The organism is Mesorhizobium sp. WSM4887 (assembly GCF_029625865.1).
GTDB lineage: Bacteria > Pseudomonadota > Alphaproteobacteria > Rhizobiales > Rhizobiaceae > Mesorhizobium.
Genome location: NZ_JARTVP010000009.1, coordinates 111,981 through 165,383, shown reverse-complemented (window position 1 = coordinate 165,383; position 53,403 = coordinate 111,981). Strand labels below are relative to the sequence as shown.

The window sequence follows — 53,403 nt, the reverse complement described above, 5'->3', positions numbered from 1 at the left end:
GTCGAATTGTGTGCTGGTTAGACACGGGGGCAGGCACTGTGACCACCCCGCCACAAAACTTAGCCGCGCCAGTTCCTCAGCGGCCGCCACCCGCAAAATTAACCTTTTGTTAACCATTCGCCCGGCACCCTTTAACCATTGAGTAAGGATTCGTCTGGCCGTGACCTTCGCCGCCCCTTTGCACAACAAATCCATCCGCTTCCGCGCCCGCTCCTTCGTCGCTTTCACGCTGACGCCGGAGGCGCCGATCGACGAGTGGCTGGAGGGGCTCGATCACTGGATCGGCAACTCGCCGGGCTATTTCAACGGCCGCCCGGTAGTGTTGGATCTCAATACTTTGAAGTCGGGCCCGGAGGAGATCGCTGCACTTGTCGGCACGCTCGCCCGGCGCGGCATCCGCGTCTATGCGATCGAGCTCGAGGGCGCCGAGCTCGGCCCCGATTTGCCGCCGCTGCTCGCCGGCGCCAAGGAGGCGACCGCCGAGGGGTTGCTGGGCAGGGCCGCGCGCAAGGCGAAGGCGGAAGAGATCACGGTCGAGACGGCTACGGTCGAGGACGTGCAGCCGGGGCAAATGAGGGCGCCGCAGGATGAACTGGCGAAGCTCGATGCGCAGAACGCGCGAGCCGCCGAAGCAGCCAAGTCGGAACCGGCCGGGTCGGGGCAGGGTGCTGTACCGGCACGGCACGAGCCTTCCGCCGGCACGCTGATGATCAAGGCGCCGATCCGCTCGGGGCAGTCGGTCTTTCATCCGCATGGCGACGTCATCGTGCTGGGCTCGGTCGCGTCCGGCTCGGAAATCGTCGCCGGCGGCTCGATCCATGTCTACGGCACGCTGCGCGGCCGGGCGATCGCCGGCTCGGAAGGCAACACATCGGCGCGCATCTTCTGCCGCAAGAATGAGGCCGAGCTGCTCGCCGTCGACGGCTGGTACACCACGGCCGAGGAGATGGAAGGCGTTTCGCGCGGCAAGGCGGTGCAGGCCTTCCTCGAAAACGATGCGCTGTGCGTGGTGCCGCTCGGCTGAGTCTTTGGCCGCGCAAGCTTCGGACCGGTTTCGCGTGCCATTGTCCTTCATGAGTCCGCCGTGCCCGGCACGGCCAGAGAATAAAAATCGCCAACGGAGGCTGGATATATGGGCAAGGTAGTCGTGGTCACCTCGGGCAAGGGGGGCGTCGGCAAGACAACCTCGACGGCCGCGCTCGGCGCTGCCGTGGCCAAGACCGGCAAGAAGGTTGCGCTGGTCGATTTCGACGTTGGCCTGCGCAATCTCGACCTCATCATGGGCGCCGAGCGCCGCGTGGTGTTCGACCTCGTCAACGTTATCCAGGGCACCGCAAAACTGTCGCAGGCGCTGATCCGCGACAAGCGGCTGGAGACGCTCTATCTGCTGCCGGCCTCGCAGACGCGCGACAAGGACGCGCTGACCGAGGAGGGCGTTGCCGAAGTCATCGCCCGGCTGCGCTCGGTGTTCGACTATGTCTTCTGCGACAGCCCGGCCGGCATCGAGCGCGGCGCCCAGCTTGCCATGCGCTTCGCCGACGAGGCGGTCATCGTCACCAACCCGGAAGTGTCGTCGGTGCGAGATTCCGACCGCATCATCGGCCTGCTCGACGCCCGCACCATGAAGGCCGAGCAGGGCGAGCTGATCCAGAAGCACGTGCTGGTCACGCGCTATGACGCGACGCGCGCCTCGCGCGGCGAGATGCTGTCGATCGACGACGTGCTGGAGATCCTTTCGACGCCGCTGCTCGGCATCATCCCGGAAAGCCAGGATGTGCTCAGGGCCTCCAACCTCGGCGCGCCGGTGACGCTCAGCGAGCCGATCAACACCGCCGCCAAGGCCTACCTCGAAGCGGCACGGCGCCTGGAGGGCGAGGACCTGCCGGTGGTCGTCCCCTTCGAGCGCAAGGGTTTCCTCGAACGGCTTCTCGGAAGGAGGGCGGCATGAGCATTCTCGACCTCTTCAAGCGGCGCACCAGTGCGCCTGTGGCGCGCGAGCGGCTGCAGCTGCTGCTCGCCTATGAACGCCAGAGCCGTGGCCAGCCAGACCTCGTCTCCATCCTGCGCGAGGAGATCATGGCCGTCATTGCCAAGCATGTGCAGATCGACCAGGACTATCTCCAGGTCTCGATGGATCGCGGCGCCACCATGTCGACGCTGGAGATCGACATCCAGATCCCCAACAAGAGCGCCGCGCCGCTCGCGATGGCGGGGTGAAGCTGGTTTAGCGCCGGCGGGACAGCACCCCCCTCTGTCCTGCCGGACATCTCCCCCGCAAGGGCCCGCAAGGGGGAGATCAGATGTCGTCGCCGCTTTCGCCAACTTCCGACGGAGCATGAAGAGCGCGGCAGCCGGAGCTGCCAATCTCCCCCCTTGCGGGGGAGATGCCCGGCAGGGCAGAGGGGGGTGTCTCGCGCCAACCTTCGCCACTTCCCTCGCAAAGAAAGCCCTCACTCCGGCTGGTACAGCTCATCCATGCTGCGCGCCGCCAGTTCCGCGAACGGCGCCTGCTTCTTCACCCGCCCATGCTCCAGGATCACCAGGTCGTCGCAGAACGCGATGGTCGAGTGGTGATGGCTGATGACGATCGTGGTGCGGCGGCCGGCGCGCGATTTCAGCGTTTCCACGATTGCCGCTTCCGAGAGCCCGTCCACCGCATTTGTGGCTTCGTCGAGGATCAAAATGTCGGGGTCGCGCAGCAGCGCTCGCGCCAGCGCGATGCGCTGCCTTTGCCCGGCCGACAGGTTGACGCCGCGATAGCCGACCACCGTCTGGTAGGCCTGCGGCAGTGTCTCGATGAAGCCATGCGCCTCGGCGAGCTTGGCCGCGCGGCGCGCCTCTTCCGCGCTGGCCGTGTCCTTGCCGTAGGTGATGTTGTCGAGGATGGTGCCGTCGACCAGCTCCAGCTCCTGGCTGGCCAAAGCGATGTGCGCCCGCCATTGGGCCGGGTCGATCTCGCCGAGCGGCGCGCCGTCGACGAGGATGCGGCCGCCATCGGGCTCGACGAAGCGGCAGAGCAGGTTGACGATGGTCGTCTTGCCGGCGCCGGAGCGGCCGATCAGCGCCGTCGAGCGGCCGCTCACGATGTCGAAGCTCGCCGCATGCAGCACCGCCGCGCGCTGCTCCTCATTGGCATAGCTGAAGCTGACGCCCTCGAAGGCGATCTTCTCGCCGAGTCCCGCGAACGGGCGGCTGCCCGTGGGCGGCGCGGGCTTGCCCTCGGGGTCGAGCAGCCAGCTCACCTCCTCCAGCGAGCCGGAAAGCCCCTGCAGCTGGCTCCAGGTCATCTGCAGCGCGCGCACATGCGGCTGCAGGCGGTAAAGCAGGATGAGGAAGGCGGCGACCAGCGGGAAGCTCAAGCCGGCAAGCCAGGCGCCGATCACCACCGCCAGGAACAGCACGGCGTGCAGCACTTCGGTGAGCGGCGCCAGCGCGCCCTGGCGTTTAGAAAGCGTGAAGGCCGCCCGCCGCACGCTGTCCGATGCCTTCTCGAACGCCGCCTTCTCGCGCGCCTCCTGGCCGAAGATGCGGATGAGACGGCCGGCATGCACCAGGTGCAGCATCTGCGAGGCTAAAGCGCTGTTGCGGGCCGCGACGCTGCGGCTCGGGCCCTTGAGATGGGCCGACAGCACCATATGTGCCGCTTGCACCAGCGCCAGGCCGAGCATCACCAGCAGCGTCATCTGCCAGGATAAGAGCAGCAGGAAGGCAAGCAGGATAACCGCCGCCGAGGCGCTGACGATCGCGCCCAGCACCCCTTGCATGGCGTCCGACGCCCGCCAGGATTCGTTGGAGATGATGTTGAGCAGCCGCCCTGGGCTCTCCTTCAGGAAGAACGGATAGCCGACGCTGAGCAGGCGTTCGGCGAGCGCGCCGCGGATCGATTGACCGGCCTTGCCGTAGATATGCGCGGTCAGCACCGCATTGGCGAAGGCAAGCAGGTTCTTGAGCAGGATCGAGCCGAGGATCGCGGCCGAAATCGCGATCAGCCGCTCGCGCTCGCCGAGCCCGGCGCCGACCTTCTGCAGCAGGGCGGAGAGTCCGGCCATGCCGGTCGCCTCGCCATGTCCCATGATGATGCCGAGCAGCGGAATGATCAGCCCGATGCCGAAGCCTTCGAGCGCAGCACTGGCAAGCCCGAGCGCGACCACGACGGGCAGCAGGCCGAGCTGACGGCGGCCGAGCGCCCGCCGCAGCATCGCCAGTGTCGGGTGCCCGCTCATGGCGTGCCGGCCTCCGCACTGGCCTCGGCCGCATCCTCAGCGCGCCGCGGCTGCCGATCGGGCCGCCCCGCCAGCACGAGCGCCATGAATTTCGCCGCGCCCGCGAGGTTCATCAAAACGATCGGCCAGTGCGAGAGCCTGAGATCCTGGTCGAAGCGCGGGCCGCCGATCAGCTCGCGCGTGGCGGCACGCGCCGCCCAGTAGAAATGGCGAAGCAGCCATGGCGCCCAGCGGAAATGCTTGAGACACAGCGCGCCATTGCCGAAATGATAGTCGCGGTGCAGCCGATCGATCGCCTTGCGGCCACGCCGGCCGTGGTGATGGAAGATCGTCATGTCGGGCACATATTCCACCGCCATGCCGGCGAGCATGGCGCGCACCAGGTAGTCGGTGTCTTCCGCCGAGCGCAGCGGCCCGCCGGCGCCGAAGCGTTCGTCGAAGGGGCCGATGCGAGCGGCGACGTCGCGATGCATGGTCATGTTGCAGCCGAGCACGAAGCCGCCCGGATGCACGGCGGGCGTCAGCCGCTGGCGCTCGTCGCAGCGCTTGATGGTGAAGGGCAGGTCGCGCGCATCGCCGAGTTCGACGCGGCCGCCGCGGATCAGCCATTTCTCACCGCTTGCATAATGCCGTTGGAGGTCGGCGAGGTAGTTGCGGTCGAGCCTGCAGTCGTCGTCGTTGAAGACCAGCACGTGCCCGCGCGCCCGCGCCAGCCCCGCATTGCGCGCCGCCGCCAGCCCGGGCCGCGGCTCTGAGATCGCCGTAAGTGGAATGTCGGAGCTCGCGGCGATCCGGGAAAGATATTCCGCCGTGCCGTCGCGCGAGCCGTTGTCGACCACCACCAGTTCGGCGGCGAAGGCGGGATGCGCAAGACAGGCGGCACGGATCGAATCGATGCAGGCTTCCAGCACCGCCGCGCGGTCACGCGTGCAGACGATGAAGGAGACCTGCGGCCGCTGCCTGGGCCAGGGAGGCGCGGGCAGGGCCGGGTGCCGCGGCAGGGGATGGCGCGCGTCGTTCATGGAGAGGGCTCAGCGCTGAGGCTGCTGACCTCCCTGCTTGTGAGGGGAGATTGGCTGTCGCGCCGGCTTTCGCCGATTTCCACCGCCGGCGAGTGGACGCGGCCAAAGCTGCTCATGCCGCCTCCATCCTGTAAGGCGCCAGCACCGATGCCGCCGGCGTGGATTTGAAGCGGTAGGCGAGCCTGTCGGCCTGCTTGCCGGCCCACATCGAAGCCTGGCTGAGCCACGGTGCCCAGGCCCCGGGGCGCAACGCATATTGCTCGCGGCGGCGGATCGCGTTCCATTTCGCGGAAAGCGTCAAAAGCTCATGCGTCAGCGCGGGTTGCTCCTCGTCGTTGACGAGCTGGTAGAGGAAATAGAAGAGGTTGAGCGCGCCGGCCTCGAAGCTCGGGCGCACCGCCGCGGGCAGCGCGGTAATCCGCTCTTCCAGCGCGCGGATGAAGGCTGCTACCCCGGCCACCGTCGCGAAGGAGACTTGATCGCCGATCGCGCGCAGGTCCTTGGTATCGTCTGTCAGACCCTCGCGCTCGAGGTTTTCGCCCACGATCCTGAGATGTGTGCGCCGCATCTCCTTCACATGCCGGCTGGTCACGCTGCCGGAATGCACGCGGTAGACCAGCAGGCTCTCCTCCATCAGGGCCGCCGGATAACGGTCGGCGAGCCGGCGGAAGAGGTCGAAATCCTCGGCATGCCGGTAGGCGGCGTCGTAATGAAGGTCGGCCTCGCCGATCACCCGGCGGTTGTAGACCACGGTCGGGTGCATGAAGATCGTGAAGAATTTCGCGAGCACGGCAAGGTCGAGGCGGAACACCGGGTCGAGCCTGCCGGGCGCGATACGCCCACGCACCAGCATGTCGACGATCGAGCCGCAGAAGCCGATCTCGGGACGCGTTGCAAACAGCGCCGCCTGGCGCGACAGCCGCCAGGGATAGGCGAAGTCGTCGGCGTCCATGCGCGCGACGAGCTCGCCTTGCGCGCTCGCCAACCCCTCATTGAGGGTGGCGACGAGACCGCGGTTCTCGCGCGAAACAATGGATACGCGGCTGTCCGCCTTGCGGCAGCGGTCGAGGATCTCCAGCGACCGGTCGGTCGAACCGTCGTCGATGGCGATGATCTCGAGCCGGCTGTAATCCTGCCGCAGGATCGATTGGATTGCAGCGCCGACATAGGGCTCGGCATTGTAGACCGGCAGCAGCACGGAGATGAGGGGAGTGGCGCTTGCCATCATCGTCGCGCCTCGGTTTGCTGCAGGTCCAGCGCGGATACCCCGGCCGGCGGGCCGACCCAACTTGTCTCGCCCGCGATGCCCGCGCGCGGCCGCGCGACATAGGGGAAATAGCGCTTGAGACTGTTGAGCGGCTTTTCGAACAGCGCCCAGGAGAGCGAGGCGACAAGCAGCGTGGCGGCGCCTGCGACAAGGAAGCGGCCAGGCCCTTGCTCCGACACGTTGAGCGGGATCCAGGGCTGCGCCTTGACGGCGTAGGCGAGAAGGATCGGGTGGTAGAGATAGACGCCGTAGCTGATGCGGCCGAGGAAAAGCAGCGGCGGCAGTTCGGACAGCTTGCCGAGCCTGCCGCCGAGGCCGTTGGAGCAGGCGGCGACAATCGCCACCAGCGGCACCAGCGGCAGCACCTGCACCAGCGCCCAGTGCGCCCACTCCCATCCCGAGTTCGCCGGTCCCGGATCGGACCAGACGACGAGCAGGAAAACGGCCGCGAAAGCCGGCCAGCCGAGCCGCATCCAGCGCGGCACATCGGCGCCCCTGGCGCGGCGCACGGCAAGCAGGGCGCCGCAGCCAAGCGCGTCCATCGAGGCCGGCGGCAACAGGTCCCGGGCGAGCGCCGGGTTGGCGGTGAGCGGCCAGTAGAAGCGGTAGGCGAACGAGAAGAGGATGACGCCGATCGTGATCGCCTCGATACGCCGGCGCGGCGCCAGAAGCACGATCAGCGGCCAAGCGAGATAGAACTGCTCCTCGATGCTGAGGCTCCAGAAATGGCAGAGCAGCCAGGGGTTCCAGTCGTTGCGCAGCGCATACCAGAAGTTCGAGAGATAAAGCGCATGCCAGGCAAGCGACGAGCTGGACTGTTCCAGATTGGTGAGCCAGACCAGGGCCAGCACCGCGAAATAAGGCGGAAAAATTCGGATCACGCGCCTGGCATAGAAGGCGCGCAGGGCCGGCCCGGAAGCGAATGCGTTGCTGTCACGCGCGTCAAGCAAAAGCCGGGTGATCAGGAAGCCGGAGAGCACGAAGAACAGCCGCACGCCGAGATGGCCGAGGAAGGAGGTGCCGTTCGGCGCAAGGAAATGCGCGTAAAGCACCAGCGTGACGGCTACAGCTCGCACTGCATCAAGCTGGATGTCGCGCTGACCTGTCATTGGCGGGGTCCCCAGGCTCCGTCGTAAGATCCTGCGCTGGACCTGCAAAGCACGCCGACTCCGCCTGTCGACGAATCTTCGTCCGGGGCGAGAGTGCCGTCCTTGGCTGTCAGCGGAATGCCCATTCGGCTCAACGTAGCGGCATCCTCCACTGCCCATGTTGGTTAACATCTGTCTCCGCTTATGTTGCGGCGCAACACACAATGCTTACGAGTTTGAAATAAAGCTGTGATTTGGAGGGTTGCAGACGACAGTTGACTTGGGAAGTTTGGCCTATGGTCCTATATGGTGATGGTCGGTTGGTCTGATTTTTGAAGTATTTATCGCTACGGATGCTGTGACGCATTGCGACAACCGTAGCGGGTGTTTTGGCGATATTGACAGTAACACTCCATTTAGCCAAAGACTATTCAAATCGCGTTGTGAAAAGTATATTGAATTTCAAAGTCTTGTGCGGCGCAGCAATCCAGTTGCGAGACTTGAAGGGCCTGTCCCAGCATCCGGTCCCCCGTTGCCTCACGACAGGGGCAACGCCAGTCTCTATCGCCGCCTCGGGCCGGGGCGCGGGGGGTGGAGGAGAAGTGACGTCGACGCCGAGTGCAAAACCGCAGGCGCAGCTGGGAGCCTTGCCCGTCCTCGGCCTGCTTGGTGCCATCCTTTCGGTGCAGGTTGGCGCGGCCTTCGCCAAGGGCCTGTTTCCGGTCCTCGGGCCGGACGGCACAACAATGCTGAGACTCCTCATCGGCGCGCTGATGCTGGCGGCAGTGCTCAGGCCATGGAAAGTGCTGCCGACACGAAAGGGTCTGCCTTGGCTCGCCGTCTATGGCGTCACCGTTTCGGTGATGAACCTGCTCTTCTATGCCGCGCTCGAGCGCATTCCGCTGGGCATCTGCGTGGCGCTCGAATTCACCGGCCCGCTTTTTGTCGCCACACTCGGCTCGCGGCGCCTTCTCGACCTCGTCTGGGTGGTGCTTGCGGTCGCCGGCATCGTGCTGCTCTCGCCGTTCGCCGATATCAGCCGCGGGCTCGATCCGATCGGCGTGCTGCTTGCGCTTGCCGCCGGCGCCTGCTGGGGGCTCTATATCATCTGTGCGCAGAAGGCCGGCGCCGAGCTTGGCGCCCGCACCTCGGCCTATGGCATGGCGATCGCCGCGCTCGTCGCGCTGCCTTTTGGCTTCACCGCAGCCGAACCTTATCTCACCGACTCGCATGTCATGGCGGCCGCGGTCGTCGTCGGGCTGTTCTCCAGCGCGCTGCCCTTCTGGCTGGAGATGATGGTGCTCGCCAGAATGCCGGCGAAAGTCTATGGCATGATCGTCTGCCTGGAACCCGCAGGCGCCGCGCTGACCGGGTTTCTCTTCCTGCACGAGAGCTTGAGCGTTTTGCAATGCGCCGGTATTGGCGCCGTGATTGCCGCCGCGTTCGGCGCGGCCGTAACGGCGAGAGCGCCGGTTCCGTCACCCTGTTAAGGATCAATGCCATATCGCCTGAGGGCGCGGCGGTTTCGGGAGAGCATAGAACAACCACTCGTAGCGCGTTGCGCGAAGCCGTGCACGCGGGTATCCACGCCAGAAAAAGCCGTGCACGCAGCCGTGCCCGATCACATCTGGTGGTTGAGATAGGACTTAGGTCCGACATCGCTGCGAAAAAGGTCTTAAAAAGCGAGACAAGGGTCGTGGGCCACTTCCCCACGACGGGTTGATTAGGGATGCTGATGTTGCGACATTGCCGGTGGGGTAGTTCGGCCGAAGGGTCGGATGGCTGGCAAGGGGAGATTGGGATGCGCGTATCGCGCATGGGCTGCAGGCATGTCTTGCGGGCGCTCGTTGCGCTGGCGCTTGTTGTCGCGCCTTTTCATCTCTCCTTCGACGGTCCTGTCGTGGCCAAGGCCTATGCCGGCAAAGGCGGCAATGGAAACGGCAATGGCGGTGGGAACAGCGGCGGCGGCAACGGTAACGGCAGCGGCGGCGGCAACAGCGGGAACGGGAACGGCAACTCGGGCGGCAACAGCGGAAACAGCAACTCGGGCGGTAACAACGGAAACGGAAACAGCGGCAACAGCAAGGGCGCAACGAACACTGCAGCAACCGGCGATGTCGATGATCATGTGAATGCGGCGACCGGCGACAAGGTCGAGGTCAGTGCCAATAGCATCCAGGTCACGCACCGGAACGGAATGAAGGAGAGCATCGAGAACGGCCGTTTCAGGATGGAGGACAAGTTTGGTCGCACCATCGTCGAGCGCAAGGCCACAGTGGCCGATCTCGATCGCCTAAAGAGTTTGTGAGAGCGAGGTTCTATCTGGATTAGATCTTAAGGGGCCAAAAGCCAGCGCTGCAAAATCAGGTTGCCACCTTTTGCTTCGTCTCTTCGGTCCTGATCGTCTTACGACAGAACTCCCGCTGCTCACCTTGCCCCCGCCTTTTGGCGGGGGTACTTTTTTGGGGCCCTTGAGACGGCTGCCGGATAAGGCGGGCTCTTGGCGCATGCCCCCGCAGTCCGGGAAACAATTCATGCGCAAACCAAAGGATACGGCGCTTTTCCGCCCAGGAGGGCGCATGCGCCGTAGCATGCCGCGGTTCGTTGAGTGTCCGCGCCGTTCTCGCGTGCGACAGTCATAATGAATTGCTAACCGCTTTCCAAGCGATTTTGGTTAACGCGACGGCAGTCGCAGCCTCCAGTTGTGTTCCCGGGTGGTGCGACAATGGTCCCCAAGTGACTGCAAAAAGGTCCGACCGGAGGTGGCATGGGTCGTGGGCCGCTTCCGTAACCTTACCAAAGCGTGAATCTTGTCTGGTCAAGACACCGGTTCCGCCTTGGCGGGCTGAGAGCGGAACTTCGGCAGGCCCGAGGCGGAACCGGCATGAACCAAGGACGGCATGCGCGAACCCGCCTCAAAAAGGTTTGTCCGCCTTACGCTGCGCGCCGCGGCCGCGCTGGCGCTTTTTGCCGCGCCTGGTCATTTCACGTCCAATAGCCTCGCCAAGCTCCTGGTGGCCACCGCTTATGCCGACAACGGCGGCGGCAACGGCAATGGCGGCGGGGGCAACAGCGGCGGCGGAAACGCTGGCGGCAATTCCGGCAACAGCAATGCCGGTGGCGGCAATGCCAATGCCGGTCCTGGCAACAACAGCGGCAAAGGCAACACCAGCCCCGGCGGCAAGGCCGCCAGCCGTGTCAATGCGGCGACGGGCGACATAGTCGAGATCGACGGCAACAGGATCACCATCATCCACCGCAACGGCATGAAGGAAGAGATCGAGAACGGACGCTTCGAGATGAGCGATGCGCAAGGCCGCACCATCGTCGAGCGCCGGGCGACCGAGAAGGATCTGGCCCGTCTGCTAGGCTTGTGAGGGCCGAGAGAAGCTACCCCCTTTTCCCGCGCCTTCGCATGTCACCCCCGCCTTCAGAGGCGGGGGTGATTTGCTTTTGAAGTGACGGTGAATGGTGAATAGGGAACAGTAATCAACGAAACGCACTTCACCGAATGGGAACGCGCCGACGCTTCACCATTCACTGTACTTTCCACTATTCACTAATTCCTCTCTCTCGCTTCATGCATCAGCAGCGCCGCCTCCGTCCGATTGCGCACGTTGAGCTTGGCGAGCACTCGGGTCATGTGGTGCTTGACCGTCTTTTCCTGCAGCGACAGCCGCATCGCGACCTCCTTGTTGCTCAGGCCCTCCGCCACCAGCCCCAGGATCTCGGCCTCGCGGCCGGTGAGCTGGCTGAGCGGGTCGGGCTTGCGGCTGGTGGGCTGCAAGAGATCCGACAGCAGCCGGGCCGAAAGCGTCGGCGAAACGTAGCTCTGGCCGTTGGCGACGTCGCGCAGGATCTCGGCCAGCGACTTGGAGCCGACGCCCTTCAGCACATAGCCCCGCGCGCCCGCCTTCAGCGCCTGGGCGACATCGGCATTGGTCTCGGACACGGTGAGCATGACGATCTTTTGCTCAGGCGCCGCCGAAAGGATGCTGGCCAGCGCATTGAGGCCGCCGCCGGGCATGCTGATGTCGAGCAGCAGCACGTCGGGCGCGCTGGCGCGGACCAGCTTTTCGGCGTCCTCGGCGCTGGCGCCTTCGCCGACAAGCTCGAAGCCGCCGATCTCGCCGAGGCTGCGCGCCACGCCCTCGCGAAACAGCGGATGGTCGTCGACAATAGCGATGCGGATGGGTGCGGTCACGGCTGCTCCTCGACAGACAATGTGATTACCAGTCTCGTTCCTCCCGGCCCCGAAAGCGTCTCGAACTGCCCGCCAATGCTTTCGATACGCTCCCTGAGACCGGCGAGCCCGAGGCCTTCGCTTCGCGCAGGATTGAAGCCCGGGCCGGTGTCCTGTACCTCGACCAGAAGCTTGCCGCCCTTCATCGTGGCTCTCACCTGCTGGCCCTTGCCCTTGCCGTGCCGGAAGGCGTTGTTCAGTCCTTCCTGCACGAAACGATAGATGCTGATCTTCTCCGAGGTGCCGAGTTCCGGCAAGCGCTCCGGCAGCGTCAGCAGCACTTTGGTGTCGGTGCGGCGCTCATGCTCGGCGACCGCCAGCCGCAATATGTCGGCCACTGCCTGCGTCTCGATCTGCGGCAGCACCAGGCCGTTGCAAATGCCGCGTATCTCGCTCATCGCTTCGCCCAGCGTCTTATGGATGCCGGCGATTTCCGCCTCGCGCTGCGGTTTGGGCGTGGCGGGGTCGACCAGCACCGGACTGTCCATTCTGAGCGCGGCAAGCGCCACCAGCTGCGCCGGGCCGTCATGCAGGTCGGCGCCGATGCGCCTCAGGTAGCGTTCGTTGATGGCAGTGGCTCGCCGCGAGGCGCGCTGGACGCGCTGGCGTAGCGACGAGTTCTGCGCCAGCGCCTCCTGCAACTCGGTGACTTTGGCTTCCAGCGCGGCACGCTGCGTCTGGATGGTGCGGCTGCCGCGAAACACGATGCCCGACAGAAGCGCCAGCGAGGCAGCGGTGGCGCCGGCCACCACCAGCCAGGTCCATCTAAGCGCTGAGTTCAGCGTCTCCTGGAAATCGTCGGCGACTTCGTAGAATTCCGACACCGCCACCACTTCGCCCGACCAGGGTTCGCGCACGGGGTTGTAGATCTCGAACAACGGCGCGGTCACCGCTTTCTCTTCGCTGGTCTCAGGATCGTCGGCGAGGTTGTTGAATTCCGCCACGACGTTGCCGGCAAAGGCCGAGATCAGATTGGGGTTGGGCGGAAACGTCTTGCCGATCAGCTTCGAGTTATCAGCGTAAAGCACCGTGCCGTCGCGCCGCCACAGCTTGAATGACACCAGCCTCTTGCCGAGCGCGCCCTGGCCGAGCGTCTCGTCCAGCGCCCGTTTGACCGTGTCGTCGAGCTCGCGGCTCTTGCGCAGGTCCGGCAGCAGCGGCGCGATCACGCTGTCGACATAGAGCGCCGTCGTGGTGGCGGAGTTGTGCATCACGCCTTCGCGGATTTGCGAGGTCACCCAGAGGCCAACCACGAGCATCACCGCCAAAAGCCCGATGCCGCCGGCAATCACAAACTGCCAGGCCAGCGACAGCCCGCTCCAGATTTGCACAAGTCGCTTCAAGGTCTCCCTGAGCATTCGCGCGATTCACCCCACCACGGACAAAGAGTATAGGCCAGCCGCGGCAATTGCGACACCGACCTTGGTCCGGCCTTCAGGCGAGCGGTTAACAGCGCGGCCGTCGAGGCTGCAGAAACCGCTTCCAGGTGCCAAGAACGCCTAGTCCGGCCCCCGGCACAGATGCGGGCGGAACATTAGCAGTTTCTAAGTGTTGAGGTCTTTGCGAGGGCTCCCGAAAGAAACTTCGGCCTATGCCCCCTTGGCAGGCGCGTTTCCTGACCGCTGACATGTGGAGAGGACCATGAACAACATCATCTGGATCGTAGGTGCTATCGTCATCGTGATCGCCATTTTGAGTTTTCTGGGTCTGCGCTGATTCAGTCGGGCCGCTCGTAGCGATGGCGGCGCGAATGAAACGTGCGGCGGCTTGGGGTGGCCTTGGCCATCCGGCTTTTCGGTCGTGCTCGCGGGTATGATCACCGCACTTGTTTTCAGGCGGATGGGCTGGAACGCAAAATAGGGCGACCGCGTTTTGTCTCGCTATGTCGAGGAGTTCTCACCTTCACAAGGCCGAGATGCCAGGCTTGGCCTCGATTGCCGAGGCGGAGCGCCAGGCGCGCGCCGAAAAGAACGCAAGGCTGAGGGATCTTCGTATGCATACATCGTGGCTGGTGCTCGATCCCAACGCGCTTTTCCTGGACGAGATCGACTGCTCGGCGCTGTTCGGTGAAGTGCCTGGGCTAAAAATCGTCGGCTAGGAAAGGCCTCGGCTGTCAGGCCGTCTGAAGCCGTCCGACAGGTGCCCCGCGCGAGATCGCTATAAGCCGCGCAACGGCCAATGGCGCCAAGAACATGAAAACCGTCGTGATGCCGAGGAAGATCGACCAAGCCAGATCGATCACGCTGTGGTCATAGCAGACTGCGAATTCCATGGCGCCTTACCCTTTTATCCACCCGGCTGCGCATCAGGTTGCCACGCATTGGGCCAAGCATGATCCTCATTTTCAAGAAATACAAGAGATCGCTAATTTGGGTAGTGGGTCGGTTTGAAAGTCCACCCCAATCAGAATAGGCGCTTTCGCCTAGGCCCCGTCCGGAAACAGGCGGAAGCGGGCGGCACCGACAAGCGTTGGGAGAAGCGCGATCATCGTTGCGCTTGTCGAAGCCGAGAAGCCAACAGTGCGCCGCCCTTACAAAAAAGCGCGTGACGTAAAAAGAGAAGGGCTCGCGGCGTTTAGGCGCGAGCCCTTTTCCTTGCTTAGAGCGACATTGTTGGGTGTGCTCTGGCGGTCGGATATTCATCACAATCACGGGTTCAGAGGAAGCTGGGGATCATTCACATTCGCTCAATAGAGCGTGATGGACGGGGAGTTTGGCTAACCCGCGATTTCAAACCGGCCCACTATCCTAGTTGGGGTGGAAATTTCACCGGCCGGCCGCGTCGTAACGAAACACCAGCGGCTTGTCTTGGTAATCAGCCAGCGTGTGGAGCAGATCGCCGATGGTCAGGTCCGAGGATCCAATGGAGGAGCGGGGACGATATTTCTTGTCAGGAGTGAGCATGTCGGCTATGCCTCGTTTCAATATTTCAAGGATTGTTGAAACGTGGATGAGCGACAAGCCCTGATGGCCTTTGGTGCGCTGTCGCAGGAAACGCGGCTGAAACTGCTTCGGTTGCTGGTGGTTGCCGGGCCGGACGGCATCGCCGCCGGTTCGCTTGCCGAACAGGTCGAGGTATCTCCGTCCAATGTCAGCTTCCATCTCAAGGAACTGGAGCGCGCCGGCCTGGTCGGCACGCGCCGCGACGCACGCTCGATCGTCTACAGCGCGGAATACGATGCGCTTTCCGCTCTGATCCGCTTCCTGATGGAGGATTGCTGCTCGGGCCGGCCGGAAATCTGCGCGCCGGCGCTCGCCGCCCCGTGCTGCCGGCCGGGCGAGGGGCCCCGGCAATGATCTCTTACGATCTGCCGCGACGTGCCGTTGCTGAAGCCCTGGGCGCCGGCCTGCTGGTGGCAACGGTGGTCGGTTCCGGCATCATGGCGGAGACGCTGACGCATGACACCGCGCTGGCGCTGCTCGCCAACACGCTCGCGACCGGCGCAATGCTGGTGGTGTTGATCACCATCCTCGGACCGATCTCCGGGGCGCATTTCAATCCGGCCGTCTCGCTCGTCTTCTGTTTGAACCGGTCGCTCCCGCCGCGCGATCTGCCTGCCTATCTCGCCGCGCAGTTCGCCGGCGGCATCGCCGGCACGATTGCCGCGCACCTCATGTTCGCCCTGCCGGCCTTGGAAATCGCGACCAAGCTGCGCGCCGGACCGGCGCAATGGTTTTCGGAGATTGTCGCGACATTCGGCCTGGTCGCTGTAATTCTCGCCGGCCTGCGCTTCGAGCGACGGGCTGTGCCATGGCTGGTAGGCCTCTTCATCACCGCCGCCTACTGGTTCACCGCCTCTACGTCGTTCGCCAATCCGGCCGTCGCCGTGGCGCGTGCGCTCACCGACAGCTTTTCCGGCATCAGGCCGGCCGATCTCCCGGGTTTCATCGTCGCCGAACTGCTCGGCGCCTTTATCGCGCTGGCGCTGATGGGATGGCTGCTGCGGCCCGAATCCATCGAGCAATCCGAGCCACTGAAAGCCGAGCCATGACGGTCACCATCTACCACAACCCCGCTTGCGGCACCTCGCGCAACACGCTTTCCATGATCCGCGCCAGCGGTGAGGAGCCGATGGTGATCGAATATCTGAAGGCGCCGCCGAGCCGCGAACGGCTACTCGAATTGATCGCGGCGATGGGCATCACCCCGCGCGACCTGTTGCGGGAGAAAGGCACGCCCTACGCGGAGCTTGGCCTCGCCGATCCGAAATGGAGCGACGACGAGCTGATCGGTTTCATGCTCGCCCATCCGATACTCATCAACCGGCCGATCGTGGAGACGCCCAAGGGCACGAGGCTCTGCCGGCCGTCGGAGGCGGTGCTGCCGCTGCTCGACAACCCCGTGCGCGAATTCATCAAGGAGGATGGCGAGAAGGTTGCCGGGTTGCCGCAAACCTAGAACGCCAGATGCTTCATGAAGTAGATCGAGGCTCGTGGTTTGCGAACGAGTCGACAAAGTGATGGGCACGACACCGACTTCTTGCCAGTTCCTGCATAAGGTCCGCCGCTATCGGAGCTTGGCGATAGATTTGTCGCGCGGCGAACCCGTGGCGGCGATCGCTACGCCCGCAGCCGCTCAGGCGCAGTCCTTCAACTCGACCACCTCGACGCCGAGGCGGAAGGCCTGACCATCGGCATAGGAGCGCGCAAATTGCTCGGCTTCGAAAGGGAAGGTCAGCGTAGTGCCGTAGGCGGTGACGCGCACCGTCCACCTCTGGCCCTTGACGAGTTCAACTCCGTGAAGCTTGGCCGTCGCCATCTCACCCTCCTCCAGTCCGGCATGCTCGCGGACGCAAAGACTAACGCCGCGGAAGTCGTTTGAGTACAAATAATCCGACCCAATCGTGTCGCTGCCGCGTCGATTCCGACATTCGGCGCGGCGCTTCCGTGAAATGGATCACGTTCGCTGCTGGAACCCCGGACAGGTCGAGTGGATTAGACTTACGAGCAGAGGAGGTGTCCCATGATCCGCAAGCTGAAGTCCGGCGACTACCGGCTCTATTCGCGCAAGGTGGATCCGAGGACCGGCAAACGCCGGAATCTCGGTACCTTCAAGTCGCGCGAGGCTGCCGAAAAGCACGAGCGCGAGGTCCAGTATTTCAAGCGGCATTAGCGGCATGCGACAAGCTCGTTCGGTCCGGCGCCGCCTGTGCGGAAACGGGATCGCCGAGTGGGCAGTGATTAGAAAACGCTAACGGAACGGAAACACGTCCGCGCTAGGGTGGTGCGTCGGGCGATTGAGTTTGAGCCCGCCGGGCAAGTTTCGGGACCAGTGCATCATGGCCACCTTTCCCCACTTAGAGCGCCGTCTTCATTCACGAGAATTCGTGCTGAAGGAGGCTACAATCGTCACCGGCGACGCCAGCATCAGGTGCTCCGTCCGTAATCAGCACGAGCATGGCGCCGAACTGCGCGTCGGGCCGCAGGTGGAATTGCCCGACCGTTTCACGCTCATTGTTCCCGATGACGACGCCGTTTATCGGGCCGTGGTGCGCTGGCGCCGCAACGAGCGCGTCGGCGTGCAGGTCTACAGCAATTCAATGAAGGCTGACGGCCTTCGTTAGCCCCGGCAACGGGGCGGAGCGGCGTCGCCGCTTCTCCACCGCCGTCGTCTCGTTGAGCGCGGGGGCCACGTGCAGGCCGCCGAGCGCGACCTGCTGAATGGAGGCCCGGCTCTCGTCGGACCCTCCCGTGCTCAGTCGTGATGCTCGGGCATCGACTTCAGCTGGTCCTTCGTCCATCTGGTCACGGCGTGGACGTCGCCGTCCTCGTCGCGCATGAAATCCAATTGGTTGGCGCTGACGGCGACCGGCTTTGCACCGATGCCGAGGAAGCCGCCGACATCGATGACGACCTGGCTGCCATGCATGTGGTCGACCGAGCCGATCTTTTCGTCGTCCGGGCCGTAGATGGTCGCGCCTTCGAGAATGCTGGGAGTCAATTCGGCGTTTGTCAGCCTCACGTGGTTGGTATGATCCATGACAGGTCTCCTGTGGTTAGACAGGAGGAACTGTCGATGGCAACGAGGGTTCCGCCGACGTCGAATGCCGGCAACGTCGCACGCGTCTGGGTTCCTGACCTACAGCCCTTTCCGTGCCCGGATGCTCCGCGCCGCCTGCTCGATCGCGGCGCGGTCGCTGCCCAGCCTGTCGAGCAACTCCTGCGCTTCTTGGGCCGATATGCCGGTGCGTATCGCAAGCGCCTCGACCGTCAGCACATCCGCGCTGTCGATCTCGCGCGTTCCAGGCAGCGCATCGTCTGCCGTGAGCGGCAGCGCCGCCTCGCGATCGATCTCCATCTCGGCCTGGCGCCAGTGCCGCTCATGGTCGCCATGCAAGCTGCCCTCGCGCTGCCAGAGCTCATAGGCACGCTGTCTGATCTTCTCGGTCCGATCATCATCCATTGCCGTTCCTCCCTTTGCGTGCCACTCAACGCGGGATGAGGCGGAACGATCCCCGAGGCCCAAGAAGTGATCGGCTGGCGCCAGCCAAAAGCCTGGCCGGTGGTCAGGCTCCGTAAGTCGCCAGCGGCTTGCCGAATGTCCCGGCCTCGGGTTTGACGCCCAGGCCCGGCCGCTGCGGCACGGCTATGAAGCCCTTTTCGATCACGACCGGGTTCTTCCGGTCGAAATGCCCGTCGATATATTCCTGGGCGATCCAGGCTCCCTCCATCCGGCGCGGCTCGACCGTGGCAGCAAGATGGACACAGGCCGCCGCGATGATGTCGCCGCCCCAGGCGTCGTCGCAGCTGTGCGGCAGCGAGCGAATGGCGCAAAGGTCGCGCACGGTTGTCATCTTCGTGAGGCCGCCGAGGCGCGTCACCTTGAAGCCGAAGCCGTCGGCGATGCCCATGGAGATCGCTCGCAGCACCGCGTTCTGGTCCTCGGTGCTCTCGTCGAGGTAGACCGGATGCGTCACCCGGCCCTTCAGCGTAGCGACTTCATCCATGGTGTTGCAGGGCTGTTCGAAGACGAAGGGGATCGCCTGGCAAAGCCGGTCGAGATGCATTGCCGACGCGATTGTCAGGCCCCGGTTGCCGTCGACCGCGATGCGCGCCTTGTAGCCGACAGCTTCCCAGACCTTGTGCACGACGGCCACGTCTTCTTCGAGGTTGCGCCCGCCGATCTTCACTTGGAGGCGCGGATAGCCGGCCTTCACCTTGTCGGCGGCGATCCTCGCCGTTTCGTCCGGCGGACCTACGATCAGCGAATAATAGGCCGGCACGCGATCGGTCAGCGCGCCGCCCAGCAGCGTCGAGACCGGCACGCCGAGCTTTTGGCCGAGCAGGTCGAGAAAGGCCATGTCGAACGCGGCCTTGGCATAGCCATGTCCGTTCAGGCGCTCGTCCATCTGTTTCGCAAGCAGTCTGATCGAAGCGATCTCCGCACCGATCAGTCCCGGGGCGATTTCGGCGATCGCCGCGCGAGCGCCCAGCGCATGGTGCGGCTGATAGACCGGTCCGATCGGGCAGGTCTCGCCCCAACCGGTCAAACCGTCTTCGGTCACGATCTCGACAAGCGTCGAGTCCAGCGACTCCACGTCGTCGCTGGCCATGCGGTAGACGCCGCCTTTGACGGGCAGCTGCGCCGAATAGACGTTGATCCGATCGACGCGCATCACATACGCGCCCTGGCCGAGGTCGGATCGTAAGGCGAGTCCGCGATCACCTCGGCGATCTTCCATTCTCCCAAAATGGCGACCTCGAGCTTGGTGCCGGGCTTGCTCAGACGCTCCGGCAGAAGGGCCAGCGCCACGTCATGGCCGAGCGCATAGCCGTAGCCGCCCGACGTAATGCGCCCGACAAGTTCGCCGTCGCTATAAAGGCCCTCGGAGGCAAGCGTGCTCGCGCCGTCGGTTTCGATCTTGAGCGTCACCGACCGGCGCTGGTCGTTCCTCGCCTTGTATTTCAGCACCGCCTCGCGGCCGACGAAATCGCCCTTGTCGAGGCGGATGAAGCGCTCGAGCCCGCTCTCCAGCGCGTTGAGCTCAGGGTTCATGTCGCGATACATGGCGCGATAAGATTTTTCGAGCCTGAGCGACTCCAGCGCATGCAGCCCGACAAGCCGCATGCCGTGCTTCTCGCCCTCTTTGAGGATGGCATCCAGCAGCTGCCGCTGATAGGACAGCGGGTGATAGAGTTCCCAGCCGAGCTCGCCCTCATAGTTGACGCGCAGCAGCCGCACGTCGCTGGCCAGGGCGACGCTGCCGGTCGCCACGCTGAACCACGGGAACTTTTCGTTCGAAAGATCGATCTCGGTTAGCGGCTGCAGCACTTCGCGTGCCTTGGGCCCGACGACGGTGAAGCAGCCGCGATCGTTGGTGACGTTCTTCAGTGATATGCTGCCGTCGGCGGGCAGCAGCCTTGAGAGATCGTCGAAATTCCAGCGCTCGGCGCGCGGCGTCGAGATGAGGTAGAACAGGTCTTCTCGGAGCCGCGCCACCATGTACTCCGCCTGCACGCCGCCGCCCGCAGTGAGGTGATGCGCCAGCGTCACCTTTCCGACCGCCGGCAAGCGATTGGCGATGATCCTGTCCAGCCAGGCGGCCGCGTTCGGTCCGGACACCTCGAACTTGGTCATGGGCGTCATCTCGACCAGGCCGACGGCAGTGCGCACCGCCTGGACTTCCTCGGCCACGAGGTTCCCCTTCGGCGTCCATCGCCAGCTATACTGGTCCTTGGCTTCGACGCCGTCGCGCGCGAACCAATTGGGCATCTCCCAGCCATTGAGCACGCCCCAGACCGCGCCGAGCTCGGTCAGCCTGTCATAGGAAGGCGCGGTCTTCTGCGGCCGGGCGGCGGGCATGTCCTGTCCCGGATATTTCTGCTCCGCATGTGTGCCCCAGGCCTCCCGGACCTTTTCGCGCGTCCAGGCCTTGTTGGCGTAGTCGCCGAAGCGGCGCGGATCGAGATCCGAGGTGTCGAGGCTGTTGCCGCCTTCGACGATCCGTTCCGACAGGTAATAGCCGATCGTGCCGCCCCACAGGATGCCGCCTGGCACGCCTTCGGCTAGCCAGACATTGGGCAGGCTCCAGGCCGGCCCCATCAAGGGAAGCTCGTCCGCGGTCATCTGGAACGGTCCGCGCACATTGGCCTTGATTCCGACGCGCCCCAGCGCCGGCACCAGCTGCAGAGCCTGCTCCCAGTTCCACGACACCGCCTCGAAATCTTCTTCGACGAGGTCGGCGCCGAACCAGGAAGGGACGCCGTCCTCGGCGAACAGTTTCAGGTTCGCCGTGCGCTCGTAAGGCCCGAACATCAGCCCGTCGCCTTCTTCGCGCAGATAGCCCTCGAACCCTTCGTCGCGCAGGATCGGCATTTCGGGGCGGCCCTGCCTTTTCCGCTCGACGATTTCCGGCACCACTTCGGTGATCCAGTACTGATGCAGGATCGGGATCGCCGGGATATCGAGGCCGAGCAGCGCGCCGGTCTGGCGCGCATAATTGCCGGTCGCGGAGATCACGTGCTCGCAGGTGATGTCGCCCTTGTTAGTCTGGACGAGCCATTCGCCGCCGGGCGTGCGCCTGAAGCCGGTGACCTCGGTGTTCAAGTACACCTTGGCACCCAGATCCCGCGCGCCTTTGGCCATGGCGATGGTCACATCGGCCGGCGCGATATGGCCGTCATCGGGATGATAAAGCGCGCCTAGCATGTGGTCGTTGTCGAGCAGCGGCGCCAGCTGCCTCGCTTCGCCCGGCGTCAGCAACTCAGCGCGCATGCCCTGGACGTCGGCCACGCTCATATAACTCTTGAATTCGTCTAGCCGGTCGCGGCTGTTGGCGATGCGCAGCTGGCCGCATTTGTGCCAGCCGACCGGCTGGCCGGTTTCGGCCTCCAGCCGTTCATAGATCTCGATGGTCTTCTTGATCATGCGGCCGACATTGATGTTGCGGGTATAGGACGGGATCAGGCCCGCCGCATGCCAGGTGGAGCCGGCCGTAAGCTGGGTCCGCTCGAGCAGCGCAACGTCGGTCCAGCCGCGCTTGGCCAGGCCGTAAAGGATGCCGGCGCCGACGCATCCTCCGCCGACGATCACCACTCTCGCATGTGCTTGCATCGAACCACCAATTCCAGATCGTTTTCAAAAGCGCGCCGCCGAAGCTACAGGCGACGGAAGGCCGTGTAACGTTCTGAAAAACTAGGGGTAACGATAAATTAGGCTTATGCAGCGATCCCGCCTTGGCGGCTCGCTCCTCCCGGCGTTTTTACTGCGCCTGCCCGTCCTGCGCCGTCTCGTCCTTGAACTCGACTTTCGTGCCCGGCTTGACCATGGCGGCGAGGTCTTCGGCATCCCAGTTGGTCAGCCGGATGCAGCCATGCGAGTAGGTCGTGCCGATCTTGCCGGGATCCGGCGTGCCGTGGATGCCATAGCTTTCGATCGAGAGGTCGATCCAGACCGATCCCACCGGATTGTTCGGTCCCTTGGCGATGGTGAAGGGCCGCTTGCTCTTGACCCCCTTGAAGGCGAATTTCGGATTGTAGTGATAGGTCGGATTGCGCACCACGCGTTTGACCTCCGCGGCGCCGCTCGGCGCCGGCTTTTCCTCGCTGCCGATCGAGGCCGGATAGACCGCAACCGGCTTGCCTGATGGATCGAGCGCGCGGACCTGGCGGGATGCCTTGTCGACCTCGATGGTCTCGATCTCCGCCGGGGCGTCGCCCCGTCCGAGATCGGGCACTACGAGGCTCACATCTGCCTTCCGGAACCCGACGCGCGGGTTTAGCGTCTTCAGCAATTGTTCGCTGATGTGGAAACGCTCGGCCAGCCTCTCGCGCGCGTTGCGATAGCCGAGGCGCTTCAGACGGGCCATCCGCTCCAGGCGGGTGGGAATGCGGCTGGTAAAGGGGCCGCGCACGTCCTTGACCGTGACCTCATATGCCACCAGAACCGGCTCGGCGGAGCTCGCCGTCAGCTTGTCCCAGGTCTCGCGTGTGAGCTTGCCGTCGGAAGCCAGTCCGTTCGCCGCCTGGAACGCCGCCACGGCTTTGGCAAAATTGTCGGAGAGGCGACCGTCGATCAGGCCCGGCGAGAAGCGGGCGCGATCGAGAAGGATCTGCGCCTTGAGAAGCATCGGACTGACGTCCTTCGGCTCGCCCTCGCTGAATTGCGCCTGATTGACCGCGTCGAGGTCAAGCCTCGCCGCCTGAGCTCCGCTGCATGCGAGCGCGAACGCCACGGCAGCGACAACGAAGAGCCGGACCATCGACTTCACTCCCGGGTTACGACAGAAACCTGTCTTTATGACGCGGGCGTGCCGATCTGGTTCCTGTCGCAGCGCCGGCGTGCAAATCATTAGAACGTGCACCTTTGGGCGTACGATCTTGAATTTTATGCCGAAACCAGTTCCCAAGAGCGAAAAATGCTGGCATGATCATATAAGGGCCTATGCATTTTCTGATTAGATGGGCCCTTGCCTGGTGACCGGCGGCTCCCCAACGCCCCCCGCCCATGCCGCCGGTTACTTCATTTGAGGCCTCCTCAGGCAATGCCGTGGCCGACCCCATCCCGGCCGTAGCGCTTCACGCACATATTAGCGGTTTGGAACATTCCTGCCTTCCCGGTGTTCGTTTTGCCAGGAGGAGCAACCATGGCAGACGTCAAAACGAAGCGCGATTTCCGGGACCGCGACCGTGTGTCGGCGGACGACGATTATGAGGTTCGCTACTTTGCCAAGCAGCATCGCATCACGCCTGAACAGGTTCGGGAACTGATCAGCGAGCACGGCAACGACCGTAAGATTTTGCAACGTGAGGCAAGGAAGCTGGGTGACAAAGCTTTCTGATTTGGGGCCGCCGATCTTTGCCCGGTTGCGGGTCAGAGCAGCCGCCAACGAAGAGGACCAGTTCCGGACATGTCCCGCCTGCGGGCAGGCAGTGGACTGGGGCGATCTCCGGCAGGTGATCTGGCACGAGCAGCCGGGACACGCGAGGCTGGAAATTGACAGCTGAAAAACCCTAGGGGAGACCCCTTGATGGATTTGACGCCAGAGGAGTCGCGAGCCGCGCGAGAACTCCTGCACTGGTCGCAAGTGCGCCTCGGCGCCAAGGCCAGCCTAGGGGAGGGGACCATTCGCGACTTCGAGAACGGGATCAGAATTCTGCGGGCCGAGAAACGAACCCGCATCCGTCGCGCTTTTGAGGCGGCGGGCGTCGTGTTCACGGCGAAGGGGCCCTCGCTTTCGGCCGTCAGGCCCGAAATGAATGGCTATCGCCATAAACAGCGCCGCTAAGCTAGTCCCGCTGCCGAGCGCTGCTGGCAGCGAGCTAACTGTCCACGCAAACCGGAGGTCGCGTCCTCCGTGAGGCCTGTGAGCACTCGTGGACGTTCGCCGGAGAGCTTCGACTTCAAGCTGGTTCAACCTCGACCAGGCAAATGAACGACGCGCATGGCTGACTTATTTGCAGGGCAGGACCGCGGCCGCGCGTTGCCGGCGTTCCCGAAGGGGAAGTCAGAGACTCCTCGATCTTCGAGGCGGCATCAACTTTCCGGAAACCCGTATCGCAGCTTTTGGCCGGTGCCCGGCTGCTTGACAGCGTCAAGTCCCAGTCGCGTGTGTTCGTGCTTGGCAAAAGCTTTCGCGTCCGCTTCGGAACCGAAACCCTTGATGGTGACAACGCCATCCTCGATAACGCGCACGTAATACCTGTCTTCCAGCGTGTCGATTTCGACCGAATCCATTACGATTGACTTGTTCATTGACGGCCCACCTGAAGAAGATCCACCCCGCAGCCAAACGTCGCCGGCTAAGGATTGTTCCGCACTCAACTGATAAAACATCTGATCAGATAATCGGAGCACTCTGCGGCCCGGAGGGCAACGTGTTGCCTTTGCGAGGCCGCGCTTTGCCAAGTTGGACAAACATACGATTTTACTAAAATGGAAGGAACTGATGGGACTGCTCCGGCTTGAGTCGCGGTTCGTGGAGTCGCGCGTGCATGACCAGCGGCAAAGACCGGCTTTCCTTCATCGAGTTCCAATCGCCCACCTTGGTCGAGAAAGCTCCCGAAGGCGGCGAATGGCTGCACGAGATCAAGTACGACGGTTACCGAACCCAGCTCATCGTGGAAGGCGCAACAGCGCGAGCCTTCACGCGCCGCGGCTATGACTGGTCGCATCGCTACAGGAGGATTGTCCAGGCGGCGGCGGGCTTGCCGGTGAAATCTGCGATCATTGATGGCGAGGCTGTCGTTCTCGGCGACACCGGCTTGCCTGACTACCAGGCGCTGGAGCGCGAGTTGGGCAACGCAAACTCTTCGAGATTGATCTTCTATGCCTTCGACCTGCTGCACCTCGACGGTCGCGATCTGCGACAGCAGCCGCTGGTCGAGCGCAAGGCAGCGCTCGAAACGCTGCTGAAGGACAGCGCGCCGACGCTGACCTATGCCGAGCATCTGGAGGTGAGCGGCAGGGAGATGTTCGATCATGCCTGCCGGATGGGCCTGGAGGGGATCGTGTCGAAGCGCGCGGACGCGCCCTACCGTTCCGGCGTGCAGACGAGCTGGGTCAAGGTCAAATGCATCAAGAGCGACACCTTTCCGATCGTCGCGTTCGTCGAGAAGCTTGGTGCTGAGCCGCGCCGGATCGCATCGCTCTATATCGGCAAGCGCGAGGGCGATCGGCTGCTTTATGCAGGCAAGGCTCAGAGCGGTTATACGCTTGAAGTGGCGCGACGCGTTCGCGAACGGCTCGATCCGCTGATCATCGGCAAATCGCCTTTGTCGGAGCCCATTGTGAAGCCAAAGGCGACCTGGGTGAGACCCGAAGTCCTGGCCGAGGTGCAGTTCAGCGGCGTTACCGATCGCGGGATCTTGCGCGAAGCCGTGTTCAAGGGGCTCCGCGAGGACCTGGTGGCCGTCCCGCCAAAGCCGCCGGCGCCGTCGAAACGAAGAGCGGACCGAGATCACGGCGTGCCGCGTGAGAATATCTTGCAGCTGCTGCCCGATGCGGTTTCGCCTTCCAAGGATGAGCTCGTTCGCTATTGGAGTCTGGTCGCCGATCAGGCGCTGGTGCACCTCGGCCGTCGCCCACTGAAGCTCGTCCGTCATGCCTTCGGGGCAACTTTCTACCACAAGGGACCGCTGCCCGAGATCCCGGCAGCGGTGCACCAGCTGCGCGTCGAGAAGCGAGAAGGTGGGGAGGGCACTCGGGTCTGGGTCGACGACCTCGACGGCTTGCTCGGGCTGGTCGAAATGGATGCTGTCGAGCTCCACCCGTGGAATGCCACGGTGGATGACATCGAGCATGCCGACCGGATCGTGCTGGATCTCGACCCTGGTGAGGGCGTGGAATGGGCGCAAGTGACTGAGACCGCGCTGGCGCTGCGCGACATCATGGCAGCGTCAGGTCTGGAAAGCTGGCCGAAGGTCACGGGCGGCAAGGGCATTCACTTGATGGCGCCGCTGGCGGCGAAGATGACCCACGACGGCGCGCGGCAGCTCGCCAGGTCGATTGCACAGGTCCTCGCCGACGCAGAACCCGACCGCTACTTGCTGTCGGCCGCGCCGGTGGCCCGCAAGGGCCGCATCTTCATCGATTATCTGCGCAACGGACGCGGCAACACGGCCGCCGGCGCTTTTTCGCCGCGGGCCCGCGCCGGCTTCCCCATCGCGCATCCCGTTACTTGGGTGCAGGTAGAGCGGCGTATCCGGCCGGATGCGTTTACCATGGACCATCCGTTCAGGGCGGCTCAGCGAAATGCGGCGTAGCGGGCGAGGCCCGTGAAGATCATCTCGAATCTGCGTTCTTAGGCATAGGCGATTGAATTTTCGGGCGGAACCAGTTTCCAAGAACGCAAATTGCTGGCATGATCATATAAGGGCCTATGCATATTTTGATTCGATGGCCCCTGTTCCTGGTAACCGACGGCTCCCCATCGCCCCCCGCCCATGCCGTCGGTTGCCTCATTTCGAAATCCCAAATTAAGGACGCAGCCCCGACCGGTCGAGCAGGGCTGTGGTACGCCGCAAGGTCTTTGGCCTTGTGGCCGACGGCAATCACGAGCCGAACCAAAATAGCGCCAGAAGGGCCACAAAGATTGCGGCCGCGGCGACGGTGCCCCACATGAAGACCCTGCTGGTGCCACGCTGCTCCTCCTCGCGGGATAGGTTGTTAGCCATGTCAAGTCTCCTTCGCAGTATCTCCGCACAAGTGCGAACGCCTGTCAGCGGCTCGCCACCGCCCTTGCTTCGCGCTCCAGCGTCGCACGATCGTTTCCGTGCTTTTTGATGAGGTCGCGAGCCTCGGGGATTGTCAGCTGGAATTTCCTCGCGAAGTGGGCGACCTCATATTCCTCATCGCCTGACACGCGGCCGCGGTCGCGGAAATCACGCTTGGTCGTGTCGTCTGCCATGGTTGTTCCTCCTGGATAGGAATAAAACCGCCTCCCTTTGGGAATGTTCCAGCCTCTGGAAGGTTGGTATGCGGACGCGGCTTCCGTCCTGTCAGCGACGCTTTTCGAGGAGCCGCGGGCCTGCTGCTCGTCATGCCCACTCCCGTCACTCTCGCCACGGAACAATCCGCAGTCCTTGTGGTTCGGGCGCACCCAACCAGGAGGAACAAACTATGTCTGAATCCCGCGAATGGCTGATCCAGTGGCTGAGGGATGCTCACGCGATGGAAGAGCAAGCCGAGACGATGCTGTCCGGCCAGCTGGGCCGGCTCGAGAGCTATCCGGAACTCAGCGAACGCATCCGCGCTCACCTCGCCGAGACCAAGGAGCAGGCGAGACGATTGAAGTCTTGCCTGGAAGGCCTGGAAGAAGGTTCGTCAACACTGAAGGACGCAGGCGGAAAACTGACCGCAATGGCGCAGTCGATCAGCGGCGTGTTCGCCGGCGACGAGGTGATGAAAGGCTCTCTGGCCAGCTACACCTTCGAGCATATGGAGATCGCTTCCTATACGATCCTCATGGCTGCCGCTGAAGCCGTGGGTGAAGCCGAGATTGCTCGGGTCTGTGAGCAGAACCTGCGCGAAGAAGAAGCGATGGCCGAGTGGCTGAAGGACAATCTTCCGCAGGTCACCGAGACATTCCTCGCCCGGGCCGATGCCGACAGCGACAGCGCCAAGCGCTAGTTCGCGTCCTACAGGTGAAACGAGGCGGCGTTGGCCGCCGCCTCGGTCCCATCAAGCGTGCTTCGGCTGGGCTGCCTTTCCAGTTGGGAGCGGAACTGCTCCCTCCTCGATGAGGATGTCCTTCCGGCGGGCAAAGGCAACGAAGACGCCTCTCGCCGTTTCTGCGTCGATTTCGCCGGCCAAGGCGGCCTTGCAGGCACGCATCGCCGCCTTCTGCTCAGGGCTGTTGCCACACCAGTCGGCGACGAACTGATAGGCATCTACGACAGTGTTCAGCTGACGCGGAAATCCCAGTCCGACCCAGACGCGGATCGGCTTTTCGAACGGTTTTGCAAGCATCGTGACTGCCTCCTTTTTGCGGCTACGCAGTCACGCCGCTGCCTGGGCCCTTGCCGGTCATCCAAGGCAAAGTGACACTCACGTCCTCGTGGATTTTGACCGACTTTGCGAAGCCGCAGAACGCGTCTCTGGCCGCCGTTAGCGGATAGTCGCTGTCGAATGCTCGCTGACAGGCACGCAGGGCGGTCTCGTAGATGGTGCCGCGTCTGTTCTTGGGCCATTCGTAGAGAAATTCCAGGGCGTCATCGAGGCACGCGATTTCCTGGATGAGGCTGTTCCCGCTCTTCACGAAAACAGGGCTGTCAAACATCCGATCGTTCATAAGATCCTCCAAGTCGAACGAACAATTTGAGTTCTGAGACGGGCCGGAACCTTCAACGATCCTGGCCTGGCTGCGATATGGGTTTGCGGTTTTTGGCCGTCAAGATGAGGGCGCGTGCGGGAGCGTTCGGCTCGATGGGAACCTTCCGCGGGTCTTGCTGTTCGGTACGCAGCGGCGGGGCGAACCTTTGCTCCGAAATGAGGGCCGCCATCCGTGAGCGAGTCATGTGGCCCGCTCTTGCGAAAACCCGCCCGCGCTCCTCCCCGGGCGGGTTTTTGCCGGAGCAATTCTAGAAAGCGTGACTCGGGTTTCCGTCCGGAACTGCCGGCACGCACAGTCTTCCTTACGCCGGCCGCTGAACCACCGGTGGCTTTCGCGCGGGAGGCTTGCTGGTGGTCACCAGCCTGACCTTGTCGATGTCCACTGTAACCGGTACGCCGAGCTTCACGGTCACCCGGTCCCCATTGACGCGCGTTACATCTCCGACGAGCTCGATCGGCTGGCCTCTCTTCACGGTCGACGTGCGGTCGATGATCGAATGCGGCTGCTCATAGGAGGGAATCGACACGCTGACGCGGTCCTCCGTCACCCGCCGGCGAACCGTTGCGGTGATGGCAACCTCGTCTCCGACCTTGATGCCTCTTGCCATAGACGCAAGACTGGTGCGGTCGGCGGATTCGTCAAGCGATCGCTAATGTATCTTTGCGCACTTTCCAGCGCGTGCCTTGGCACGCGTGCAAGAAAACCGGATCTGGCTCGTCAACAGGCTACTTCCTGAACGACAGTGCCTTCGCCTCGCGAACGAGCGAACCCCAATTCAAGCCTAGGAAAGAAACAAGTTCCAAAGCCTGCGCTTCGGTAATGCCGATCTCCCGGACAAGCCGTTGAACAACAGCTTCCTGTGACTGACTGTCAGATGTGAGCGCCATGGGAAGTCCCCTATGGCGGCGCAACGTTCAAGTCAGAAATTAGTTCCCGCCAATTCCGGGCTTGGCTGCCACCGGCGGTCCGTTATTGGCTGGAAGCGAGCTTCTGGATACGCCCTTTGTCCAGACGGAACACCCCCTCGGTGCCGCCCTGGCGCTCGAAGTCGGTCTGGAGTTCGTCCCACGTACCCAGATATTTGCCGCATTCGGCACAATGGATTTGGGTAATGGGTTGAGCATCGATGGGGATCTGCAACCGGATCACACCGCAAAACGGGCATTCCAATTTGTGATCCAGATACCTACCGGCGATCATCGCCCACCATCTCGCAATCGGCAGGTCTGCGCAAGCCGCCGATTCTTGTGCATGCCGCCAGGAGGCACAAGCGATTCTGGGGCAACGAGACGCAGCACTTCGCCACGCCCTCCGACATCGCGCGCCCGCCTGTCTGTATCTTATGCATAACGCGTTCATGACCGGCGAGACCATCCAAAACGATGGCTGGTGTGAGCGGGCGAGGCAGACGGCTGCCGTGCCGGGCCTTCGCGATGCAATGGCATTTTCGGCGCAACGCTAATATACATGACGCCCGAATGAGCAGCGCCTCCGCACACGAGGAATGCCATGCGAAGGGTCATCTTCACAGCCATGTGCATTGCCGCCGCAACAGGCGCCAATGCGCATGATTGGTACGAAGACAAGATTGACCCGGTAACGAGATTCAAGTGCTGCGGCAGTCAAGATTGCCGCGCCATCCCTCAGTCTTCGGTGCGGTCCAGAGCCGACGGCGGCTATACCTATTTGCCCGACGGTTTCAACATCCCGCGAGACCGGGTTCAGGAATCACCGGATGGCCAATATCATATCTGCGAAAACAACTACGTGATAACCAATCAGCCCTATTTGCGCTGCTTCTTCGCGCCGCGGCTCAAGGTTTCTCGGCTGGTCGCACGCTGAGGGGATGGCCGTTTTTCGGAAAGGTCCATCGACCGGCTCAAGCGGCGGCGTGAACTAGACGCCCGAGTGCCTCGCCCTGATGATTCTGGCTTCCCGCAACAGCGCAGGACGATCGCGTCCAACCGCTTTTATCAGCCTCCTGGCTTGCGCGTCCGAAATGCCTGTTTTCTGTTTCAGCAAAATGACGAGCTGCTTGTCGTCGATCCGGTTATGGGAACTGCTTTCGCCGGGTTCGGTCATTGTTGGATCCTCCTCCGACCGAACGGAAAGAAGCCCTGAAAGGTTTCATCGCGTTGTTGCTTTTCGTAGGCGATTGGTACCGCCGATCGCATGGCGGCAAATCAGCCTTCGCCAGGCCGTCTGAAACGGCAAAACGGCCTTTGGTCCTCAACTGCAGCACATTTGCAGCGGTCGGCCGTTCCGGGCGGATGTCGGATTTGAGCGCATTGCAGACCGACGCCGGCCGCCTCCGTGCGTGCGCTGCTCTAAGCGGCCTCTGCATGCTTCATCAGGTAGCGCTCTGGCGTTCCATCTCCAATTCGGCCTTCAGGCTTTCGATGTCGCGAAAAATCGAGGCGACCGCCAGTGTGCGTCCCTTGCGCTTGAAACGCAGGAGGCAATCTTTGGCGGCGATGTCGCCTTCCACCGCGATCTCGTCCCATCGCTCCGCATGTCCAACGTAGTTGATCGGGACGTCATAATGCTGGCTCCAGAAGAACGGGACGGCAGTGTATTTCTCGCGCTGTCCGAGCATGTTCAGAGCAGCCGTCTGCCCCTGCCTTTCTGCGACCACCCAGTGCTCGACCCTGATGTTTTCGCCGGAGTGGGGATCGGGCCATCGCGCAATGTCGCCTGCCGCGAAAACGCCCGGCGCGCTCGTCTCCAGAAAGGCATCCACCATGATGCCGCGGTCGAGCCTGAGCCCAGCCTTTTCGGCAAGCCCGAGCCGCGGCCGCACGCCGATGCCAGCGACGATGAGATCCGCGGTCAGCGTAAGGCCGCTGCTCAGTTGCACGTTCGTGCCGTCGATGGCGGTCGCGGTGTCCTTGAGATGAAAGACGACGCCATTTTGCTCGTGGAGGCTGCGGATGAAGTCGCCCATCTGCGGCCCGAGGACCCGCTCCATCGGCCGTTCGTCGGGCGCGACGACATGAACTTCGATGTTCCGCGCACGCAGGGACGCGGCAACCTCGAGGCCGATGAAACTGGCGCCCAGCACGATGGCGCTGCGGGCCGTCTCGGCTTCCTCGATAATCGTGCTGCAGTCGGAGAGCGAGCGCAGCGTATGGACCTGTGGCTGATCGGCGCCCGGGATCGTGAGGCGGACCGGTTCGGCTCCCGTAGCAAGCAGCAAACGGTCGTAGGCAGTTCGGTTCCCGTCTGCGTGCACGACCTCGCCGGACCGGACATCGATGTCGGCGACGCTGGCTTTGAGGCGCAGATCAATGCCGCTCTTGGCATAGAAGCTTTCCCGACGCAGCGGAACCCAGTCCGACGGCGCCTTGCCGGCGAGGTAGTCCTTGGAAAGGTTGGGGCGATCGACGGGCGGCGCCTCGTCGTCGCTGAGCATGACAATGCTGCCCTGATGGCCTTCACGACGCAGTCTTTCGGCGGCTGCGAAACCGGCCGCGCCGCCTCCGACGATCACGATTCTGCCGGCAAACTGGCCAGCGCCTCCGCTGCCGGGCGTTTGAGCCGCTCGCTTGCGCTTCTCGCCCACGAATATGCGATCGCCGCGATGTTCCACCGACCAGCAGGCGAGTGGACTGAACGCAGGCGCACGCACGGCTTCGCCGGTGCGCAAATCGAAGCAGGCGTGGTGCCACGGACATCGAACGGTATCCTCCACGACAAGACCGTCGACCAGCGGCCCGCCATAATGCGTGCACGCCGCTCCGATTGCGAAGACCTCTGTCCCGCGGCGCACCAACAGCACCTGTTCATCGCCACAGTGACCGACCAGCTTTGCGCCATCGGCAAGGTCGGCTAGCGCAATGCCTTGGGCCAGATCCGGTCCGTTCGATTTAGAGTGGTCTTGAGCCATCTTCTTTCTCCCTGCGCTATTCGATTGGAGTCCGACCGAGCCAGACTGACTCCCGACGCTGGTTTGGGCAAATCAACGATCGCCTGGCCTGCTTTGCGCCAGTCGATGGGCAAAGTTCGAGGCCTGTCACGACATCGACACCCATCCTTTGGTGACCGTAGCGGCCGACGAATGATTTGATGGAGTTTCGTCAGATCGGTTTCCAAACGGACCCAAAGATTTTCGCAAACTCCCGCCACACCGGGGTAGATCGAAGCGCAGAGGCAGCGTGGGGAACAGTCCGTTCGGCTGGAGTTGTGGACAGCCTCGACCCCGATGGGGAGGCGGGCCGGACCGTCGCGCTCGCCTATCCATGACTGATGCGGCGTAAGTCGCTGAAATCCTTAACGCGATTTTCATTTCGCTCGTTTAGCCACTAGGCATGAGAAATTCCGACCAGCCCGGCCCAGGTTCAGCCCTTCAGGGGCAAAGCGAAGCCGTGGAAGCGGGAATTCTGCGGGATCAGTTCGCTGACCTGAAGAAGGGCCTTTTCATCTCGATGCCCATCGGCACCGTTCTCTCGGCCCTGATCCTGGCCGTGCAGATGCTCTCGGGCGGTGGCCCGGCGGCGGCGCTGTGGTTTGTGGCGGTCACCATCATCAACGGCGCCCGCATAGGACTGGCCCTCACCCAGCCGGAAATTGCCTTTAATGGGCCCGATGGCCGGTCGAGGCCGGTCGATGCGCGACTTTCCGTTTACGGGCTGTTAGCGCTGGCATCGGGCATCGCCTGGTCTTTTCTGGCCGTGCTGTCGGATGGATACACCACCCCCCAGGCGCCGCTCTATCTGATCGTGCTCGCCGGCCTGTCGGCCGGTTCGGTCACCTATGGTGCGTCATACGCGCCGGCTTCGATCAACTTCTTGACATTGCCGCTTCTGATCGCCGCAGGATGCGTGTTGGCGAAAGGCAATATCGAGAACTACGTCCTCGGCCTCACGGTCCTGCTTTTTCTTGGAGGCATGATCAGAAGCTCGCTGCTCGGGCAGACCCGCTTCAAGGAGACGAGCCGCCTCAAATACGAGGCGAGGGCGTTCGCAGCCCGGATGGAACGAAACTCCAGGTGCGATCCGCTGACGAACTTGCTCAACAGGCACGGGCTCGAGCACGCAATCGGCGAGATGGGTTTTTCCGACGGTCCGTTCGTGACCATGCTGATCGATCTCGACGGCTTCAAATCCGTCAACGACACCTATGGTCACAATATCGGCGACGACCTGCTGGTCCGGGTCGCGCGCAGGATAGAGAGCCACGCGCCGCCGGGGGCAACGATCGCGCGCATCGGCGGCGACGAGTTCGTGCTGCTCTTTCCCGCCGCAAGCTCGCAGCACTCGATAGACGAGCTTGCGTCCTTGATCATCGCGGCCATCGCCAATCCGGATCCGGCATTGAAATCGGTGCGTGTCGGCGCCTCGATCGGTATATACGTATCGGAGACACCGCGACTGACGGAGATGCTGCTGCGCGCCGACTTCGCGCTTTACGCGGCCAAGCGCAGCGGCAGGAACGAATACTGCCTCTTCGATGCCGAGCTCGATCACGGGCTCGAACGCAAGCACTGCATCGAGCGCGACCTGCGCGCAGCTATCGAGAGAGGCACGCTTTGCTCATGGTTCCAGCCCATCGTGCGGCTGGACACGCAAGCGGTCGCCGGCTTCGAAGCGCTGCTGCGGTGGCAGCACCCGGTTCACGGCGCCATTCCCCCGCCGGAGATCGTGACAGCGGCACGCGAAACCGGTCTGCTTTCCTTGCTGACGGAGAAGGTCTTTCTCAATTGCTGCTCCATGATCGAGGAACTGGCGAGGAAAGGGCGCCAGGATGTGCGCGTTGCGATGAATCTGTCGCCGCGTGAACTCGAGGCAGGCAATGTCGACGATATGATGCTGGACATCCTGAAGACGAGGAATGTCCCCGCGGCCATGCTCGAGATAGAGATTACCGAAGAGGCGCCCGTGGATCGCGCCCGGGTCGACGAAAAGCTGGAACGCCTGGCGGACGCGGGCATATCGATCGTGCTGGACGATTTCGGCACCGGCTTTTCGACCCTGGTTTCGCTGAAGGACAGTCGGATCCGCAAGATTAAGATCGACAAGGACTTCGTTCGCGATCTGGCCAAATCCGTGGAAGATCAGGCGCTGGTCAAGGCCGTCATCGATCTCGGACGAACGCTTGGCATAGAGGTCATGGCGGAGGGGGTCGAAACGGACGCCGATCGCCTGATCCTGCGCTCGCTCGATTGCATGATCGGGCAGGGCTTCCTCTTCTCGGCAGCGCTTCCCATGCACGATGCGCTGGCCTTCGAGCCGAGGCATTTCGACACCTCTGCCGCCGCAAATGCCGCCTTTGATCCCGGGCAACTCCCGTCGCGCCGAACCGGCAGCGCCGCCTAAGGGGGTGGGCGGCTGCGGCTGCCCAACTCCTGTGTCAGAGAGCCTCGAATGACCACTGTCGGCGACTTGGATGTCAGGCCGGCAGGCCGTTTTGCTTTCGCAGGCTCTTGTCGAAGGCGGATTCGGGAACGAAACGGCGCAGCAAGCTGATCTGGCGAGCCATTTTTCCGGCAGCATAGCGCCTCCGTGGAACGGAGGCGGTCGCCGCTTGCAAGACCGTCTTGGCCACGACCTCGGGCGCATCGCCTGTCTCGATGGCTTTCCGCAGAACCACATCCATGCCGGCGCGCGCGATGCCATAGATGTCCAGCAACTGATCGGGCCTGGCGAGATTTTCTTCAAACGACGTGCGGGTGTAGGCGGGCTCGACCAGCACCACGCGAATTCCGAACGAGCGCAGTTCATGGTCCAGCGATTCTGAATAGCCTTCGATCGCATGCTTGGTCGACGCATAGAGAGCGGAATAGGGAGCCGGAATCAGGCCCAGCACGGAACTCAAATTCACGATTCTGCCGCTGCGTTGGTGTCGCATTGTCGGCAGCACCGCGTTGGTCATCCGGATGACACCAAAGACATTCACATCGAAAAGCGCCTGAGCCTGCGCAGTCGAGGACTCCTCCGCGCCGCCAAGCAGGCCGATGCCGGCATTGTTGACCAGCAAGTCTATGCGCCCTGTTTCGGCCAGCACCTCTTCGACCAGCTTCGATACGGACGCGTCGTCGGTCACGTCGCCGGTCAGCATGGCAACGCCATCGGACTGTTCGGAGACCGCGCGACGGCTGGTTCCGAACACGCGAAAGCCCACGTTCCGGAGGGCTGCAGCTGTTGCGCGCCCGATGCCCGAGGATGCCCCTGTGACGAGGGCGACGCCAGGATTGGTCTTGGTCATGAGATCACTTTCTTGCGGCTGGAATGGGGAAATCGGAAGGCGGAAGCAAATGCGTCAGCCAGGAGCGGCTCGACCGTTCGCGCCGTGCCCGTCCCAGCGCCGGAACAGCGCGCTGGCGTTCACACCTCCGAAGCCAAAACCATTGGAGATCGCGTAGTCCATTTCCATTGGCCGGGCTTGGTTCGCGACGAAGTCAATCCCGTCGCCGGCCGGATCGGGCGCGCCCAGATTGAGGGTTGGCGGCGCCACCTGGTCCCTGAGCGCCAATATCGTGAAGATCGCGCCGAGACCGCCGGCGGCGCCGAGCAGGTGTCCGGTCGCCGACTTGGTCCCGCTGACGGCGATCGAGAAATCCGCGCCGAACACCCTTTTGATCGCTTCGATTTCTCCCAGGTCGCCCACCGGCGTGGAGGTCGCATGCGCATTGAGGTGGCGGATCTCGCGTGGCGAGATGCCGGCCTGGGCGATCGCGATCTCCATGGCGCGTCGCGCGCCATCGCCGTCCTCGGGGCCGGAAGTGACATGATGGGCATCCGCCGTGGTGCCGTAGCCGACGACCTCGGCGAGCGGTTTCGCGCCGCGAGCCAGCGCATGGCTCAATTCCTCGATGACCAGGATGCCGGCGCCTTCGCCCATGACGAACCCGTCCCGCGACAGGTCGAACGGACGAGAGGCCTGATCGGGACGGTGATTGAAGGAGGTCGAAAGCGAGCGTGCCGCTGCGAAGCCGCCCAAGCTGACGGTGTTCATGCATGCCTCGGTGCCGCCGCACAAAGCGACATCGGCCTCATTGGCGCGGATGATGCGAGCCGCATCGCCGATCGCCTGAATGCCGGCGGCGCATGCGGTTACCGGTGCGCCGATGTGGCCTTTGAAGCCGTAGCGGATCGAGACGTGGCCAGCCGCGAGGTTCACCAGGAAAGATGGCACCGTGAACGGCGAAAGGCGCCGAACGCCGCGCTGGTCGACGGTCCGGACAGCCTCGGTGATGGCGGGAAAACCTCCGACACCTGAAGCGATGATCGTCGCCGTGCGAAGCCGATCCTTTTCCAAGGCCGGTTTCCATCTCGCCTGGGCAAGCGCCTCTTCTGCTGCGGCCAGCGCGAACAGGATGAAGCGGTCGACCTTACGCTGATCCTTCGGAGTCAGGAAAGCGTTCGGATCGAGGCCGGCTTCGGGATCTTCTTCCAGGGAGGGAACCACGCCGCCGATCTTCGCCGGCAAATCTTCCACCACGTCGTCCGCGAGCCTGCGGATGCCAGAGCGGCCGGCCAGGAGACGCGACCAGGACGTCTCGACATCGGCCGCAAGCGGCGTGACCGCGCCCATGCCCGTTACAACGATCCGTCGCATCTATTCTCCTATCAATCCCAGTCGTCAGTCCCGCGCGGTTCAAGCCGTGACTGCGTCGCGAACCTGTTCGGCCGCCGCATCCAGAAAGGCCTGAGCGAGGTCGGGATCGTTGACGACGCGCGACAACGTCAGCGCGCCGACCATCGTCGAAAGAATGGCCATGGCCTTGCTGTTGGGCTCGTCTACGTCGGTCGCGGCGATCAAACGGCCGATGATTTCGAGATACTGCTTGATGCCGGCTTCGAATGACCCTTTCACGTCGGCCCCCTGTCTGGCGGCATCCGAGCCGAGCGCCGCGACCGGGCAGCCGTCCATCCTTTGCTCGCGATGGCCCATGCTGAGGTAAAATGCCATCACCGCCCCAAGCGGATCGCGGGGATTGGCTGCGGTCGCCGTCGCCCATCGGGCAGCCGTACTCTCCACCGCCCGTCTGGAAGCCTGTGCGACCAAGTCCTCCTTCGACGCGAACTGCTTGTAGAAGGCGCCTTGGGTCAGCCCGGCACCCTTCATCAGATCCTTGAGGCCGATGCCGTCGAACCCATGTTCCCGAAAAAGGCGGCTGGCCACGTCGATCACGGTCTGCCGGTTCTTCTCAGCCTGAATGCGGCTCACGCGCATGATCGGCCTCCATATTTAGATTGCGTACGAAATCTATATGCCATTTAGAGACTGAACGCAATCTATTTAGGATTCGGGATAGGCGGCTCGTCGGGGGCTCAGGTTTGCTGCAGGCCAAATGCGCCCCGCCGACCGGGATTCCGTGAGCTTCTCGTTGCCGGGCCACCGCGAACAGCTCTACGCGTTGTCGAGATCCGGTGGGGAGGTGATCCACCGGGGCCGACAAGCATCTGCGCGCCAACACGCCGCCGGGCTAACCGCCACGCAGCGTGCAACTGCCGGCACCAGAGGATCTGTTCGAAGGCTATGCGGCAGCGTCCCGGCGAACACCGCCGTCGCCGGCCCGAATCGCCGGCGTTGGGCGTCACCGCCTTGCGAAGCTGAAGGCGAAATGGCTGCCGCGATGATAGACAGCGGCATAGACGACCGGTGTCCCGGTCGCATCGAAACAGGTTTCCGTAATGAGCAGCGCCGGCCCAAAATCGCGCAGGTCGTTGCGTTGCACGATTTCGTCCGGCAGCGTCACGGCTGAAACCGAGGCGGCCGACATACGCGGCTGATGGCGGTTTTTCTCCAACAGCGCGAGCAGCGAACCACTCCATTCGATGTCGAAAAGGCGGCCGGGCAAAAGGCCGCGCGGCACGTAATCCAGCGAGTAGATCAGGGGCACGTCGTTGTGCAGCCGCAGCCGTTCAAGCCTTATGACGCGCTCTCCGTCGGCCAGCCGCAATTGCTGCTGGATCACCGGATCGGGCGTTTCCTCGGCGATCGACAGAACCTTGTTGATGGTGTCGTAGCCATAATGGCGCGACATGTCGGTCACGCTTTCGAACATGGTGATCGGCCGGTCGACCTGCACGGCAGAGTTCGCCGTGACAAAGCGGCCGAGGCCGTGGGTGACGGAAATGGCGCCGTCCTGTTCGAGAAGTTTCAGCGCTTCGCGCAGGGCAGGGCGCGAGATGCGGAAGCGCTGCGTCAACTGCGACTCGGTCGGCAGCCGGTCGCCGGGCTTGAGCCCCTCGCTTCTGATCAGGTCGGCAAGGCGGTCGCGGAGCTGGACCGCCAGTGTGCGCGCATCGCGAAGCGGCTCGTCCAAGTCCTTTATCCCCATTGTGCCAACTCTCCTTTTGTTGTCGGACAATCGCGGCTAGGTCAAGCGGGGCATGTCGTGGCGCCTGAATTTGCTGCATACGCAAATGGACCGAAGCCGGTCCGCAAAATTTCTCTTGAAATGCGCTCATTGAGATGTCAGTTGTCTTACAACATAAGCGATCGAGGGAACGATGCTCAATTTCGACGAAGCCCGGTTTGTACGCATTCAATCGGGGGCGGTGGCTTTGCGGGAGCGCATCGAAACCGCCGTTGCGCAATGTCTCGCCGGCGGGGCTCAAAACATCTTCTTCCTCGGCACCGGCGGCGCGGCGATTCTGATGCATCCGGCCGCGCAATTGCTGCAGCGCCGGTCCGGCTTTCCCGCCTTCGTCGATATCACTGCCGAGCTGCAGCTTGCCCAATCCGTGCACCTGACCGAGAAGTCGATCGTCGTGCTGCCTTCGCTCTCGGGCACCACCAAGGAAAGCGTGGCGCTGCTGGCCAGGATCAAGGAGATCGGAGCGACGGTAATCACGCTGGTCGGGCATGAGGACACGCCGCTCAGCAGGGGCGGCGATCACGTCTTCGTCAACTTCGCTGAGGACGACACCTCCTGCGAGTCCTTCTACCTCCAGTCGCTGTTCATCGCGCTTTCGGTGCTGAAGCATCGCGGCGAGCTGGCCGAATCCGAACGGATTTTCGCCGAGCTGGCGCAGTTGCCGCGATTGCTGCTGGAGGTGAAGCGGAGCTATGAAAAGCAAGCCGCCGACTTCGCCCAAAAACTGTCCGCCTCCGACTATCACATCATAACCGGCGCCGGGAACGTCTGGCCGCAGGCTTGGTATTACGGCATGTGCATCCTGGAAGAGATGCAATGGATCCGAACCCGTCCGGTGCATGCCTCCGATTTTTTCCACGGCACGCTGGAGCTGGTGGAAAAAGACGTGAGCGTTGTTCTCTTCAAGGGCGAGGACAGCGCCCGGCCGCTGGCCGAGCGGGTCGAGAATTTCGCAGCTAACTACACGGACAAGTCGACGGTGCTCGACACGGCCGCCTTCGAACTGCCCGGCATTTCTGCGGACGTGCGCGCGCTGGTTTCGCCGGTCGTGCTGGCCACCGCCCTCGAACGCGTCAGTGCTCATCTCGAGATGATCCGCAACCACCCGCTGACGACGCGCCGCTACTACAAACGCGTAGCCTATTGAGCGCGTGCCTTTAGCAGCAGCGCTTCATGGCGTAGCAGAGGGGATATGACGGCTCAATTTCGATTTGCCGCCGTCGGCGACAATTGCACTGACCGCCTCGGCTTGCCGATTGGGCGCTCGCTGGTCGGCGGCAACGCGCTCAACGTCGCCGTCCAGCTCGCCCGGCTTGGCAATAGGAGCTTCTATTTCGGTGCCGTTGGCCGCGACGCCGAAGGCGAGCGCACCCGCGCCGAGCTCGAAGCCAATCGGGTCGTGGTCGACCACCTGCGAGTCGGCGACCGCAACACCGCCTGGACCGACATCAAAGTGTTGCCGTCAGGTGAGCGGCTGATCGCCGCCGAGGATTTCGGCGCCTGCGCCGGATACGCGCCGCACGAGGCCGAACTTGCCATCATGGAGGCGATGGATCACGTCCATATCGGCTGGCTGGATGACGGCGGCGCCTTGCGCTGGCGCCTGTCGCGGGCAGGCGTCAGCGTCTCGCAGGACATTTCGGTCAACGCCGATCCGGCCAATCTCGGCGTCGAGGGCCTGAGCATAGCCTTCTGCTCGACCGGCGAACCCTATGGTGCCGCGGCGGCGATGGCGGCGGATCTTCTGTCGCGCGGCGCAGGCTGCGCCGTCGTCATGCGCGGTGCCGAGGGGTCGATGGCGTTCACTGCCCGCGAGCGCGCCGAGACCGGCATCCGTCCGGTCGAGGTCGTCGACACGACCGGCGCCGGCGACAGTTTCATTGCCGGCTTTCTCCACGCCTGGCTGGCCAAAAAGCCGCTGTTGCAATGTCTCGAAAGCGGCCGCGATCGCGCCGCGCTGACCTGCTGCCATCTCGGCGGCTTCCCCCAGGAGGGAATGCCGCACTGAAGTTCAGCGCTTCAGCGAGCGCCCGAACCGTTCCTCGATGCGGGACTGCAGGAATTCGAGCCCGATCGACAGCAGCCAGTAGATCATCGAGGCGGTGATCAGCATCTCGATGTGCCGGAACTCGGTCTGGCCCTGCGTGCGCGCCAGATACATGATCTCCCATACGCCGACCACCGAAATCAGCGAGGAATCCTTCAGCATCGCGATGAACTGGTTGCCGGTCGGGGGAACGATGACGCGCATCGCTTGCGGCAGGATCACCAGGAACATCGTCTGGTTGGGGCTGAGGCCAAGCGCGGTGGCGCCCTCCGTCTGGCCGCGCGGAATGCTTTCGATGCCGGCCCGGAAAATTTCGGTCATGTAGGCGCCGTAGCAGAGCGACAGCGCCATGATGCCGGCGGGCACGGCCCCGATCACGTAGCCGACCTGCGGCAGGCCGAGATAGATGATGTAGATCTGCATCAGCAACGGCAGCCCGCGGAACAGCGAGGTGTAGAACGTTGCCAGGCCATAGACGACGCCGTTCTTGGAGAGCTTGGCTATGGCGCCGATGAAGGCGATGACCGTGGCTATGGCGATCGAAATGGCGGAGATGTAGAGCGTCGTCACCACGCCCTGCGAGACGAGGAAGCCGATCTTCCTGGCAATGAAAGAGAACGACAGGTCGAAGGAATAGAAGAACAGCATCAGCAGCACGAACAGCTCGATCCATACGGCCACGATCTGCTGTTTGCGCCCGAGTTGCTGCAGGGCTTTCCAGTTGGCCGCCGCGATCAGCGCGATCAGCACCGCCGAAACGCCCCGCGCTGCCGCGGGATTGGCGGCAAGCCATTCGAGGGAGCTCGGGACCAGCTTGCCGATCCAGTCGGCTTTGATGCCAAGGCCGTAGAGGCCTGCGGCGAACGCGGCAAGCGCCAGGCACATGCCGATGCGACGCGCCGCGTCCGGATAATTGAGCAGCAGTCTGCCGATCACCTGTCGATCTCCCTGTGGTCAGCGGGGGCGTTCGCGCCACCAGTCTTGCGCCTGTAGCTTCCAATAGGTGAGTTGCGCCGCGGCAAGCCCGACCGGCCCGCCCGCCCAGGTCAGTCCGAACCGTTCGAACAGCCGGTAACGGTCCGACTGGCCGAGTATCGCCTCGGCCACCACCTTGCCGGCCATGGCGGTGGTGTTGATGCCATGGCCGCCAAACGCCGTGAGATACCAGACGCCTGGCTGCAGCTGTCCGATCTGGGGCATCAGGTGCCGGGCGTAGGCCATCAGCCCCGACCAGGCGAGTTCGGTCTTGAGCGCAGCGAGCTGAGGATAGGTTCCGACCATCTCCCGGCGCAATTCCCTGGCCAGCGCTGCCGGCGAAGCGGCCCGCGTGGTGATGCGTCCACCCCAGAGCAGCCGCCGCCCGTCTTCCACGACGCGGTAGTAGTCGCCGGCGCGGCGGCTATCGCCTATGCCGTCGGTCGTCGCGATGGCGCTGGCGATGAGTTCCGGGGCCTCCTCGGTCAGCATCACATAGGTCGCAATCGGCAACATGGCCCGCCTCAACTGGCCGAGCAGCCGTCCTGTGTAGCCGCCGGTGGCGAACACCGCGTGCCGCGCGCGTACTTCGCCGTTTGCTGTGCGCATGGTCTTTTGCGGGCCGTCGAGTCTCGCCTCGACGGCGCTCGTCGCCTCGTGGATCCTGCCGCCCAGCCTCTCGATCTCGTCGGCGACGGAGCGCAGATAGTTGAGCGGATGCATGTGGAAGGCGTTGGGGTCGCGCAGGCCCTGATAGTAGCGCTCGGACTGCAGCACCGCGCGCACCTGGTCACGCTCGAGATATTCGAGCGGATAGTCGAAATCCCGCGCCAGCCGTTCGGCGTGGCCCTTCAGTTCGGCGCCGCCGTCATGGCGAAGCACGCCGATAATTCCGGGGCGAGGCTTTGCCGCCTTGATGTCGAGATCCTTGATCGTCTGCCGCACGAATTCGACGCCTTCGATCGACAATCGGTGCAGCTTCTGTGCCGCCGCGGTGCCGGCCATCGCGGCGATATTGTCGCTGCCGGTGGCGAAGCCGGGGCTGACGAAGCCGCCGTTGCGGCCCGAGGCGCCGAAGCCGACGCGCTCGGCTTCGAGCAGTACGACCTCGCGCCCGGCGCGGGCCAGTTGCAGCGCCGTCGTCAGACCGGCCAGTCCGCCGCCGACAATGACCGTGTCGCATTCGGCCAGACCCGCCAATGGTGGTCTGACCTTCTCGTCGGCAAGCGTGCGGCGATAGTAAGTATCGGGATAGGTCATGATGAATCGCATGAGAGCGGGCGGCCTTGAAAGCCGCCCGCGAAGAACGTCAGTCGGTGCTGTAGTTCTTGCCGTACCATTTGGTGGTCAGCGTGGCGAGCGTGCCGTCCTTTTTCATCTCGTCGATGATGCCGCCGACCTTGGTGGTCCACTCGGCGTCACCCTTGTCCGCGATCACCACCAGCGGCTCGCGGAAGGCGTAGTCGCCCTCAAGAATGCGCAGCGGATACCCGTTCTTGATGGCGTTCTGGGCGGTCTGCTCGGGCGCGATGACTGCATCGAGCCGCACGCCGTCCCCAAGTCTCAAATCGTCGAATGGCAGCATGGAATCGGCAAAGGTCCGGATCTCGCCCGGTTGCAGCTTATATTCGACTGGCGGAAGGCCCGGAGCGTCGATCTCCAGCTGACGTCGGATGAAATCTTCCGAAGTCGTGGCGGTTTCGACGCCAATCACCTTGCCGTTGAGGTCGGTCACGGACTTCGCCTTGCTGTCCTTGTGGACCACATAAACATACGGGCTGTAATAATAGATGCCGGCGAAATCGATCACCTTGGCCCGGGCCTTGGTCGGCGTCACCGAGCCGACGCCGAGGTCGTAGCGGCCTTGCCAGTGGCCGCCGGTCATTGTGGCCCAGTCGGGCGTCTCGAAGCTGACCTCCACGCCCAGACGCTTGGCGATCTCTTTCGAGACGTCGATATCAAAACCCACCAACTGGTTGCTTTCGTCGAGAAAGCTCTGCGGCGGCCAGCCGCTGTTGGTCGCGACCACCATGGCCTTCTTGGATGTGACGCGATCCAGGGTTTCTCCCGCTCGCGCTGCCGACACGAATGCGAGCGCGCCGGCAGCCAGCGCGAAACAAGCGATCAATCTCCTCACGAAACCTCCCTCTCGTATGTAAGATGTCTGACAACGCAATTGTCCGGAAGGGGCAGGGCGAGTCAAGCATCTTTTGTCGGGCATTGCCGAGTTGAGCCTGCAATGGGCGTCCAGGCGCTGGGCGCTCGTGCCGCCCCCGGCCCCAGGCTCAACTCCGATGCCGAAGCGCCTCGACGACGACTGCCATCGCCGGAGAAAGCTGCCGCCGGCTCGGATAATAGAGGTGATAGCCCGGAAAGGGCAGGCTCCAATCATCGAGCACGAGCGTCAGCCGCCCGTCCGCGATGTGGCGGCTGACGAGGTTTTCCGGGACATAAGCGATGCCGTAGCCGCTTAGCGCCGCATCGATCATCGGCAGGGTCGAGTTAAAGGTCAGCTGGCCATCGACCCGGACCCGAAGCTCGCGGCCCTTCTTCTCGAACTCCCAGGCATAGAGCCCGCCAAACGTCGCCTGCCGCAGGCCGATGCAGTCATGCCCGACCAGATCCTGCGGTGTCCTCGGGACTGGGCGGCGGGAGAAATAATCCGGCGAGGCGATGGCCACCAGCCGCCAGTCGGGGCCGATCCGCACCGCGATCATGTCCCGGTCGACGCTCTCGCCAAGCCGCACGCCGGCGTCGAAGCGCTCCTCCACGATGTTGCGCATGCCGTTGTCGCTGTAGAGCTCGACGCGCAAGTCAGGATAGTCGCAGAGCATCGGCTCGAGCTTCGGCCAGACCGTCGTCTGCAGCGCATGGTCGGACAGCGTGATGCGTACCGTGCCAGCGGGCTTGTCTCGGAAGGCGACCAGACCCGCGAGATCCGCCTCGATTTCCTCGAAGCGTGGGGCGAGCGACTGGTAGAGCCGCTCGCCGGCTTCCGTCGGCGCCACGCTTCGCGTCGTGCGCGTAAGCAGGCGAACCCCGAGGCGGGCTTCCAACTGCTTGATGGTGTGGCTGAGCGTCGACTGTGACGTGCCGAGTTCCGCTGCTGCCCTGGTGAAGCTGCGCTCCCGGGCGACAGCCAGGAACCACAGCAAATCTTTCATGTCGCCGCGCTGCATGGAGAACCTCCTGATCGATTTATATCACAGGTCGATAAGTCCATACGGATTATCGGCTCTAATCGATTTGGTTGCACTGCAATATCTTCCGGGCAGGTCGCGGCGGCCGTGGCCGATTCCGGCGCCCCGCTTGCAAGGATGCCCCCGAATGGAAACCACTTACGACACAAGGCTTGTCGAAGACCGCGCCATGCGGGGCGCGGTGCTCTCGATGGCGCTTTGCGTTTCGGTGCTCATCGCCTCGGAGTTCATGCCGGTCAGCCTGCTGTCGCCGATCGCGACCGATCTCGGTATCACCGAGGGTCGGGCGGGCCAGGCGATCTCGATTTCGGGCATTTTCGCTGTCGTGACCAGCCTGCTGGTCGCCGGTCTGACGCGCCGCATCGATCGCAGGCTGGTCGTCACCGGCTTCACCGTGCTTCTCATCGCGTCCGGGCTTGCCGTCACCTTCGCCCCGAACTACGCGTTCCTGATGGCCGGCCGCGCGCTGCTCGGCATGGCGATCGGCGGCTTCTGGTCGATGTCGACCGCGATCGTCATGCGCCTCGTCCCCGAGGAGCAGGTCCCAAAGGGCCTCGCCATGCTGAACGCCGGCAACGCCGTCGCGGCCACCATTGCCGCGCCGCTGGGCAGCCTGCTTGGGGCCTATGCCGGTTGGCGCGGCGCGTTCTTCCTGGTCGTGCCGCTCGGGTTCCTGGCGCTCGTCTGGCAGTGGCTCAGCCTGCCACCGCTCCCGCCGTGCCGTGGCACGAGGCCGTCCGGCAAGGGGCCGTCCGACTGGTTCACCGGCACGGTCCGGATCGATCCGCTCTTCAATCCCTTCGATGCCGCGCGGGTGCAGGGCGCGCAGGTCACCTTCGAGCCCGGCGCCCGCACCGCCTGGCATACGCATCCACTGGGGCAGACGCTGATCGTTGTCTCCGGCCGTGGCCGCGTGCAGCGCGAGGGCGGGCCGCTCGAGGAGATCCGCCCCGGCGACGTCGTCTGGTTCGCGCCCGGCGAGAAGCATTGGCACGGCGCGTCGCCCGAGACGGCCATGACCCACATTGCCCTCCAGGAGGTCAAGGACGGCAAGGTCGTGGACTGGCTGGAACATGTCAGCGACGCCGACTACGGCGCCTGATCACCGATCGAACGAAAAGGAAAGCAAAATGCTCGCAACTGTTCTTCATAAGCCCGGCGATATCCGCTGCGAGGAAATCGAGGACCCGAAGATCCTTCGCCCGACGGACGCCATCATCAAGCTCTCGGCGAGCTGCATCTGCGGCTCGGACCTGTGGCCGTATCGCGGGCTGCAGCCGATCGATCGCCCGATGCATATGGGCCACGAATATTGCGGCATCGTCGTCGAGGTCGGCGCGGAGGTGCGCAACGTGCGCCCCGGCCAGTTCGTCGTCGGCTCCTTCTGCCTCTCCGACAACACCTGCCCGCATTGCCGCTTCGGCTTCCAGTCTTCCTGCGTGCAACGCGAGTTCATGTCGGGCGCGCAGGCGCCTTATGCACGCGTGCCGCTGGCCGACGGCACCCTGGTGGCGACTTCCGAGGTTCCGCCGGCCGACCTGGTGCCTGACCTGTTGGCCGTCTCGGATGTGCTCGGCACCGGCTGGTATGCGGCGGATGCGGCCGAGGTGCGCGAAGGATCGACCGTTGTCGTCGTCGGCGACGGCGCCGTCGGCCTGATGGGCGTGCTCGCGGCGAGCGAGATGGGCGCGCAGCGCATCATCGCCATGAGCCGGCACGAGAGCCGCCAGAAACTCGCGCGCGAATTCGGCGCGACCGACATCGTGGCCGAGCGCGGCGAGGAAGGCATCGCCCGCATCAAGGAACTGACCGCGGGCGTCGGCGCGGACTCGGTGCTGGAATGCGTCGGTACGGCCGAATCCTTCGACCAGGCGCTGGCCTGCTCGCGCCCCGGCGGCACCATCGGCTATGTCGGCGTGCCGCATGGCGTAAGCTTCGACGGCCAGAAACTGTTCTTCGGCCAGAAGCGCATGCTCGGCGGCCCGGCGCCGGTGCGCCGCTTCCTGCCCGACCTGATGGAGCGCGTGCTCAAGGGCAGGATCAAGCCCGGCAAGGTTTTCGACCTCAAGCTGCCGCTGACCAAGGTCGCCGAAGGCTACCGCGCCATGGACGAGCGGCGCGCCATCAAGGTCATGCTCGAGGTCTAGGCGCCGGCGATGGTCGCGACGGGCACTGCAGCCGATGAAAGCCGGACGATGGCGAGATTGGTGCCGATCATGGCGGCGATCTTTGCCGGCTTCCTGCTCATCGGCCTGGCGCTGCCCGTCCTGCCGCTGCATCTGCATGACAGGCTCGGCTTCGGCCCGTTCGCCGTCGGGCTGGTGACGGGCAGCCAGTTCGTCGCCTCGCTGCTGTCGCGCATTGGTGCCGGAAACTATGCTGATCGGCGTGGCGGCAAGCGCGCCGTCGTGGTCGGCCTTGTCGCCGCCGCGCTGGCCGGGCTTATCTATCTCGGCTCGCCTGGCCTTGCTCGCTCAGCCGACCGCGTCCGCGACGGTGCTCTTCGTCGGCAGGGCGGTGCTGGGCGCGGCCGAGAGCTTCATCATCACCGGCGGCGTCGCCTGGGGCCTGGCGCTTGCCGGCGGACAGAACTCCGGCAAGGTTATCGCCTGGATCGGCATGGCAATGTTCGCGGCGCTGGCGCTCGGCGCGCCGATCGGGTCCGCGCTCTATGAAGCCGGGGGCTTCGCCGCGATCGCTCTCGCCACAATGGTCCTGCCCCTTGCAACACTGCTCGCCACTCTACCGATGCGCGGCGTCAAGGCCGCCGGCAGCGCCGCGCGGCAGTCCTGGACGAGCGTCGCGCAAGCGGTCTGGCTTCCGGGCGTCGGAGCGGCCCTCAGCAGCCTCGGCTATGGCGCGATCCTGTCCTTCGCAGCACTGCTCTCTGCCGAGCGCGGCTGGCATCCGGTGTGGCTTCCCTTCACCGCCTATGCGGCATCGCTGATCGCGGCAAGGCTGTGCTTCGGCCACCTGCCGGACAGGCTCGGCGGCGCCCGCGTCGCCGCCATCTTCGTGGTGGTCGAGGCGGCGGGCCTTCTATCGATCTGGCTGGCACCGGGGCCGCTCGTCGCGGCCATCGGAGCGGGCCTGACCGGGCTCGGCTACTCGCTGGTCTATCCGGGCCTCGGCGCCGAGGCGGTCGCCCATTTCCCCGGGGGCAGCCGCGGCCTTGCCATGGGGCTCTACACCGTCTTTCTCGACGTGGCGCTCGGCTTCGGCAGCCCGGCGCTCGGCCTGATCGCCGCGTCCGCCGGGCTGCGGTTCGTCTTCCTCGCCGCCGCCGCGACGACACTTCCGGCTTTGGCCATCGCGCTCTTGCTTCGCCGCAGGTCAGCCCGGGCAAGGATGTAACGGAAAGCGCGCCGCCGCTAAGCCGTCTCTGCAGGTCGTCAGATCGGCTCTTCGGTCAGCCTCAGTGCCGGGGCACTTCGGCCCACAACCGGGCGGCAAAGCCGCGCTTGTCGAGCACCCAGGTCTCGCCGGTCACCACCGCCTTGCCGTCCAGACATTTGTAGGAATAGAGCGCGTCGTGACCGGTCGCGAAGGCTGGCACGACGTCGGCATTCGGGTTGGTCCTGCAGAATTCGTCCGCGCCGGGATTGTCGCGCGCGGCGTTCATTTTCGCGCAGGGCAGGTTTGCCCCGACGAAGCAGGCCAGCACCTTGCCGTTCATGCAGCGGTAGTTGGCCTGCGCCTGCAGTTCCGATTCCGCCGGCGCGCCCTTGGCGTCCGGAAAGAGCTTCCTGAACGCCTTGACCGTGCCGCCGTAGAGCTCGTGCGAGTAGGCGCGGGTCGTATCGTCGTTCTTCACCTGGCGGCACAGTTGATGGAGATTTTGGGCCTTTGCCGCGCTGCCTGAAGCGAGCACCGGGAAGGCGGATGCCGCAAGCACCACCGAAACGAAAACGCCGATGGTCGAAAGGCAAAATGCACGCATTTTGAACTCCTCGGGAAGGGCGCGCGGCCATTGCCGGCGTCGCGCATGGCATGCCGGCAACCTCCCGCAGCTTGACCGCTGCGATGCCGGGAAGCAATGGGGGTCGCTCGTGCCGCGAGCGGGCGTCGCCAACCTCTGGAACCAAGGCTGTCCCCACGGGTTGAGTTCGGTCGGCCGAGGTCGCAAGGCGTTGCAAGCGGCACTTGTGGAGGGCCCGGATTTGAGCATTGTCGAGAGCATCAAGAAAGCAGCGGAGAAGCTGACTGGGATCGCAAGACCGGGCACGTCCAGGCTCGCGGATCTGGTAAGGCAGAGGAAAGCCAATGCCTTCCGCTTCAAGGACGACGGCCTGGTTCCGAACCATCCGTCGTGGCCGCTGATCGTTTACCGCGGCGCCGTGACGTTGCCGGACGATCTCGATCCGGCAGCCGTCTTCGAGGAGCTATTCAAGGCGAATGGCTGGAGCGACAGCTGGCGCAACGGCATCTACGACTATGTCCACTACCACTCGCGCATCCATGAGGTGCTGGGCATTGCGCGCGGCACGGCCAAGGTGCGCTTCGGCGGCGACAAGGGCCGCGCGCTCACGGTCAAGGCCGGCGACGTGGCGGTTCTGCCGGCCGGCACCGGTCACCAGCGGCTCTCGGCTTCCGACGATTTCCTCGTCGTCGGCGCCTATCCGCGCTCCGGCACCTATGACGAATGCACCAAGCCCGAGCAGCACGCGGAAGCGCTACGCATGATCCCGAAGGTGAGCCGGCCGCGCAAGGACCCGGTCTATGGCCGCGATGGACCATTGCTGAAGGCGTGGGGCGAACGCTGAATGCAAGCATCCATCAAGCGAGGCCATCCCCACCTGCGCCTTCAACAAGAAACAGCGGCCGCCGATTCGAAGTCGCAGCGGCGCGCTTTCGCCTACGGATACTGCGTCTTCTTCGGCGCGTAGGTTGCCGGATCGAAATCCAGCTCCTTGGGCAACGGCTGGCTGGAGCATTGCAGGTGCACCTGGCGGGCAAGAAGCCGTCGCTGTTGCTGCTCATGCTCCTTCACGGCTGCCACCATCCCCATGCTGTACGGGCCGAGCAGCACGCCAAAACCCCAGCCGGGGTGCTCCTTTTCGCGCACGTCGTAGTCCGAGGCCGCAATGCGGGCCTGCTGGCATTCCGGCGAGGCCCATTTCGGGTCCTGCTGCGACAGCTTCGCTCCGTAGTCGACCGGAGAGGTCACGCATCCAGCCAGCGCCGCGCTGAGCGCGAGGATCATTGCGATTCGCATCCGCAAGCCTTTCCTAATGTGCGGGCGAGAAAACACACACGGAGGCTTCGGGCAAGCATCCGTCGACGGGAACCAAAATCGCTTTCGAGCTGCAACCGGCCTGCGGGACGCGCGTTGTCGAAGCAGCTTACCTCATGGAGCCCACACCAATGCCCGCCAAGCGTTTCTCTCAGCCCGTCGCAATCTTCGTCGGGCTCGGCTTTCCGCGCGAGATAAACACCGTCTTCGAGGCCTATCAGTTTCTCGACGAATGGACGGGCAGCCGCAGCCCGACCTACGCAACGACCCTCGCGCTGTGCCGGGCGGCGGTCGCGGGTGAACAGGATGCCGAAGCCGCACGCGTCGCCTTCGAAGCGTTCGCCAGGTCGCGCGGCATTCTCGCTGCCGAAGCAATGGAACTGGCCGCGGCGCGTGCCGCGCAGGAATGGATGGCGGCGTGATCGATCGCTATCGATCTGTCAAAACTTCCGGCTGACATAAGGCGAACCGCCGAGGCCGAACCGCCACTGCGCCTCCACGCCCTTCGTGATGCCGATCCTGCGTCCGCTCAGGATGGCGGCCGCGTTGGTTTCCGAGGCGGCAAACTCGAAGGGCAGCGCGATGAGCGACAGGCCGTTATGCGAGCCGTCGACACCCATCGCCTGGCAGAGTTTGCCCGGGCCGGAGCAGAGCAACCTGTCATCGTCGGTTCCCCGCCTGTCGCGCATGGCGGCGATGCCGGATTGCGGCTGGATCGCGCGGATCAGCACCGCGCTGCCCGGCAGGCACACCGCGTTCAGGCACCAATGCAAGCCGTAGGAGCGATAGACATAGGCCGTGCCGGGGGCGCCATACATCGGCGCGTTGCGCGGCGTGCGGCCGCGATAGCTGTGCGAGGCCGGATCGTCGGGGCGATAGGCCTCGGTCTCGACAATGATGCCGCCGACGCCGGCGAGGCCGAGCCGCGCGCCGATCAAGGCGCGCGCCACAGTTACGGCTTCGCGCGCGAAGAAATTGTGGTGCTGGTCGGCGTGAGCGCTAGGCGGCATGGCGATTAACGCTCGTCAGGTAAGCCATGATCATCCTGCGGCACTGGTCCATCGCGCGTTCGCCGGCGACGCTGACGGGGTGCCGTTCGATGGCGCGGTGGACCACGTTCTCCAGGAGTGTCTCGATGAGCGCTGCCGCATCGCCCAGATCGAGGTCGGGCGCGATCTCGCGCCGGTGCCGCGCCAGCTGGTTTAGATGATCCGGTCGCCGACCTCGCGGACCTTTTCCGCGCGATAGCGCCGCGCCAGCGAAGAACCCCAAGCGGGTTCCGCGCGGCTATTGCGTGCGCTGCCGTGCCGGGATTCAAATCCTCGGACCTGCCGAACGATCGACGGCCCTGCTCGCGACGGCAAACACAATCCGCGCCAAGGCAATCCCAATGAGCCCGGCCGCCGCTTTCACGAGCGCATCCTGGAGCCGGGCATGCCGGCCGGGATCGACCGCCTGCAGCAATTCCAATAGGCCGGCCGCGGCGCAGACAAACAGCATTGCGTGCATCAGACGGGCGCGGAATCCGAAGGCCAAGGCAAGGCCGAACAGGGCATAGGCCAGTGCGCGTTCCATGTTCGCCTCACCGAGATGCAGGCGCATTTGGACGGGTGAGAGGGTGGCAAACGTGATGGCCGCCAGCAGCACGAGCGCGGTAAGACGGGAAATCGAGGTCATTCCCCGCTCATACAAGCGGCAAGCCGGCATAACAATACAGGGCGCTACGCGGCACACGCAAACCGCCGGCGAAAGCTGTCCGGCCGGCCCTGCGCACCGTCTCAGTTCAGCGTTTCATGGAAAAGGTGAACTGCCCTGTCTCTCTGTTCCGACGCAATTCCGGCCGGAATGCGCCTCCTTTCCAGCCCGCTCACCCCAGCAGATTGCGCGCCGCGCGCATGAAGATCTTCGAACCGATCGGGATCAGGTCGTCCGGGAAATCGTAGTCGGGATTGTGCAGCGCCGGGTAGCGCTCGCCGGCGCCGAGGAAGAACATCGCCGACTTGGCGCTATGGCCGAAGATGCCGAAATCCTCCGAGGCGCGCATCGGCAAGGCTTCCTCGCCGCGCGACACGCCTTCCTCGTCCAGCGCGCGCTCGAGATGCTCCACCGCGTCCGGCGCGTTGACGCTGGCCACGAAAATCTCGTGATAGTCGTGGCGGACGGAAAGGCCGTGCTGGGCGGCGATTCTTGCCACCAGCGCTTCCGCCGCTGCAACCAACTCCGCCATGCGCTCGTCGCGGCGGGTGCGCAGGGTCGCCCACACCTCGGCGTAGCCGGGCGCAATGCCGAACACCGCTTCGCCCATCGAGCAATGGGTGACGGTGACCATAGCGAAATCGTCGTCGGCAAAGGTGCCGCGCCCGAGCGCCGGCAATTGAGGCATCAGCTCACTGACCGCTAGCATCGGCGAGCTGCCGGTTTCGGGCATGGAGGAATGCGCGGTCTTGCCTTCGAGCACGATCCGCATGCCGCGCGAGGCGCAGTTCACGACGCCGGGTTTGAGCCGCACTTCGCCGAACGGCACGCCCGGCAGATTGTGCAGCGAGAAGGCGAAGTCAGGCTGGATCTCGGAAAAGCGCGGATCGGCGACGACGCGCGCCGCGCCATTGCCGGTCTCTTCCGCCGGCTGAAACATCAGCACCACGCGGCCACGCGCCGGCCTCTGGCGCCCGAACTGGCGGCCGAGCGCAGCCAGGATCGCTGTGTGCCCGTCATGGCCGCACATATGCGACTTGCCCGGCACCTGCGAGGCATGCGCGACGCCCGAAAGCTCATGGATCGGCAGCGCGTCGAGCTCGGAGCGAAACAGCACCGTCGGCCCGGCTTGCCCGCTGTCATAGACCGCCGCCACGCCATGGCCGCCGAGCCCGGTCAGCACCTTGTCCGGCCCGGTATCGGCGAGGAAGTCGACGACCTCCTTCGCCGTATTCTCCTCTTCGTTGGAGATTTCCGGCTGCCGATGCAGCTTGCGCCGCCATTCCGTCAGCTCGACCAGGTCTCGGTTGGTCAG

Annotated in this window: 64 protein-coding genes (1 of these 64 cut by a window edge); 25 read left to right on the top strand and 39 right to left on the bottom strand. The window is 64.0% G+C overall.

Annotation, left to right across the window (positions count from 1 at the left end):
- Positions 1–160 precede the first annotated feature (160 nt).
- The 3 genes from minC to minE all read left to right on the top strand — a co-directional run bounded on the left by minC (position 161) and on the right by minE (position 2,217).
- Positions 161–1,024 carry a septum site-determining protein MinC gene (gene minC / locus P9230_RS25695; protein WP_278121033.1) on the top strand — a complete coding sequence of 288 codons (864 nt, stop codon included), beginning with the start codon at positions 161–163 and terminating at the stop codon, positions 1,022–1,024.
- A gap of 108 nt (positions 1,025–1,132) precedes the next feature.
- Positions 1,133–1,948: a septum site-determining protein MinD gene (gene minD / locus P9230_RS25690; RefSeq protein ID WP_067321964.1), complete on the top strand. Its 816-nt coding sequence runs from the start codon at positions 1,133–1,135 to the stop codon at positions 1,946–1,948.
- Positions 1,945–2,217, top strand: coding sequence for a cell division topological specificity factor MinE (gene minE / locus P9230_RS25685; RefSeq protein ID WP_042638296.1), 273 nt, complete (start codon positions 1,945–1,947; stop codon positions 2,215–2,217). Before minD ends, minE begins: the two co-directional genes overlap by 4 nt.
- Positions 2,218–2,450: 233 nt before the next feature.
- Here minE and P9230_RS25680 read toward each other — a convergent pair whose 3' ends face one another.
- The 4 genes from P9230_RS25680 to P9230_RS25665 all read right to left on the bottom strand — a co-directional run bounded on the left by P9230_RS25680 (position 2,451) and on the right by P9230_RS25665 (position 7,621).
- On the bottom strand, positions 2,451–4,223 hold the full coding sequence (locus P9230_RS25680; protein WP_278121031.1) for an ABC transporter ATP-binding protein: 1,773 nt from the start codon (positions 4,221–4,223) through the stop codon (positions 2,451–2,453).
- The gene (locus P9230_RS25675; RefSeq protein ID WP_095824628.1) at positions 4,220–5,245 is read right to left on the bottom strand and encodes a glycosyltransferase; all 1,026 of its coding nucleotides are present in this window, start codon (positions 5,243–5,245) and stop codon (positions 4,220–4,222) included. Before P9230_RS25675 ends, P9230_RS25680 begins: the two co-directional genes overlap by 4 nt.
- Positions 5,246–5,357: 112 nt before the next feature.
- Positions 5,358–6,470: a glycosyltransferase gene (locus P9230_RS25670; protein WP_095824683.1), complete on the bottom strand. Its 1,113-nt coding sequence runs from the start codon at positions 6,468–6,470 to the stop codon at positions 5,358–5,360.
- Positions 6,470–7,621 carry an acyltransferase gene (locus P9230_RS25665; protein WP_095824627.1) on the bottom strand — a complete coding sequence of 384 codons (1,152 nt, stop codon included), beginning with the start codon at positions 7,619–7,621 and terminating at the stop codon, positions 6,470–6,472. The genes P9230_RS25670 and P9230_RS25665 overlap by 1 nt, the downstream gene beginning before the upstream one ends.
- 581 nt (positions 7,622–8,202) lie before the next feature.
- On the opposite strand from P9230_RS25665, the gene P9230_RS25660 reads away from it, so the two are divergent.
- From P9230_RS25660 to P9230_RS25650, 3 genes are all read left to right on the top strand, one after another.
- Positions 8,203–9,090, top strand: a complete 888-nt coding sequence (locus P9230_RS25660; protein WP_127216810.1) for a DMT family transporter — start codon at positions 8,203–8,205, stop codon at positions 9,088–9,090.
- Between the two features lie 311 nt (positions 9,091–9,401).
- Positions 9,402–9,908, top strand: a complete 507-nt coding sequence (locus tag P9230_RS25655) for a hypothetical protein (protein ID WP_067321952.1) — start codon at positions 9,402–9,404, stop codon at positions 9,906–9,908.
- 592 nt (positions 9,909–10,500) lie between these two features.
- The gene (locus P9230_RS25650; protein WP_278056937.1) at positions 10,501–10,977 is read left to right on the top strand and encodes a hypothetical protein; all 477 of its coding nucleotides are present in this window, start codon (positions 10,501–10,503) and stop codon (positions 10,975–10,977) included.
- Between the two features lie 182 nt (positions 10,978–11,159).
- On the opposite strand, the gene P9230_RS25645 is transcribed toward P9230_RS25650, so the two are convergent.
- Positions 11,160–11,804, bottom strand: a complete 645-nt coding sequence (locus tag P9230_RS25645; protein ID WP_066992920.1) for a response regulator transcription factor — start codon at positions 11,802–11,804, stop codon at positions 11,160–11,162.
- Positions 11,801–13,201 (bottom strand): sensor histidine kinase, encoded by a 1,401-nt coding sequence (locus P9230_RS25640; protein WP_067321944.1) that lies wholly within the window; start codon positions 13,199–13,201, stop codon positions 11,801–11,803. The genes P9230_RS25645 and P9230_RS25640 overlap by 4 nt, the downstream gene beginning before the upstream one ends.
- Before the next feature lie 557 nt (positions 13,202–13,758).
- Between P9230_RS25640 and P9230_RS25635 the strand changes: the two genes are divergently transcribed.
- Positions 13,759–13,941: a hypothetical protein gene (locus P9230_RS25635; protein ID WP_095778960.1), complete on the top strand. Its 183-nt coding sequence runs from the start codon at positions 13,759–13,761 to the stop codon at positions 13,939–13,941.
- Positions 13,942–13,956: 15 nt separating this feature from the next.
- Here the strand turns inward: P9230_RS25635 and P9230_RS25630 are convergent, their stop codons facing one another.
- Together P9230_RS25630 and P9230_RS25625 are read right to left on the bottom strand one after the other, a co-directional pair.
- Complete coding sequence (locus P9230_RS25630; RefSeq protein ID WP_164748230.1) at positions 13,957–14,115, bottom strand: hypothetical protein; 159 nt, start codon at positions 14,113–14,115, stop codon at positions 13,957–13,959.
- A gap of 493 nt (positions 14,116–14,608) precedes the next feature.
- A complete protein-coding gene (locus P9230_RS25625; RefSeq protein ID WP_156751036.1) occupies positions 14,609–14,746 on the bottom strand; it encodes a hypothetical protein in 138 nt (45 codons plus the stop codon).
- 42 nt (positions 14,747–14,788) lie between these two features.
- On the opposite strand from P9230_RS25625, the gene P9230_RS25620 reads away from it, so the two are divergent.
- Genes P9230_RS25620 through arsC form a run of 3 tightly spaced genes read left to right on the top strand, consistent with a single transcriptional unit; the run spans position 14,789 to position 16,241 of the window.
- On the top strand, positions 14,789–15,139 hold the full coding sequence (locus tag P9230_RS25620) for a metalloregulator ArsR/SmtB family transcription factor (RefSeq protein ID WP_067321941.1): 351 nt from the start codon (positions 14,789–14,791) through the stop codon (positions 15,137–15,139).
- A complete protein-coding gene (locus tag P9230_RS25615) occupies positions 15,136–15,834 on the top strand; it encodes an MIP/aquaporin family protein (RefSeq protein ID WP_278086761.1) in 699 nt (232 codons plus the stop codon). The genes P9230_RS25620 and P9230_RS25615 overlap by 4 nt, the downstream gene beginning before the upstream one ends.
- Complete coding sequence (arsC, locus tag P9230_RS25610) at positions 15,831–16,241, top strand: arsenate reductase (glutaredoxin) (RefSeq protein ID WP_278121030.1); 411 nt, start codon at positions 15,831–15,833, stop codon at positions 16,239–16,241. The genes P9230_RS25615 and arsC overlap by 4 nt, the downstream gene beginning before the upstream one ends.
- A gap of 177 nt (positions 16,242–16,418) precedes the next feature.
- On the opposite strand, the gene P9230_RS25605 is transcribed toward arsC, so the two are convergent.
- Positions 16,419–16,601 carry a hypothetical protein gene (locus P9230_RS25605; RefSeq protein ID WP_067321930.1) on the bottom strand — a complete coding sequence of 61 codons (183 nt, stop codon included), beginning with the start codon at positions 16,599–16,601 and terminating at the stop codon, positions 16,419–16,421.
- Between the two features lie 204 nt (positions 16,602–16,805).
- Here P9230_RS25605 and P9230_RS25600 point away from each other — a divergent pair, with 204 nt between their 5' ends.
- Both P9230_RS25600 and P9230_RS25595 read left to right on the top strand, forming a co-directional pair.
- A complete protein-coding gene (locus P9230_RS25600; RefSeq protein WP_095778956.1) occupies positions 16,806–16,955 on the top strand; it encodes a hypothetical protein in 150 nt (49 codons plus the stop codon).
- Positions 16,956–17,121: 166 nt separating this feature from the next.
- Positions 17,122–17,406: a PilZ domain-containing protein gene (locus P9230_RS25595; RefSeq protein ID WP_278121029.1), complete on the top strand. Its 285-nt coding sequence runs from the start codon at positions 17,122–17,124 to the stop codon at positions 17,404–17,406.
- A gap of 131 nt (positions 17,407–17,537) precedes the next feature.
- Here P9230_RS25595 and P9230_RS25590 read toward each other — a convergent pair whose 3' ends face one another.
- From P9230_RS25590 to P9230_RS25570, 5 genes are all read right to left on the bottom strand, one after another.
- Positions 17,538–17,822 carry a photosystem reaction center subunit H gene (locus tag P9230_RS25590; protein WP_095778953.1) on the bottom strand — a complete coding sequence of 95 codons (285 nt, stop codon included), beginning with the start codon at positions 17,820–17,822 and terminating at the stop codon, positions 17,538–17,540.
- 99 nt (positions 17,823–17,921) lie between these two features.
- On the bottom strand, positions 17,922–18,245 hold the full coding sequence (locus P9230_RS25585) for a DUF2934 domain-containing protein (RefSeq protein ID WP_067321922.1): 324 nt from the start codon (positions 18,243–18,245) through the stop codon (positions 17,922–17,924).
- 103 nt (positions 18,246–18,348) lie between these two features.
- Positions 18,349–19,458: a mandelate racemase/muconate lactonizing enzyme family protein gene (locus tag P9230_RS25580; protein WP_278121028.1), complete on the bottom strand. Its 1,110-nt coding sequence runs from the start codon at positions 19,456–19,458 to the stop codon at positions 18,349–18,351.
- Complete coding sequence (locus tag P9230_RS25575) at positions 19,458–21,896, bottom strand: FAD-dependent oxidoreductase (RefSeq protein ID WP_278121027.1); 2,439 nt, start codon at positions 21,894–21,896, stop codon at positions 19,458–19,460. The genes P9230_RS25580 and P9230_RS25575 overlap by 1 nt, the downstream gene beginning before the upstream one ends.
- 148 nt (positions 21,897–22,044) lie before the next feature.
- Positions 22,045–23,043: a L,D-transpeptidase gene (locus P9230_RS25570; protein WP_278121026.1), complete on the bottom strand. Its 999-nt coding sequence runs from the start codon at positions 23,041–23,043 to the stop codon at positions 22,045–22,047.
- Between the two features lie 384 nt (positions 23,044–23,427).
- Between P9230_RS25570 and P9230_RS25565 the strand changes: the two genes are divergently transcribed.
- Together P9230_RS25565 and P9230_RS25560 are read left to right on the top strand one after the other, a co-directional pair.
- Entirely contained in the window at positions 23,428–23,622 is a 195-nt protein-coding gene (locus tag P9230_RS25565) for a DUF3606 domain-containing protein (RefSeq protein ID WP_066992956.1), read from the top strand.
- Positions 23,623–23,811: 189 nt separating this feature from the next.
- On the top strand, positions 23,812–24,069 hold the full coding sequence (locus P9230_RS25560) for a helix-turn-helix domain-containing protein (RefSeq protein WP_067321910.1): 258 nt from the start codon (positions 23,812–23,814) through the stop codon (positions 24,067–24,069).
- A 248-nt stretch (positions 24,070–24,317) separates the two neighbouring features.
- Here the strand turns inward: P9230_RS25560 and P9230_RS25555 are convergent, their stop codons facing one another.
- A complete protein-coding gene (locus tag P9230_RS25555; RefSeq protein ID WP_095824617.1) occupies positions 24,318–24,536 on the bottom strand; it encodes a hypothetical protein in 219 nt (72 codons plus the stop codon).
- A gap of 239 nt (positions 24,537–24,775) precedes the next feature.
- Between P9230_RS25555 and ligD the strand changes: the two genes are divergently transcribed.
- Positions 24,776–26,545, top strand: a complete 1,770-nt coding sequence (ligD, locus tag P9230_RS25550) for a DNA ligase D (RefSeq protein ID WP_278121025.1) — start codon at positions 24,776–24,778, stop codon at positions 26,543–26,545.
- Between the two features lie 288 nt (positions 26,546–26,833).
- On the opposite strand, the gene P9230_RS25545 is transcribed toward ligD, so the two are convergent.
- Together P9230_RS25545 and P9230_RS25540 are read right to left on the bottom strand one after the other, a co-directional pair.
- Positions 26,834–26,956, bottom strand: a complete 123-nt coding sequence (locus P9230_RS25545; RefSeq protein ID WP_259979811.1) for a hypothetical protein — start codon at positions 26,954–26,956, stop codon at positions 26,834–26,836.
- Positions 26,957–27,000: 44 nt separating this feature from the next.
- A complete protein-coding gene (locus P9230_RS25540) occupies positions 27,001–27,189 on the bottom strand; it encodes a DUF3606 domain-containing protein (RefSeq protein ID WP_095778947.1) in 189 nt (62 codons plus the stop codon).
- 212 nt (positions 27,190–27,401) lie between these two features.
- On the opposite strand from P9230_RS25540, the gene P9230_RS25535 reads away from it, so the two are divergent.
- On the top strand, positions 27,402–27,911 hold the full coding sequence (locus P9230_RS25535; protein ID WP_278111676.1) for a DUF892 family protein: 510 nt from the start codon (positions 27,402–27,404) through the stop codon (positions 27,909–27,911).
- A 51-nt stretch (positions 27,912–27,962) separates the two neighbouring features.
- Here the strand turns inward: P9230_RS25535 and P9230_RS25530 are convergent, their stop codons facing one another.
- The 5 genes from P9230_RS25530 to P9230_RS25510 all read right to left on the bottom strand — a co-directional run bounded on the left by P9230_RS25530 (position 27,963) and on the right by P9230_RS25510 (position 29,814).
- Entirely contained in the window at positions 27,963–28,250 is a 288-nt protein-coding gene (locus P9230_RS25530; RefSeq protein ID WP_067321896.1) for a DUF982 domain-containing protein, read from the bottom strand.
- Positions 28,251–28,272: 22 nt separating this feature from the next.
- Positions 28,273–28,572: a DUF982 domain-containing protein gene (locus P9230_RS25525; RefSeq protein WP_067321894.1), complete on the bottom strand. Its 300-nt coding sequence runs from the start codon at positions 28,570–28,572 to the stop codon at positions 28,273–28,275.
- A gap of 343 nt (positions 28,573–28,915) precedes the next feature.
- Positions 28,916–29,221: a hypothetical protein gene (locus P9230_RS25520; protein ID WP_066992982.1), complete on the bottom strand. Its 306-nt coding sequence runs from the start codon at positions 29,219–29,221 to the stop codon at positions 28,916–28,918.
- A gap of 118 nt (positions 29,222–29,339) precedes the next feature.
- Positions 29,340–29,501: a hypothetical protein gene (locus P9230_RS25515; protein ID WP_095801495.1), complete on the bottom strand. Its 162-nt coding sequence runs from the start codon at positions 29,499–29,501 to the stop codon at positions 29,340–29,342.
- Positions 29,502–29,583: 82 nt separating this feature from the next.
- Complete coding sequence (locus tag P9230_RS25510) at positions 29,584–29,814, bottom strand: hypothetical protein (protein ID WP_278056665.1); 231 nt, start codon at positions 29,812–29,814, stop codon at positions 29,584–29,586.
- A gap of 309 nt (positions 29,815–30,123) precedes the next feature.
- On the opposite strand from P9230_RS25510, the gene P9230_RS25505 reads away from it, so the two are divergent.
- A complete protein-coding gene (locus P9230_RS25505) occupies positions 30,124–30,456 on the top strand; it encodes a hypothetical protein (RefSeq protein WP_127215351.1) in 333 nt (110 codons plus the stop codon).
- A gap of 54 nt (positions 30,457–30,510) precedes the next feature.
- On the opposite strand, the gene P9230_RS25500 is transcribed toward P9230_RS25505, so the two are convergent.
- Both P9230_RS25500 and P9230_RS25495 read right to left on the bottom strand, forming a co-directional pair.
- Positions 30,511–30,696, bottom strand: a complete 186-nt coding sequence (locus P9230_RS25500) for a hypothetical protein (protein WP_066992988.1) — start codon at positions 30,694–30,696, stop codon at positions 30,511–30,513.
- A gap of 268 nt (positions 30,697–30,964) precedes the next feature.
- The gene (locus P9230_RS25495) at positions 30,965–32,500 is read right to left on the bottom strand and encodes an FAD-dependent oxidoreductase (protein ID WP_278121024.1); all 1,536 of its coding nucleotides are present in this window, start codon (positions 32,498–32,500) and stop codon (positions 30,965–30,967) included.
- Between the two features lie 478 nt (positions 32,501–32,978).
- Here P9230_RS25495 and P9230_RS25490 point away from each other — a divergent pair, with 478 nt between their 5' ends.
- The gene (locus tag P9230_RS25490) at positions 32,979–34,928 is read left to right on the top strand and encodes a GGDEF domain-containing phosphodiesterase (protein ID WP_245322370.1); all 1,950 of its coding nucleotides are present in this window, start codon (positions 32,979–32,981) and stop codon (positions 34,926–34,928) included.
- A gap of 73 nt (positions 34,929–35,001) precedes the next feature.
- Here P9230_RS25490 and P9230_RS25485 read toward each other — a convergent pair whose 3' ends face one another.
- From P9230_RS25485 to P9230_RS25470, 4 genes are all read right to left on the bottom strand, one after another.
- The gene (locus P9230_RS25485; RefSeq protein WP_095801491.1) at positions 35,002–35,817 is read right to left on the bottom strand and encodes an oxidoreductase; all 816 of its coding nucleotides are present in this window, start codon (positions 35,815–35,817) and stop codon (positions 35,002–35,004) included.
- A 54-nt stretch (positions 35,818–35,871) separates the two neighbouring features.
- Positions 35,872–37,170: a beta-ketoacyl-ACP synthase II gene (gene fabF, locus P9230_RS25480; protein WP_278121023.1), complete on the bottom strand. Its 1,299-nt coding sequence runs from the start codon at positions 37,168–37,170 to the stop codon at positions 35,872–35,874.
- A gap of 39 nt (positions 37,171–37,209) precedes the next feature.
- The gene (locus P9230_RS25475) at positions 37,210–37,788 is read right to left on the bottom strand and encodes a TetR/AcrR family transcriptional regulator (RefSeq protein WP_278121022.1); all 579 of its coding nucleotides are present in this window, start codon (positions 37,786–37,788) and stop codon (positions 37,210–37,212) included.
- A 364-nt stretch (positions 37,789–38,152) separates the two neighbouring features.
- A complete protein-coding gene (locus P9230_RS25470; RefSeq protein ID WP_067322033.1) occupies positions 38,153–38,884 on the bottom strand; it encodes a GntR family transcriptional regulator in 732 nt (243 codons plus the stop codon).
- 187 nt (positions 38,885–39,071) lie between these two features.
- Here P9230_RS25470 and P9230_RS25465 point away from each other — a divergent pair, with 187 nt between their 5' ends.
- Both P9230_RS25465 and P9230_RS25460 read left to right on the top strand, forming a co-directional pair.
- Entirely contained in the window at positions 39,072–40,085 is a 1,014-nt protein-coding gene (locus P9230_RS25465) for an SIS domain-containing protein (protein WP_278121021.1), read from the top strand.
- 45 nt (positions 40,086–40,130) lie between these two features.
- Complete coding sequence (locus P9230_RS25460; RefSeq protein ID WP_278121020.1) at positions 40,131–40,946, top strand: PfkB family carbohydrate kinase; 816 nt, start codon at positions 40,131–40,133, stop codon at positions 40,944–40,946.
- A 3-nt stretch (positions 40,947–40,949) separates the two neighbouring features.
- Here P9230_RS25460 and P9230_RS25455 read toward each other — a convergent pair whose 3' ends face one another.
- From P9230_RS25455 to P9230_RS25440, 4 genes are all read right to left on the bottom strand, one after another.
- A complete protein-coding gene (locus tag P9230_RS25455) occupies positions 40,950–41,921 on the bottom strand; it encodes an amino acid ABC transporter permease (RefSeq protein WP_066993007.1) in 972 nt (323 codons plus the stop codon).
- Positions 41,922–41,939: 18 nt separating this feature from the next.
- On the bottom strand, positions 41,940–43,220 hold the full coding sequence (locus tag P9230_RS25450; protein WP_278121019.1) for an FAD-binding oxidoreductase: 1,281 nt from the start codon (positions 43,218–43,220) through the stop codon (positions 41,940–41,942).
- A gap of 49 nt (positions 43,221–43,269) precedes the next feature.
- A complete protein-coding gene (locus P9230_RS25445; protein WP_278121018.1) occupies positions 43,270–44,097 on the bottom strand; it encodes a transporter substrate-binding domain-containing protein in 828 nt (275 codons plus the stop codon).
- A gap of 148 nt (positions 44,098–44,245) precedes the next feature.
- Complete coding sequence (locus tag P9230_RS25440; RefSeq protein ID WP_127215229.1) at positions 44,246–45,139, bottom strand: LysR family transcriptional regulator; 894 nt, start codon at positions 45,137–45,139, stop codon at positions 44,246–44,248.
- Here P9230_RS25440 and P9230_RS25435 point away from each other — a divergent pair.
- Positions 45,024–46,262, top strand: coding sequence for an MFS transporter (locus P9230_RS25435; protein WP_347404013.1), 1,239 nt, complete (start codon positions 45,024–45,026; stop codon positions 46,260–46,262). The two genes, P9230_RS25440 and P9230_RS25435, sit on opposite strands and share 116 nt — an antisense overlap.
- Positions 46,263–46,290: 28 nt before the next feature.
- Positions 46,291–47,307 (top strand): zinc-dependent alcohol dehydrogenase family protein, encoded by a 1,017-nt coding sequence (locus tag P9230_RS25430; protein WP_095824605.1) that lies wholly within the window; start codon positions 46,291–46,293, stop codon positions 47,305–47,307.
- Here P9230_RS25430 and P9230_RS25425 read toward each other — a convergent pair.
- Positions 47,304–47,522 (bottom strand): hypothetical protein, encoded by a 219-nt coding sequence (locus tag P9230_RS25425; RefSeq protein ID WP_278121016.1) that lies wholly within the window; start codon positions 47,520–47,522, stop codon positions 47,304–47,306. The genes P9230_RS25430 and P9230_RS25425 overlap by 4 nt on opposite strands.
- Before the next feature lie 14 nt (positions 47,523–47,536).
- Here P9230_RS25425 and P9230_RS25420 point away from each other — a divergent pair, with 14 nt between their 5' ends.
- The gene (locus tag P9230_RS25420; protein WP_278121015.1) at positions 47,537–48,514 is read left to right on the top strand and encodes an MFS transporter; all 978 of its coding nucleotides are present in this window, start codon (positions 47,537–47,539) and stop codon (positions 48,512–48,514) included.
- A gap of 61 nt (positions 48,515–48,575) precedes the next feature.
- Here the strand turns inward: P9230_RS25420 and P9230_RS25415 are convergent, their stop codons facing one another.
- Complete coding sequence (locus tag P9230_RS25415) at positions 48,576–49,100, bottom strand: hypothetical protein (protein ID WP_278121014.1); 525 nt, start codon at positions 49,098–49,100, stop codon at positions 48,576–48,578.
- A gap of 220 nt (positions 49,101–49,320) precedes the next feature.
- Here P9230_RS25415 and P9230_RS25410 point away from each other — a divergent pair, with 220 nt between their 5' ends.
- Complete coding sequence (locus tag P9230_RS25410; RefSeq protein WP_278121013.1) at positions 49,321–49,923, top strand: cupin; 603 nt, start codon at positions 49,321–49,323, stop codon at positions 49,921–49,923.
- 92 nt (positions 49,924–50,015) lie between these two features.
- Here the strand turns inward: P9230_RS25410 and P9230_RS25405 are convergent, their stop codons facing one another.
- A complete protein-coding gene (locus P9230_RS25405) occupies positions 50,016–50,375 on the bottom strand; it encodes a hypothetical protein (protein ID WP_095778929.1) in 360 nt (119 codons plus the stop codon).
- Positions 50,376–50,524: 149 nt separating this feature from the next.
- Here P9230_RS25405 and P9230_RS25400 point away from each other — a divergent pair, with 149 nt between their 5' ends.
- Positions 50,525–50,815 (top strand): DUF982 domain-containing protein, encoded by a 291-nt coding sequence (locus tag P9230_RS25400; protein ID WP_095783366.1) that lies wholly within the window; start codon positions 50,525–50,527, stop codon positions 50,813–50,815.
- Positions 50,816–50,833: 18 nt separating this feature from the next.
- Here P9230_RS25400 and P9230_RS25395 read toward each other — a convergent pair whose 3' ends face one another.
- The 4 genes from P9230_RS25395 to P9230_RS25380 all read right to left on the bottom strand — a co-directional run.
- Positions 50,834–51,403, bottom strand: coding sequence for a DNA-3-methyladenine glycosylase (locus tag P9230_RS25395; protein ID WP_278086778.1), 570 nt, complete (start codon positions 51,401–51,403; stop codon positions 50,834–50,836).
- Positions 51,393–51,665 carry a hypothetical protein gene (locus tag P9230_RS25390; RefSeq protein ID WP_278121012.1) on the bottom strand — a complete coding sequence of 91 codons (273 nt, stop codon included), beginning with the start codon at positions 51,663–51,665 and terminating at the stop codon, positions 51,393–51,395. The genes P9230_RS25395 and P9230_RS25390 overlap by 11 nt, the downstream gene beginning before the upstream one ends.
- Positions 51,666–51,707: 42 nt before the next feature.
- Positions 51,708–52,070, bottom strand: a complete 363-nt coding sequence (locus P9230_RS25385; RefSeq protein ID WP_278121011.1) for a hypothetical protein — start codon at positions 52,068–52,070, stop codon at positions 51,708–51,710.
- A gap of 190 nt (positions 52,071–52,260) precedes the next feature.
- Positions 52,261–53,403, bottom strand: the 3' portion of a protein-coding gene (locus tag P9230_RS25380) for an amidohydrolase (protein WP_278121010.1). Its footprint extends 6 nt past the window's final position; 1,143 of the gene's 1,149 nt are visible here — the last part of the coding sequence; its start codon lies beyond the right edge, outside the window; it ends in the stop codon at positions 52,261–52,263.

Coding starts and splice junctions, on each gene's coding strand:
- minD (WP_067321964.1), top strand. CDS start 1,133: ATGGGCAAGGTAGTCGTGGTCACCTCGGGCAAGGGGGGCGTCGGCAAG.
- minE (WP_042638296.1), top strand. CDS start 1,945: ATGAGCATTCTCGACCTCTTCAAGCGGCGCACCAGTGCGCCTGTGGCG.
- P9230_RS25680 (WP_278121031.1), bottom strand. CDS start 4,223: ATGAGCGGGCACCCGACACTGGCGATGCTGCGGCGGGCGCTCGGCCGC.
- P9230_RS25675 (WP_095824628.1), bottom strand. CDS start 5,245: ATGAACGACGCGCGCCATCCCCTGCCGCGGCACCCGGCCCTGCCCGCG.
- P9230_RS25670 (WP_095824683.1), bottom strand. CDS start 6,470: ATGGCAAGCGCCACTCCCCTCATCTCCGTGCTGCTGCCGGTCTACAAT.
- P9230_RS25665 (WP_095824627.1), bottom strand. CDS start 7,621: ATGACAGGTCAGCGCGACATCCAGCTTGATGCAGTGCGAGCTGTAGCC.
- P9230_RS25655 (WP_067321952.1), top strand. CDS start 9,402: ATGCGCGTATCGCGCATGGGCTGCAGGCATGTCTTGCGGGCGCTCGTT.
- P9230_RS25650 (WP_278056937.1), top strand. CDS start 10,501: ATGCGCGAACCCGCCTCAAAAAGGTTTGTCCGCCTTACGCTGCGCGCC.
- P9230_RS25640 (WP_067321944.1), bottom strand. CDS start 13,201: ATGCTCAGGGAGACCTTGAAGCGACTTGTGCAAATCTGGAGCGGGCTG.
- P9230_RS25635 (WP_095778960.1), top strand. CDS start 13,759: ATGCCAGGCTTGGCCTCGATTGCCGAGGCGGAGCGCCAGGCGCGCGCC.
- P9230_RS25630 (WP_164748230.1), bottom strand. CDS start 14,115: ATGGAATTCGCAGTCTGCTATGACCACAGCGTGATCGATCTGGCTTGG.
- P9230_RS25625 (WP_156751036.1), bottom strand. CDS start 14,746: ATGCTCACTCCTGACAAGAAATATCGTCCCCGCTCCTCCATTGGATCC.
- P9230_RS25615 (WP_278086761.1), top strand. CDS start 15,136: ATGATCTCTTACGATCTGCCGCGACGTGCCGTTGCTGAAGCCCTGGGC.
- arsC (WP_278121030.1), top strand. CDS start 15,831: ATGACGGTCACCATCTACCACAACCCCGCTTGCGGCACCTCGCGCAAC.
- P9230_RS25605 (WP_067321930.1), bottom strand. CDS start 16,601: ATGGCGACGGCCAAGCTTCACGGAGTTGAACTCGTCAAGGGCCAGAGG.
- P9230_RS25600 (WP_095778956.1), top strand. CDS start 16,806: ATGATCCGCAAGCTGAAGTCCGGCGACTACCGGCTCTATTCGCGCAAG.
- P9230_RS25595 (WP_278121029.1), top strand. CDS start 17,122: ATGGCCACCTTTCCCCACTTAGAGCGCCGTCTTCATTCACGAGAATTC.
- P9230_RS25590 (WP_095778953.1), bottom strand. CDS start 17,822: ATGGATCATACCAACCACGTGAGGCTGACAAACGCCGAATTGACTCCC.
- P9230_RS25585 (WP_067321922.1), bottom strand. CDS start 18,245: ATGGATGATGATCGGACCGAGAAGATCAGACAGCGTGCCTATGAGCTC.
- P9230_RS25580 (WP_278121028.1), bottom strand. CDS start 19,458: ATGCGCGTCGATCGGATCAACGTCTATTCGGCGCAGCTGCCCGTCAAA.
- P9230_RS25575 (WP_278121027.1), bottom strand. CDS start 21,896: ATGCAAGCACATGCGAGAGTGGTGATCGTCGGCGGAGGATGCGTCGGC.
- P9230_RS25570 (WP_278121026.1), bottom strand. CDS start 23,043: ATGGTCCGGCTCTTCGTTGTCGCTGCCGTGGCGTTCGCGCTCGCATGC.
- P9230_RS25565 (WP_066992956.1), top strand. CDS start 23,428: ATGGCAGACGTCAAAACGAAGCGCGATTTCCGGGACCGCGACCGTGTG.
- P9230_RS25560 (WP_067321910.1), top strand. CDS start 23,812: ATGGATTTGACGCCAGAGGAGTCGCGAGCCGCGCGAGAACTCCTGCAC.
- P9230_RS25555 (WP_095824617.1), bottom strand. CDS start 24,536: ATGAACAAGTCAATCGTAATGGATTCGGTCGAAATCGACACGCTGGAA.
- ligD (WP_278121025.1), top strand. CDS start 24,776: ATGACCAGCGGCAAAGACCGGCTTTCCTTCATCGAGTTCCAATCGCCC.
- P9230_RS25545 (WP_259979811.1), bottom strand. CDS start 26,956: ATGGCTAACAACCTATCCCGCGAGGAGGAGCAGCGTGGCACCAGCAGG.
- P9230_RS25540 (WP_095778947.1), bottom strand. CDS start 27,189: ATGGCAGACGACACGACCAAGCGTGATTTCCGCGACCGCGGCCGCGTG.
- P9230_RS25535 (WP_278111676.1), top strand. CDS start 27,402: ATGTCTGAATCCCGCGAATGGCTGATCCAGTGGCTGAGGGATGCTCAC.
- P9230_RS25530 (WP_067321896.1), bottom strand. CDS start 28,250: ATGCTTGCAAAACCGTTCGAAAAGCCGATCCGCGTCTGGGTCGGACTG.
- P9230_RS25525 (WP_067321894.1), bottom strand. CDS start 28,572: ATGAACGATCGGATGTTTGACAGCCCTGTTTTCGTGAAGAGCGGGAAC.
- P9230_RS25520 (WP_066992982.1), bottom strand. CDS start 29,221: ATGGCAAGAGGCATCAAGGTCGGAGACGAGGTTGCCATCACCGCAACG.
- P9230_RS25515 (WP_095801495.1), bottom strand. CDS start 29,501: ATGGCGCTCACATCTGACAGTCAGTCACAGGAAGCTGTTGTTCAACGG.
- P9230_RS25510 (WP_278056665.1), bottom strand. CDS start 29,814: ATGATCGCCGGTAGGTATCTGGATCACAAATTGGAATGCCCGTTTTGC.
- P9230_RS25505 (WP_127215351.1), top strand. CDS start 30,124: ATGCGAAGGGTCATCTTCACAGCCATGTGCATTGCCGCCGCAACAGGC.
- P9230_RS25500 (WP_066992988.1), bottom strand. CDS start 30,696: ATGACCGAACCCGGCGAAAGCAGTTCCCATAACCGGATCGACGACAAG.
- P9230_RS25495 (WP_278121024.1), bottom strand. CDS start 32,500: ATGGCTCAAGACCACTCTAAATCGAACGGACCGGATCTGGCCCAAGGC.
- P9230_RS25485 (WP_095801491.1), bottom strand. CDS start 35,817: ATGACCAAGACCAATCCTGGCGTCGCCCTCGTCACAGGGGCATCCTCG.
- fabF (WP_278121023.1), bottom strand. CDS start 37,170: ATGCGACGGATCGTTGTAACGGGCATGGGCGCGGTCACGCCGCTTGCG.
- P9230_RS25475 (WP_278121022.1), bottom strand. CDS start 37,788: ATGCGCGTGAGCCGCATTCAGGCTGAGAAGAACCGGCAGACCGTGATC.
- P9230_RS25465 (WP_278121021.1), top strand. CDS start 39,072: ATGCTCAATTTCGACGAAGCCCGGTTTGTACGCATTCAATCGGGGGCG.
- P9230_RS25460 (WP_278121020.1), top strand. CDS start 40,131: ATGACGGCTCAATTTCGATTTGCCGCCGTCGGCGACAATTGCACTGAC.
- P9230_RS25450 (WP_278121019.1), bottom strand. CDS start 43,220: ATGACCTATCCCGATACTTACTATCGCCGCACGCTTGCCGACGAGAAG.
- P9230_RS25435 (WP_347404013.1), top strand. CDS start 45,024: ATGGTGTGGCTGAGCGTCGACTGTGACGTGCCGAGTTCCGCTGCTGCC.
- P9230_RS25440 (WP_127215229.1), bottom strand. CDS start 45,139: ATGCAGCGCGGCGACATGAAAGATTTGCTGTGGTTCCTGGCTGTCGCC.
- P9230_RS25430 (WP_095824605.1), top strand. CDS start 46,291: ATGCTCGCAACTGTTCTTCATAAGCCCGGCGATATCCGCTGCGAGGAA.
- P9230_RS25425 (WP_278121016.1), bottom strand. CDS start 47,522: ATGCGCGACAGCAGCGAGGCGACGAACTGGCTGCCCGTCACCAGCCCG.
- P9230_RS25420 (WP_278121015.1), top strand. CDS start 47,537: ATGCTGATCGGCGTGGCGGCAAGCGCGCCGTCGTGGTCGGCCTTGTCG.
- P9230_RS25415 (WP_278121014.1), bottom strand. CDS start 49,100: ATGCGTGCATTTTGCCTTTCGACCATCGGCGTTTTCGTTTCGGTGGTG.
- P9230_RS25405 (WP_095778929.1), bottom strand. CDS start 50,375: ATGCGAATCGCAATGATCCTCGCGCTCAGCGCGGCGCTGGCTGGATGC.
- P9230_RS25400 (WP_095783366.1), top strand. CDS start 50,525: ATGCCCGCCAAGCGTTTCTCTCAGCCCGTCGCAATCTTCGTCGGGCTC.
- P9230_RS25395 (WP_278086778.1), bottom strand. CDS start 51,403: ATGCCGCCTAGCGCTCACGCCGACCAGCACCACAATTTCTTCGCGCGC.
- P9230_RS25385 (WP_278121011.1), bottom strand. CDS start 52,070: ATGACCTCGATTTCCCGTCTTACCGCGCTCGTGCTGCTGGCGGCCATC.